The sequence below is a fragment of the Mycobacterium sp. Root135 genome, assembly GCF_001426545.1.
In the GTDB taxonomy this organism is placed as follows: domain Bacteria; phylum Actinomycetota; class Actinomycetes; order Mycobacteriales; family Mycobacteriaceae; genus Mycobacterium.
The window spans coordinates 741,177-797,689 of the sequence record NZ_LMEZ01000001.1 but is presented as its reverse complement, the minus strand read 5'-3'; the positions used below and the strand labels follow the sequence as shown (position 1 = coordinate 797,689).

The following is a 56,513-nucleotide window of genomic DNA, read 5'->3' as shown; positions in this document are numbered from 1 at the left end:
GCATCGACCGCGACTTCGGTACGGCCTTCGCGAAGAGCCAGACCGCGGCCTACGGTTCGCTGCCAGCGGCGGGCACGGTCTTCGTCTCGGTGGCCAATCGCGACAAGCGCTCACTGGTGTTCCCCGTCAAGCGGTTGGCGGATCTCGGGTTCCGGGTGCTGGCCACCGAAGGCACAGCGGAGATGTTGCGCCGCAACGGCATCCCGTGTGACACGGTGCGCAAGCACTTCGAAGCGCCGAGCCCCGACAGGCCGGCCACCTCAGCCGTCGACGCCATCAGGGCCGGCGAGGTCGACATGGTGATCAACACCCCGTACGGAAACTCCGGTCCTCGCGTCGACGGTTACGAGATCCGGTCGGCCGCCGTCGCGATGAACATTCCGTGTGTGACGACGGTCCAGGGTGCCTCGGCGGCGGTGCAGGGCATCGAGGCGGGCATCCGCGGAGACATCGGCGTCATGTCGTTGCAGGAGTTGCACAGTCAGCTGGGCGGATCTGCGACGTGACCGGATTCGGGGCCAGGCTGGCCTCGGCCATGGCGGACCGCGGCCCGCTGTGTCTGGGCATCGATCCGCACCCGGAACTGCTGCAGGCGTGGGGGCTGCCGGTCGACGTCGAGGGCCTCACCGCGTTCTGCGACGTCTGCGTCCGGGCCTACGAGGGCTTCGCCATCGTCAAGCCGCAGGTGGCGTTCTTCGAGAGCTACGGAGCCGCCGGCTATTCGGTATTGGAGACGGTGATCGCCGAGCTTCGTGACGCTGGCGTGCTGGTGCTCGCCGACGCCAAGCGGGGTGACATCGGCTCGACGATGGCTGCGTATGCCTCAGCGTGGGCGGGGGACTCGCCGCTGGCGTGCGACGCCGTCACGGCCTCGCCCTACCTGGGATTCGAGTCCCTGCGACCGCTGCTGGACACCGCCGCCCGGCACGACCGAGGCGTCTTCGTGCTTGCCGCGACGTCCAACCCCGAGGGGGCGAGCGTGCAGCGTGCCGTCGTCGACGGTCGCACGGTCGCCCAGTCGATCGTCGACGACGTGAGCGCCGAGAACCGGGGTGCGGGTCGCGGCTCCGTCGGCGTCGTGGTGGGCGCCACGTTGGCCGACGTTCCGGATCTCGGCGAGCTCGGGGGACCGGTGCTCTTGCCCGGGGTTGGCGCCCAGGGCGGTCGACCAGACGCGCTGCGTGGGCTTGGCGGGGCCGCGGCGGGGACGCTGTTGCCCGCGGTGTCGCGGGACGTGTTGCGGGCCGGCCCGGACGTCGCCGCAGTCCGCGCGGCGGCGGAGCGCATGCGGGACGCCGTCGCCCATCTGGCCGGATGACGGCGGGGCCTGCCCAAGCAGGTGACCCGCCGCCTTGGCCACCGGCCTACAGCGGAATCCAGACGGGACCGAACCAGAACCCCCAGCCAGCGCCGTTGCCTGCCGGCAACGGGGTGACCTGCTGGCCGTTCCAGTTGAACGGCTGATGATCCTGACGGCCTTGGTCGACGCCGCGGTGCTGCCAGTCGACGGGTCCCCGGTTGTCGTCGGGACCCCTGTTGTCGTTGGGACCCCTGTTGTCGTGCTGGTCCTGCCCGCAGGGTGGCTGGCCCCAGTTGTTGCACTGGCCGGGATCGGCCGACGCCGTGCCGAGGCCGACGCCCGACAACCCGGTCAGTCCGACTCCGGCGGCCAGGATCGACGCGTACACGGCCCGCTTGAAGGTCATCAGATTTCTCCACTCTCAGTCGTCTGCACGAGGCGGTTTTGCCTCACCACGAGAACGCTAGGAAGCCCACATTGGCGCTTCCCCTGATGACGATTTGCACCCGCTGTGCGTCTGATAACGGTTGGGCGTCTGTGGCGTACGTGACGGACGCAACCCGTGTGGCGAACGAGGCGGTTCGCTCACCGGCCGGGGTGTCGCCGACACGCCCGACATGCGATGACCAGGGAAATTCTCAGTAATCGGACCTCGCCGAATGACGCCCCGGCCGACACGTCGCCGTCGCACCCTGCTCGACAGTGCCGACCAACAGCCGAAAAACACCGTTAATCAGGCACGATGCAGTTTTTCGCCACCTTCGCCCGAACCGGCCTTGGCGGACCACGATTCTGGGCAGATTGCCCTACACGCTGCGCTTTTGACCCAGGAAAGCGGGGGGTGGGGTTAGCTTTCGTCAGCGGCCGTGGGTACGGTCGTCGTCGCTGGCTGGTTCTCCAACCAGTCAAGACACAAGTAGATGGCCAGTTCAAAGATGGCAAGAGACGGAGGAACCCGTGGCCCTTCCCCAGTTGACCGACGAACAGCGCGCGGCAGCGTTGGAGAAGGCTGCTGCCGCACGTCGAGCGCGAGCTGAACTGAAGGATCGCCTCAAGCGCGGCGGCACCAACCTCAAGCAGGTCCTCAAGGACGCTGAGGGTGACGACATCTTGGGCAAGATGAAGGTTTCCGCGTTGCTGGAAGCATTGCCGAAGGTTGGCAAGGTCAAGGCGCAGGAAATCATGACCGAGCTCGAGATTGCACCCACCCGCCGTTTGCGCGGTCTGGGTGATCGTCAGCGCAAGGCTCTGCTGGAAAAGTTCGACTTCACGGCGGATTAGTGCCGGCGAAGGACCGGTCGGCGGTTGCGATGAGTCGAGTCGTGGTGCTGTCCGGTCCTTCGGCCGTCGGCAAGTCGACGGTGGTTCGGTGCCTGCGAGAGCGGGTGCCGGATCTGTACTTCAGCGTTTCGGCGACCACCAGGTCGCCACGGCCCGGCGAAGTCGACGGAATCGATTACAGGTTCCTGACCGCCGTGCAATTTCAGCAGTTGATCGACGACGGTGCTCTTCTGGAGTGGGCCGAGATTCATCGCGGCCTACATCGATCCGGAACGCCCGCCGAACCCGTGCGAGCTGCCGCCCGAGCTGGACGCCCCGTCCTGATCGAGGTCGACCTCGCCGGCGCAAAAGCCGTGAAGGCCGCCATGCCCGAGGCCCTGTCGGTGTTCCTGGCCCCTCCGAGTTGGGAGGCGCTGGAGTCCCGACTGGTGGGCCGCGGCACCGAAAGCCCCGAGGTGAGAGAGCGAAGACTCGCCACCGCACGGGACGAACTCGCCGCCCAGGATGAGTTCGACGTGGTCGTCGTCAACGAGCAATTGGAATTTGCCTGCTCAGAATTGGTATCCTTGCTGATGGGCCACACGCCGGATCCGGCGTGACCGATCAGCAGACAGCTCGGCCCCCAGCGAAAACGCCAGGAGATAACTTCGTGACAACCCCTGTCGAGAGCTTCGACTCCGACGCCGCCAACGCCTATGACACGCCCCTGGGCATCACCAACCCGCCGATCGACGAGTTGCTGTCCCGCGCGTCCAGCAAATACGCGCTGGTGATCTACGCCGCCAAGCGGGCGCGCCAGATCAACGATTACTACAACCAGCTGGGCGACGGCATCCTGGAATACGTCGGTCCGCTCGTCGAGCCGGGCCTGCAGGAGAAGCCGCTGTCGATCGCGATGCGCGAAATTCACGGTGACTTGCTCGAGCACACCGAGGGCGAACACTAAGACCCGGCTTCGACATGACCGAGCGCAAACGGGTCGTCGTGGGCGTCGCAGGCGGCATTGCCGCCTACAAGGCGTGCACGGTGGTCCGTCAGCTCGCCGAGGCGGGGCACTCCGTTCGGGTGGTTCCCACCGAATCCGCCCTGCGCTTCGTCGGGGCCGCCACCTTCGAGGCGCTCTCCGGCCAACCGGTCCGGACGGGCGTCTTCTCCGACGTCGACCAAGTTCCGCACGTCCGCATCGGCCAAGAGGCAGACCTCGTGGTCGTCGCACCGGCTACCGCGGACCTGCTGGCCCGTGCCGTCTCCGGGCGGGCCGACGACCTCCTCACCGCAACGCTGTTGACCGCGCGATGTCCCGTGGTCTTCGCCCCGGCGATGCACACCGAGATGTGGTTCCATCCGGCGACGGTGCAGAACGTGGAGACCTTGCGTCGCCGCGGGAACGTCGTCCTCGAACCGGCGTCCGGCCGACTCACCGGCTCCGACAGCGGCGCAGGCCGCCTCCCCGAGCCGGAGGAGATTACGACGCTGGCCCAACTGCTGCTCGACCGGCCCGACGCACTGCCCTTCGATCTGTCGGGGGTCAAGGTGCTCGTCACCGCGGGCGGCACCCGTGAACCCCTCGACCCGGTGCGGTTCATCGGCAACCGCAGCTCGGGAAAGCAGGGTTACGCCGTGGCGCGGGTCGCCGCTCAGCGCGGTGCCGACGTCACCCTTATCGCAGGCAACACCGCCGGGCTCGCCGACCCCGCTGGCGTCAACGTCGTACACATCGGCTCGGCCGAACAGCTGCAGGACGCAGTGTCCAAGCATGCGCCCGACGCCCACGTCCTCGTGATGGCCGCGGCCGTGGCCGACTTCCGTCCCACCCACGTGGCGACCAGCAAGATCAAGAAGTCCCACGACCCGGGTGCGGCGTCGGCTCCCTCCATCGAACTGACGCGGACCGAGGACGTGCTCGCGGGCACCGTCAGGGCGCGCATCGACGGTCAGCTGCCCAACATGCGCGCCATCGTCGGATTCGCTGCCGAGACGGGTGACGCCAACGGTGACGTGCTGTTCCATGCCCGCGCGAAATTGCAGCGCAAGGGTTGTGACCTCCTCGTCGTCAACGCCGTCGGCGAAGGCAAGGCATTCGAGGTCGACAACAACGACGGGTGGCTGCTGGCGGCCGATGGCAACGACGTCGCGCTGGAGCACGGTTCGAAGACGTTGATGTCTAGCCGTATCGTGGACGCGATCGCTGCGTTCCTCGGAAGCCGTGCGGAGTGACGGGCTCTACAGCAACACCCTGCGCGTAAGGGTTGCGGCCCGCCGGGACGCACGCTTGGCTGCAGCAAGGCACGGAGCCGCCCCGGCGGCGACATCGGGTTTCGATATGATTCGCATAACTAAGCTTTAGAAGGGGATGACATCGTGAGCAAAGGTCGGCTGTTTACCAGTGAGTCGGTAACAGAGGGGCACCCCGACAAGATCTGCGACGCCATCAGCGACTCGGTGCTCGACGCACTGCTGGCGCAGGATCCGAAGTCGCGGGTCGCCGTGGAGACCCTGGTGACCACCGGTCAGGTGCACGTCGTCGGTGAGGTCACCACGACGGCCAAGGAAGCGTTCGCCGACATTCCGAAGACCGTGCGCGCACGCATCCTCGAAATCGGTTACGACTCGTCCGACAAGGGCTTCGACGGCGAGACCTGTGGCGTGAACATCGGAATCGGTGCACAGTCGCCCGACATCGCGATGGGAGTCGACACCGCCCACGAGGCGCGCGTCGAAGGCGCAGGCGACCCGCTGGACGCCCAGGGCGCCGGCGACCAGGGCCTCATGTTCGGCTACGCCATCAAGGACACGCCCGAGCTGATGCCGCTGCCGATCGCGATCGCGCACCGCCTCGCTCGCAGGCTCACCGAGGTTCGCAAGAGCGGTGTGCTCGACTACCTGCGGCCCGACGGCAAGACCCAGGTCACCGTGCAGTACGACGGCAACACCCCGGTCCGGCTGGACACCGTCGTGCTGTCCACCCAGCACGCCGACGGCATCGACCTCGAGGGTGGCCTGACGCCCGACATCCGCGAGAAGGTCGTCAATACCGTCCTGGCCGACCTGAACCACGACACGATGGACACCTCCGACTACCGGCTGCTGGTCAACCCGACCGGCAAGTTCGTCCTCGGCGGCCCCATGGGTGACGCGGGTCTGACCGGTCGCAAGATCATCGTCGACACCTACGGCGGCTGGGCCCGCCACGGTGGCGGCGCGTTCTCCGGCAAGGATCCGTCGAAGGTGGACCGTTCCGCGGCGTACGCGATGCGCTGGGTGGCCAAGAACGTCGTCGCCGCCGGCCTGGCCGAGCGCGTCGAGGTTCAGGTCGCCTACGCGATCGGCAAGGCCGCCCCCGTCGGCTTGTTCGTCGAGACGTTCGGTTCCGAGACCGTCGACCCCGCCCGCATCGAGAAGGCCATCACCTCGGTCTTCGACCTGCGCCCGGGTGCGATCGTCCGCGATCTGGACCTGCTGCGCCCGATCTACGCGCCGACGGCGGCCTACGGCCACTTCGGCCGCACCGACGTCGACCTGCCGTGGGAGCGCACGGACAAGGTCGAGGAGCTCAAGGCTTCCGTGTAATACCGCGAGCAGTCGCAAAAGGCCCTGAATCCGCGTGATTCAGGGCCTTTTTCGACTGTTCACGCGGGTCGGGTGGGCGCGAGGCGACGCAATCCACCAGGATGGGCTGATGGATCACGTCACCTTCGTGCCAACGGTCGACCAGCTCGCCTACACCTTCGGCGGCGCCGCCCCGGTCATGCGGATCAAGCCAGGAACGGCCCTGACCCTGTGGACCGAGGACGCCTACGGCGGCCGCATCACCAGCAGGGACGACGTCGCCACCACGGCGCTGGACACCGAGGACCTCAACCCCCAGACGGGACCGTTCTGGATCGAGGGTGCCGCACCGGGGGACACCCTGGCGGTGCACCTGGTGGACCTGACGCCCGCACGCACCTGGGGTGCGTCGACCCTGATTCCGTTCTTCGGTGGCCTGACCAGCATTCCGGCCAGCCCGACGCTGCAGGACCCGTTGGACGAGCGCACGTACATCTACGACTACGACGCGGGCACCGAGACGCTCGGCTTCTCGGCGCTGGCCAGCGACTTCCAGCTGCGCCTGCCCTCGAACCCGATGCTCGGCACGGTCGGCGTCGCGCCTGCGCGGCGCGAGGTGCGGACGTCGCTGGTGCCCGACTACTTCGGCGGCAACATGGACAGCCCCGAAATGGCAGCCGGCGCAACGTGTTATCTGCGCGTCAACGTCGACGGTGCGTTGTTCTCCCTCGGCGACGGTCACTACCGGCAGGGTGAAGGCGAGTCGTGCGGCACTGCGGTGGAGGGCGCGATGCACGTGACTGCCATCGTCGACCTGATCAAGGGCGGCGGGCCGGCCTGGCCGAGGGTCGAGACCGACACTCACCTGATGTGCATCGGCTCCGGACGCCCGCTCGAGGAGGCCTGGCGGGCAGGCCAGGTCGAAATGGTCGGCTGGCTCGGCGAGTTGTACGGCCTCGACCGTCTCGACGCCTACCAGTTGCTGAGCCAGATCTCGGAGGTACCGATCGCGAACGTCGTCGACACCAACTACAGCGCAGTGACCAAGGTCGACAAGCGACTGCTTCCGGTCGCACCCGCCTTCGGCGGTATCCACGACGAAATGCGCAGGGCTGCAAAGTCCCTGGGCTCGATCTCGTACTGAGGGGACATCCATGGAACTCGGACTGACAGGCAAGCGCTTCCTCGTCACGGGCGGCACCAGGGGCATCGGCAGGGCAGTGGTCGACGGACTGCTTGCCGAGGGTGCGGCCGTGGCCTACTGCGCGCGGACGGTGGAGGCGGGAGCGGGCGCCGAGTCGGCCATCGGCACCGCGGTCGACGTGGGCGACGCCGCGGCGTTGAAGGCCTGGGTGGACGATAGCGCCGCCGCCCTCGGCGGTATCGACGGCGTGGTGGCGAACGTCAGCGCGCTCGCCATCGCCGACAGCCCGGAGAACTGGCGCACCAGCTTCGACGTCGACCTGATGGGCACCATCGGTTTGGTGGAAGCGGCACTGCCGCATCTGCTCGCCGCCGACGCGGGGTCGATCGTGACGATCTCGAGTGTCTCCGGGCGTGAAATCGACTTCGCCTCAGGCCCGTACGGCACGATGAAGGCCGCCATCATCCACTACACGCAGGGTCTCGCCTTCAACCTCGCGGGCAAGGGAGTGCGGGCCAACACGGTCAGCCCCGGCAACACGTACTTTCCCGGCGGGGTGTGGCCGTCCATCGAGGAGAACGATCCCGAGCTCTTCGCGACGGCCCTCGGGCTCAATCCGACGGGCCGGATGGCCACCCCGCAGGAGGTCGCCAATGCCGTTGTGTTCCTGAGCAGTTCGGCGGCGAGCTTCGTCACGGGCACCAACCTCGTCGTCGACGGCGCATTGACGCGCGGCGTGCAGTTCTGATCGGCGGATCCGTTGCAACGGCCGTGGATCGGATCTACGCTAGCGCCGACGCGGAACCAATCATCCGCTTGAGGAGATGAAACCGTGAGCGTCGCCTATCTCGCACAACCCGAGCAGCAGCAACAACTCGAATGGCTCGACGGGGGCACGCTCGGAATCCTGCTCGACGGCAAGGTCACCGACGGTCAACTGATGATCGGGCGCTTCGACGTCAGCGAAGGCGAAGCGCCGCCCTATCACCGCCACACTCACGAGGACGAAGTCTTCATGCTCATCAAGGGCACTGCTCTGGTGTGGGTCGACGATCAGGAAATGGAACTGAGCGAGGGCGGAATCGTGTTCCTGCCGAAGATGATTCCGCATGCCTACCGAATCACGTCGAAGAAGGCCGATCTCCTGATGATCAACACGCCGGCCGGTATCGAAGGGCTGTTCCGGCACGCAGGCCGCGACAAGTCGACCCCGCGACCCGATGGTTTCGAGATATCGCCCGGTCTGCTCGCCGAGGCCTCCGAGAAATACGAGAGCATCATCGTCGGCCCGCCGCGCTGACCAACTACCGGCTGAACTCGTAGTCCGCCAAGGGGAATCGACGGCTGCGCCAGATGGCCTCGGCCGTAGTGGTGGGCCGAAGCGGCACGTCGCCGTTCTTGTCGAAGTAGTAGCTGTTGGCCAGGGAGCAGCTGTCCTGCCAGAAGATCTGCCGGTGCCGCTTGCGCATCATCTCGGCGAAGAAGCGGTCGTTGGCCGCACCCGACACCTCGACGCGGGTCGCCGCCTCGCGGGCCGCCTGCGCGAGGCACCGGACGATGTGGTGGGTCTGCGTCTCGATGAGGGCGAAGTACGACGAGCCGACGTAGCCGTAGGGGCCCATCACGGTGAAGAAGTTCGGGAAGCCAGGGATGCTGACGCCCTCGTAGGCCTGAAGGCGTTGCTCCGACCAGAACTGGGCCAGCGATCGACCGCCCGGCCCGGTGACGGGGAACGTCGGAATGCTGTCGACGTCCATCACCTTGAAACCGGTGGCCAGGATGAGCACGTCGACCTCGCGCTCGGTGCCGTCGGCGGTGACGACCCCCGATGCGGTGACCTTCTCGATCGGTTCGGTGACCAGCTCGACGTTGTCGCGGTTGTACGTCGACAGGTAGGTGTTGTGGAATCCGGGGCGCTTGCACCCGACGGCGTAACGCGGCGTCAGCTTGTCGCGTACTCGAGGATCGTGCACCTCGCGCTTGAGGTAGGCCCTTCCCATCTTCTCGGCGCGGTTGGCCAGCGGAAACACCGTGTAGTACTGCGCCGAGATGGTGAACGTCAGCTCGACGTACGCCTGGCTCAGCACGCGCTGGAGCACCTTGCCGCCAGGAATGCGCATCGCCCGGCGGACGGCGGCGGGCAGCGGCACGTCCAGCTTGGGCATGCACCAGATCGGCGTGCGCTGAAAGACGGCGAGCTGAGCGACGATTGGGGCGATCTCAGGAATGACCTGAACGGCCGAGGCGCCAGTGCCGATGATCGCCACGCGCTTGCCGGTGAGGTCCTGAGAATGATCCCATCGCGCGGTGTGCATCGTGATGCCCGCGAAACCGTCCACGCCGTCGATGTCTGGCAGCTTCGGCACGCTCAGCACGCCGCTGGCGTTGACGAGGAAGCGGGCGCTCAGCGCGTCGCCGTCGTCCAATTCGACGCGCCAGCAATCCGATTCGTCGTCGAACGACGCGGCCGCCACCTTCGTGTGGAACCGTATCTTGGGGCGAAGTCCGTACTCGTCGACGCACCGCTCGGCGTAGCGCTTGAGTTCGGCGCCCTTGGCATAGGTGCGTGACCAGTCCGCGCTCTGCTCGAACGAGAACTGATAGGAGAACGACGGAATGTCGACGGCGATGCCGGGATAGGTGTTCCAGTACCAGGTTCCGCCTGGCTCCTCGCCCGCCTCGACGACCAGGTAGTCGCCGAGGCCGGCCTTGTCGAGCTGGATCGCCGCGCCGATGCCGGAGAACCCGGCACCGACGATGATCGTGTGGAAGTCGGGTGCGCTCACGGGGTGCCTCCGTCGGCTTGGATTGGCGGCCAACGTCCCTCGGCCTTGGCGGCGTCGACGTGCCGGAGCCCCTGCGGTCTCATCCGACCCGATTCGATCAGCCGGGTCACCCGGTCGACGTTGGACTTCGACCACGCACTCTTGGGTGTGCGCGGGCTGAACCGTTGAATCCGAGACACCTCGTCATACCCGCGGGCAAGGCTGTCGATCCACCCGAAGCACAGGGCGATCTCGACAGCCTCTCCGTAGCCGAGGGGCACGTCGCCGGCGGCCTTGTTGAACAGGCGAACCCAGACGTCGGAGGCGGTGTCGTGGTTCGCCTCGAGCCACTGCTCCCAGTGTTCGGGGGCTCGGACGTCCAGCACCTCGCGCTCAGTCATCTGACCGTCACGCGCCGGGGTGCAGCGCCGTCCTCAGTGCGGCCAACCCACGATTGGTGGCCTCGGTGGCCGCGGGCGATGCCATGGCCAGGCTGACGTAGCCGTGCACCATCGTCGGCTCGTTGCTCAACTGCACGGGAACGCCTGCGGCGGAAAGCAATTTGGCATACTTCCCGCCGTCGTCGCGTAGCGGATCGTGCTCCGCGGTCCCGATGAAGGCGGGCGCCAAGCCAGCCAGCGTCTCCGCGTTGGCGGGGGCGACGTCGGTTGGGAGGGTCGTGGAATCGGACATGTCCAGACCCGGCAGGTACCACGTCAGGAAGGCCGTCATCACGTCCGCGTTCAGGATTGGGGCGTCGACGTTCTCGGTGAACGACGGCGCAGAGAGATCCCCGACCGCCACCGGATACCAGAGCAACTGGAACGCCAGCGGGGGTCCGCCGGCGTCCCTGGCCCGCAAGGCCATCACCGCCGACAGATTGCCACCGGCGGAGTCGCCCGCGACCGCGATCCGGGTCGGATCGCCGCCCAGTTCCCCGGCGTGCTCGGCGACCCACTGCAGCGCCGCCCACGCGTCGTCGACGCCCGCGGGGAAGGGATGCTCCGGAGCCAGGCGGTAGTCGACCGACACCACGATCGCCTCGGCGCCGATCGCATGCGCCCGTGCCACGTGGTCGTGGGTGTCGAGATCGCCAATCGCCCAGCCGCCACCGTGGTAGAAGACCACCACGGGCAGGTTCGTGTGTGCCTCGACGGGCGGCCAGTAGATCCGGACGGGAACGTCGGCGAGCTCGCCGTATCCAACCGTCCGCTCCTCGATTCGCATGTCCGGCAACATCTCCGCCGGCGGCTTGACCGCGCGGAATCGCTCGCGAGCTACCTCGACGCCGTCGTCGACGGTGAACTCGAGCGGTACCGCGTCGAGGAGCATCTTGAGAATCGGGTCGATCCCGGGCCGGTCGGATGTGGTCTCCGTCATGTGCCTCAGGCTAGCGCGCGACGAAGGGCGGACAACCCACGTTCGACCGCATCGGTGGCGGCGGGCACCACCCCGGCGTAGCCCAGGTAGCCGTGCACCAGCGTCTTGGCGTTGTGCACCTCGACGGAAACACCGGCGGCGCTGAGCAGCTCGCCGTACCGGACGCCGTCGTCGCGCAGCGGGTCGTGTCCTGCCACCGCTATGTATGCCGGTGCCAGCGCGGCGAACTCCGTCGCCCGACCGGGCACCAACGTCGCGGGCGGGTTCCTGAGGTCCTGGCCCTTGGCGTACCAGCGGGAGAACTCGGCGACCGCGTCCACCGCGAGGATGGGTGCGTCGGCGTTCTCGGTGAACGACGGAAGCGTGGTGTCCCAGGTGGTCGCCGGGTACCACAGCAGCTGGAACGCGATCGGCAGGCCGCCCGAGTCGCGAGCCAGCTGCGCCACCACCGCGGCGAGGTTGCCGCCGGCCGAGTCGCCCGCCACCGCGAGCCGCGTCGGGTCGGCGCCAAAGTCGGCGGCGTTCTCGGCGACCCATCGGGTCGCGGCCCACACGTCGTCGACCGCCGCCGGGTACGGGTGCTCGGGTGCCAGGCGGTACTCCACCGACACCACCAGCGCGCCCGAACCCACCGCGTGCCTGCGGGCGTCGTTGTCGTAGCTGTCCAGGTCGCCGACCACCCAGCCGCCGCCGTGGAAGAACATCACCACCGGCACAGGACCGGCGTCGGCCTCCGGCGGCCAGTACAACCGGATCGGGATCGGCCCGCCGGGACCGTCGACCGTGCGGTCCTCGACGCGCAACTCCTGGTGCACCGGGTGCCGGGGCAGGTCGCGGAACCGTGCGCGAGCCGCCTCGGGCCCACCCTCGGTCGTCAACTGGAAGGGAACCGCTTCCAGTACCTTCTGCAGGATGGCGTCCAGAGGCGGTTTGTCGGCTGATTCGGGCATCGGCTCACCGTACGCATCGCGCCCCACGCGAACCCTGTGGGGCGCAGCGGCGGTCGTCGGCGCCGGGTACGGCGCCTTCCTGGTGGTGGTGGCGCTTCGCTCGCCCGCGGGAGCCGAGCTGACGGGCCAGTTCGGCGCCCAACCCGCCGTCAAGGCGCTGGCCGCGGTACTGCTCGCGGTGGCCGCGCTGAGCCATCCCGTCCGGCGCGAACGCCGGTGGTTGGTGCCCGCCCTGGTGTTCTCGGCCGCGGGCGACTTCTTCCTCGCGATGCCGTGGTGGGAGCCGTCGTTCGTGCTCGGCCTCGGCGCGTTCCTCGTCGCGCACCTCTGCTTCCTGGCGGCCCTGTTGCCGCTGGCCGCCAGGGTTCCGGCCAGGGTCGCGGCCGCCGTCGTCGTCTGCGTGGCGTGTGTGACGCTGCTGGTCTGGTTCTGGCCCCGACTGATCGTCGAGGGCATGGCGATCCCTGTCGTCCTCTACATGGTGGTGCTCGCCGCGATGGTGTGCGCGGCCCTGCTGGCCGACCTGCCGACGCCGTGGACCGCGCTGGGTGCGGTGTGCTTCGCGGTGTCCGACGGGATGATCGGGATCGGGCGCTTCGTGCTCGATTCCGAGGCGTTGGCGGTGCCGATCTGGTGGGCGTATGCGGCGTCGCTCCTGTTGATAACCGCGGGGTTGTTCTTCGGCCGCGGTCAGTCCTCGTCAGGACCGTCTGTTACACAACCCGAGTGACCGACATCAGGCAGGCGGCTGAGCACGAGCCCATCGCCAGGGTGCTCCCCATGCTGTCGGTGCCACACCTCGACCGAGACTTCGACTACCTCGTCAGCGCCGACCAGTCCGACGACGCACAGCCGGGGGTGCGGGTCAAGGTGCGCTTCCACGGCAGATTGGTGGACGCCTTCATCCTCGAACGGCGATCCGAGACCGACCACGACGGCAAGCTGGGCTGGCTGGATCGCGTGGTGTCCAGCGAACGGGTCCTGACACCCGAGGTTCGGCGCCTCGTCGACGCGGTCGCCGCCCGCTATGCCGGAACCCGGCCCGACGTTCTTCGGCTTGCGGTGCCACCGCGGCACGCGACCGTGGAGAAGCAGCCCGTCCCCGAGGCGCCTCAGGCCACCCCGTCGACCGTCGACCCGTCGGCGTGGGGCGACTACCACGGAGGTACCCAATTCCTCGACGCGCTGGCCGAGGGCCGGGCCGCCCGCGCCGTCTGGCAGGCGTTGCCCGGCGAGCTGTGGACCGACCGCCTCGCCGAGGCCGCCGCGGTGGTCGTCCAGTCCGGCCGTTCGGTGCTGGCCGTCGTCCCCGACCAGCGCGACGTCGACGCCCTGTACGCGGCCGCCGTCCGGCACGTCGGGGAGTCGACGACGGTCGCCCTTTCGGCGGGGCTCGGCCCGTCGCAGCGGTATCGCCGCTGGCTGTCGGTGTTGCGGGGGCACGCCCGATTCGTCATCGGCACCCGCAGCGCGGTGTTCGCGCCCGTCGCCGACCTCGGGCTGGTGATGGTCTGGGACGACGGCGACGACACGCTCTCCGAGCCGCGGTCGCCGTACCCGCACGCGCGCGAGGTCGCGATGCTGCGCGCGCACCAGCTGCGCTGCGCCGCGTTGATCGCCGGATACGCCAGGACGGCCGAGGCGCAGGCGTTGGTCGCCAGTCGCTGGGCCCACGATCTGGTGGCCACTCGACCGACGGTGCGGACGCGGAGCCCGCGGGTGATCGCGCTCGACGACAGCGGTTTCACCCAGGAACGCGACGCCGCCGCGTACACCGCACGGTTGCCGACGATGGCGCTCGACGCGGCCCGCGCGGCGCTCAAGTCGGGACATCCCGTGCTGGTGCAGGTGCCCCGGCGTGGTTACGTTCCCGCGCTGGCCTGCGGGAAGTGTCGAACCATCGCCAGGTGCAGGCATTGCACGGGGCCCATGTCTCTGCCGGACCGCGCGGCCGGGGCCGTCTGCCGGTGGTGCGGTCGCATCGAGCCGACCCTGCGCTGCGTGCGCTGCGGCTCCGACGCCGTCCGGGCCGTCGTCGTCGGAGCCCGGCGCACGGCCGAGGAACTGGGCCGCGCCTTTCCCGGCACCACGGTGATCACCTCCGGGGGCGACGCGATGGTTGCCGAAGTGCCTGCCGCACCGTCGCTGGTCGTGGCCACCCCGGGAGCCGAACCCGCCGTGGTCGGCGGCTACGGCGCGGCGTTGCTGCTCGACGGTTGGGCGTTGCTCGGGCGACAGGACCTGCGCGCATCCGAAGACGCGTTGCGCCGGTGGATGGCCGCCGCCGCCCTGGTGCGGAGGAGCGGAGACGGCGGGGTGGTGGCCGTGGTCGCCGAATCCGCGATTCCAACCGTGCAGGCGCTGATCCGCTGGGATCCCGTCGGCCACGCCGAATCCGAGCTCGCCGCCAGGGCCGAGGTGGGCTTGCCGCCCGCGTCGCACATGGCCGCGGTGGACGGTCCACCGGCGGCAGTGGCGGCGCTGCTCGAGGCGGCCCGCCTGCCCGAGAGCTCGGAGGTTCTCGGTCCCGTCGACCTGCCGCCAGGTGCCCGCGCGATGCCGGGGACCGACCGCGACGCCGAGGTGGCCCGCATGCTGGTCCGGGTTCCCCGCGAGACCGGCCTCGAATTGGCCTCGGCACTTCGCCGCGCCACCGGCGTCTTCAGCGCCCGCCACGACCAACCGCCCGTTCGTGTGCAGATCGACCCGTTGCACATAGGGTGAGTCGGACCCGACGGACGGGCAGGCGGGGGGAGGTGCAGTGAAGCGGATCTTCGGCTGGCTCGTCCTGGTGATCTTGATTGCCGCCGGACTGCTCTGGCCCCTCGCGTTCGGGAGTGTCGGCGCCTCGGTCGCGGCCGACGATCCCGTCGTGATCAGCGATTACCAGGCCGACTTCACCGTCGCCGCCGACGGCCGGCTCAACGCCGTCGAGACCATTCGCGGGGAGTTCCCGTCGGGACGGCACGGCCTCTTCCGCTACTGGGACGTCGCCAACCCAAACAGCCCGCGCGTGCGCCAAGAACCCACCGTCACCTCCATCCTGATGGACGGCCAGCCCGTGCCCTATCAGCTGCTGTGGGAGTCCGGGGACAGGTTCCGCGTCGCCAAGATCGGCGACGCCGACAGCACGCTGACACCGGGGACCCACGTCTACGAGCTCCGGTACTCGATCGCCGGAGTCCTCGACCCTGGCGCCGTCGGACAGAACAGAGGTTTCGCGAAGGTCTTCGGGGACCCCGACTCGACGTCGGCGTTCTTCTGGAACGTCATCGCACCGTCGTGGAACAACGAGATCCAACGGGTGCGCGTCCGCGTGACGATGCCCGCGGACGTCACCGGCGCCGAATGTTCCGTCGGCTTCGGAACTGGCCGCGCGTGTGACGGGCTGACGGTGTCGGGGAGCACGATCGAACTCGGCGCCGCCAACCTCGCGCCCCGCACACCTGTCACCCTGCGTGCCGGCGTCGACGTCCCGACCCCGCCGCGCATCAGCCTGCCGTGGTCCTACGAGTGGGACCGCGTCCTCGGCCGGTCGATCGGCGGCGTGGCCTGGGTCCTCGGCCTCTCGGTGGCCGGCGCGCTGCTGGCCTACCTCTGGTACCGCACCACCGTCGAACCGGACCCCGGCTTCCCCGTGCAGTACGCGCCGCCTCCAGGGCTTGGCCCCGTGCAGACCGAGTACATCCGCACCGAGGAAGTGCCCAAGAACGGGCTGACCGCAACCCTGTTCCACCTCGCCGAGCGCAAACTCGTCGAGCTCGAGCAGGTCAACGACAAGCAATGGAACGTGCGGGGAACCGCCGAAGCCGCCGCGTGGGCAGACGTCGACCCCGTCGCGATCGCCGTCGGGTCGGCGCTGAAGGTGATGGGCCCCGGCAAGGAGTTCGAGGCCAAGAAGACCGCCGCCGCAGGCAAGAGGCTCTCCAAGGCGAAGACCGACATGACCGTGGCGGTACGGGCGTGGGCGCTGGACGACAAGCTGATGGTCACGCGGCGCAAGGAGCTGTGGGTGCGCTCGGCGAACGGGCTGTCCGTCATCCTCGCCGTCTGCGGCTTCTTCCGCTGGGGCTTCCCGGCCACCATGTGGGGGCTGCCGTTCATCGCGTTCTTCCTGTTCTCCCGGCGCTCCTGGGCGGACGGCGTCGGCATGCGTCGGACCGCCGCGGGACGCCAATTGTGGTCACAGGCAGGTGGATTCCATCGTCTGCTGTCGACCGATTCGGCTGAGACGCGATTCGACTTCGCCGCCCGCAAGGACCTCTACACGGCCTACATCCCGTTCGCCATCGCAGGCGGCGCCGCGGCCCTTTGGGCCAAGAAGTACAGCGACACTGTGGGAACCGTTGCCCCGCAAGCAGATTGGTACCCGTCGTCGTCGAGCGGCTACGGGGTGAGCGGCCACTCCGGCGGCCCTGACTTCGACAGCTTCGAGTCGGCCTTGTCGTCGTCCATCGGCGCCTACGCGGCCTCGCAGGCGTCGTCGTCCTCGTCCTCGGGGAGCAGCAGCTCCAGCGGCGGTGGCGGCGGAGGCGGCGGCGGGGGAGGAGGCTCGTGGTGAGTTCCGTGTTGATCTTGGTCGTGGTGCTTCTCGTGCTGGTCCTTGTGGGATTCGTGCTGGGCTACAACAAGATTCGTTCGGCAGACGTTCGCGTGTCCGAGGCGCTCGCCGGCGTCGACGTCGAGCTGACCCGCCGGGCGTCGCTGATTCCCAGCCTGGTGCACACGGTGCAGACCTTCGCCGCCCACGAGAAGGGCGTCCTCGACCACGTCACCGACGCGCGCGCCGCCCTCACCACCGCGACCGGTGGCAAGTCGGTCGCGGACCGCAGCGCTGCCGAGCACCAGTTGGACACCGCGCTGCGACCGCTTCTCGCGCTCGGCCAGAGCTACCCGCAGCTGAACTCCTCGAACAACTTCCTGAACCTTCAGGAGAACCTCGCCGACACCGAGAACAAGCTTGCGTTCGCCCGCCAGTACTACAACGACGCGGTCGCCACGCTGAACAAATCCCTCACCACGATCCCGTGGATGTTCGTCGCCCCCCTGGTCGGGGTGTCCGAACGCGAGTACTACCACATCAACGGTTGAGAATTGCGAATCATCTTCGCGGGCACCCCAGAACCCGCTCTCCCTTCGCTGCGGCGACTCGTCGACTCCCCACACCACGAGGTGATCGCCGTGCTGACGCGACCCGATGCCGCATCGGGTCGGCGTGGCAAGCCGGCACCGTCACCGGTGGCGCGGTTCGCCGTCGACGCCGGCATCCCGGTGTTGCGCCCGTCGCGGCCCAACGACGAGGAGTTCGTCGCCGAACTGCGCGACCTGGCCCCCGACTGCTGTGCCGTGGTCGCGTACGGGGCGCTGCTGCGCGACGGACTGCTCGGCGTTCCGCGGCTCGGCTGGGTCAACCTGCACTTCTCCTTGCTGCCCGCGTGGCGGGGCGCCGCACCGGTACAGGCCGCGGTCGCCGCGGGCGACGAGATGACCGGTGCCACCACGTTCCTCATCGAGCCGAGCCTCGACTCCGGGCCGGTGTTCGGCGTGGTGACCGAGACGGTCCGCCCGACCGACACCGCGGGCGACCTCCTCGACCGCCTGTCGATCTCCGGGGCGATGCTTCTGGAACGGACGATGGACGGCATCGCCGACGGTTCGCTCACGGCGGTCCCGCAGCCCACCGACGGCGTGACGGTCGCACCGAAGATCACCGTCGAGGAGGCGCGGGTGCGATGGGACCTGCCCGCCCAAGTCGTCGACCGTAGGATTCGCGCCGTGACCCCCAACCCCGGTGCATGGACGATGATCGGAGACCTCCGAATCAAGGTGGGTCCGGTGAGCCTCGAACAGGACGAGCAGGACCCGTTGCCTCCCGGCACTATTCGCGTCGACCGCCAAGGAGTTCACGTGGGAACGTCGTCGGCCCCCGTCCTGCTCGGTGACATCCAACCGCCCGGCAAGAAGCCGATGAAGGCCGCCGACTGGGCCAGGGGTGCCCGCCTCGACGAGAACGCGTGCGCCCGGTGACCCGGCCACAGGGCAAGCGCCGCGCACGCAAGCCGCTCGACCCCGCGCGCCAGGCCGCCTTCGACGTGCTGCGGGCCGTCTCGGAACGCGACGCCTACGCCAACCTCGTGCTGCCCACGCTGCTCCGCGAACGACACATCTCGGGCCGCGACGCCGCGTTCGCCACCGAACTCGCCTACGGCGCCTGCCGCGCACAGGGCCTGCTCGACGCCGTCATCGTGCACGCGGCGAACCGCCCGGTCGAACGCATCGACCCCGCGCTGCTCGACCTGCTGCGGCTCGGCACCTATCAGCTGCTGCGAACCCGCGTCGACGCCCACGCCGCGGTCGACACCACAGTCGAACAGGCCGCCATCGAATTCGACACGGCTCGAGCGGGTTTCGTCAACGGCACGCTGCGCACCATCGCCTCCCGTGACGAAGCGTCCTGGGTTGCCGAACTGGCGCCGTCCGCCGACACCGATCCAGTCGGCAACATCGCCTTCACCCACGCGCACCCGCGGTGGATCGCGCAGTCGTTCGCCGACGCACTCGGTGCAGACGCGGGCGAATTGCGGGCGTTGCTCGCCAGTGACGACGACCGACCCCTGGTACACCTTGCCGCCAGACCCGGCGTCATGACGGCGCAGGACCTGGCCTTGGCCGTCGACGGCGAAATGGGCCGCTACTCCCCGTACGCGGTGTACCTGTCGGGCGGTGACCCCGGCCAGCTCGACGCGATGCGCGACGGGCAAGCCCAGGTTCAGGACGAGGGCAGTCAGCTCGTCGCCCGCGCACTGACGCTCGCACCCGTCGAGGGCACCGACGAGCGTTGGCTGGACCTGTGCGCAGGCCCCGGTGGCAAGGCTTCGATCCTGGCCGCCGTCGCCGCCGGGACGGGGGCCCGGGTGACGGCCGTCGAGCCGACACCGCACCGTGCCGAGCTGGTCGAGCAGACGCTGCGCGGCCTCGACGTCGAGGTGCTGAGGGTCGACGGCCGCGAGACCGGGCTGCCCGCCGAGTCCTTCGACCGGGTGCTCGTCGACGCGCCGTGCACGGGCCTCGGCGCGTTGCGGCGCCGACCCGAGGCGCGGTGGCGTCGTCAGCCCGGTGACGTACCCGCCCTGGCCAAACTGCAGAAGCAGCTGCTCGCCGCCGCCATCGCGCTGACGCGTGACGGAGGCGTCGTGCTGTACGCGACGTGCTCGCCGCATCTCGCGGAGACCGTGGGCGTGGTGGCCGACGCGCTGCGTCGCCAACCCGTCACGGCCGTCGACGCCCGGCCGTTGTTCGACGCGGGCAGGGAGCCGATGCCCGACCTCGGGCCGGGGCCGTACGTTCAGCTGTGGCCGCATCGGCACGGCACGGACGCCATGTTCGCGGCCGCGCTGCGCGTGCAGCGATGACGCGAACCCACTGACCCCGGTCCTGGGATGTCTAAGCTAGCCGCCATGCCGAAACCCATGATCGCGCCGTCGATCCTCGCCGCCGACTTCGCGCGCCTCGCCGACGAGACCGCGAAGGTCCCCGGCTCCGACTGGCTGCACGTCGACGTGATGGACAACCACTTCGTGCCGAATCTGACGCTCGGCATGCCCGTCGTGGAAAGCCTCCTCAAGGCGACCGACATCCCGATGGACTGCCACCTGATGATCGACGACCCCGCACGGTGGGCACCGCCCTACGCCGAGGCGGGCGCCTACAACGTGACCTTCCACGCCGAGGCCACCGACGACCCGGTCGCCGTCGCCCGCGACATCAGGGCGGCGGGCGCCAAGGCCGGGCTGAGCGTCAAGCCGGGCACCCCGATCGAGCCGTACCTCGAGATCCTCCGCCAGTTCGACACGCTGCTGGTGATGTCCGTCGAACCCGGGTTCGGTGGCCAGAAGTTCATGCCCGAGGTGCTGTCGAAGGTCGCCGCGGTCAGGCGCCTCGTCGACGCGGGGGAGCTGACCATCGTCGTGGAGATCGACGGAGGGATCAACGCCGACACCATCGAAGCGGCGGCCGAGGCGGGCGTGGACTGCTTCGTGGCGGGCTCGGCGGTCTTCGGTGCTGCCGATCCCGGGCTGGCCGTCGAGAACCTCCGGCGTCAGGCCGCCGCGGCGTCCAAGCACCTGCTGGCCTGACCGCACCGATGAACTACGACGACGCCATGCGGTCGGCCATCGCCCAGGCCGACGGCGTCAAGGGGACGACCTATCCGAATCCGCCCGTCGGCGCGGTGATCCTGGACCGCGACGGTCACATCGCGGGCGTCGGTGCGACGCAACCGACCGGTGGGCCCCATGCGGAGGTCGTCGCGCTGCGCCGGGCAGGGGAGCGGGCGCTCGGCGGCACGGCGGTGGTCACCCTCGAACCGTGCAACCACCACGGCCGCACGCCGCCCTGCGTGGACGCACTCATCGCCGCAGGCGTGGCGTCGGTGGTGTACGCCGTCGCGGATCCGAATCCTGTTGCCGCAGGCGGGGCGACGCGGCTGACCAGCGCCGGGATCTCGGTCGAGGTCGGGGTGCTCGCCGAGGACGTCGCCGGCGGTGCACTTCGGGAATGGCTGCACCGGCAGCGCACCGGGCGGCCCCACGTCACGTGGAAGTTCGCCTCGAGCGTCGACGGGCGCAGCGCCGCCGCCGACGGCAGCAGTCAGTGGATCACCAGCGAGGCGGCCAGGGCCGACGTGCACCGCCTGCGTGCGGTCGCCGACGCAATCATCGTCGGGACGGGCACCGTCTTCGCCGACGACCCGACGTTGACGGCGCGACTGCCCGACGGGTCGCTGGCCGACCGGCAACCCCTGCGCGTGGTGGTCGGCGAGCGGGACATCTCGCAGGACGCCAGGGTTCTCAACGACGACTCGCGAACGATGGTGATCCGCACCCGCGACCCACACGAGGTCATCCGGGCGTTGTCGGATCGAACGGCCGTGCTGCTGGAGGGCGGGCCCACCCTCGCGGGAGCCTTCCTGCGGGCCGGTGTGGTCGACCGCATCCTGGCCTATGTCGCGCCGATTCTGTTGGGTGGCCCCATTGCCGCGGTCGACGACGTCGGAGTCGCGAGCATCGTGGCGGCTCAACGATGGCGGTACGACGGCGTCCTTCGGCTGGGACCCGACATCCGGATGAGCCTGGTGCCTGCCTCGTCGGCGTGAGACCTGGAATTCGCTTGGCCACCAAAGTGACTCGCGTCACCCGGGAATTTTCTCCGTTCGGACACTCGTTACCCCTTTGAGACCTCAACCGCCCCAAGGGGACCCGGTTGGTGTCAGTGGCGTCCGTAAAGTTGGACCCAGAAACGAAGGACTATCTCCCAAAGGACGAAGAGCATGACTGCACTGCAGGACTGGCTCAACTTTCGCCCCGTCGACCCCACCACCATCGTCGACGCGGTGTGCCGCCCGCTGCGCGCGGTGCTGCACGGCCCGGATGCCGACGCCAGAACCGAGCTGAAACTGATCAGCCCCGGCGTCGAGCGCTGCTGAGCCGTTAGCTCTGCGCGCCGACGCTGTCGGTCGCCGTGTCGAGATCCTCGGCGTGCTCGTGCTTGCCGGCGATCAGCAGGCCCAGGAACGCGCCCACCACGCACACGACCATGGTGATGAAGAAGATCTGCCCGTACTGCATCGTGTAGGCGTTGCGCACGTTGGCTGCGAGTTGCGCGCCGATCTCCATCAGGTTGGTCCCCTTGGGCTTCGGCATCTCGGCGAGGTATTGGTTGAACTTGTACAACCCCCACGCGCTGAGCGAGGACAACCCGATGAGCATGCCGATCATCCGGGACACCACGACCGCCGCGGACGCGATGCCGTGCTGGGATCCGGGAACGGTCCGCAGGGTCGCCGACGTCAACGGCCCGATCACCAGGCCGAGGCCCAAGCCGGCGAGCACCAGGTCGGTGTCGAACGCGGGCAGCGAGAACAGCACCAGGTCGTGGCGCGCCGAAAGCACGTCCACGGTCCAGTGCGACACCAGCCAGTAGCCGAACGCCGCGATCAACAGTCCGACGAACGCGACGATGCGGTCGCCGACGCGGGTGGCGATCCAACCGCCGACAACGGCACCGATGGGTAGCGCGCCAAGGAACCACAGCAGCAGCAGAACGGTTTCGTTCTGCTCCTTGCCGAGCACGCCCTGGCCGAACAGTTCGACGTTGACCAGGGTGACCATCAAGGCCGCGCCGGTGCACAGCGAGGCGCCGAGGGCGGAGAGGAACGGCCGGAACTTCACGCCGGCCGGATCGATGAGCCGGGTCTTGGCGAACTTCTCCCAGACGAAGAAGCCGATCGCCACCACCAGCGCCACACCGAGGACGGGCAGTCCCCAACTCGGGAAGACCTGTTTGCCGTCGGGTGACGGGTTGTACATGCCGAAGACCATCAGGCCGAGGGCGACGGCCAGCAGCAGACCGCCGACGACGTCGACCTTCTCGCGCGGCTCGTCCGGATCCCTCGACGGCAGGCTGAAGTGGATCATCACCATGGCGATGATCGCCAGCGGCACGTTGATCCAGAACACGTCTTTCCACGAGTTCAGTGCCCAGACCACTGCGACGCCGTACAGCGGACCGAGGACGGCGCCGAGTTCCTGCGCCGCGCCGATGCCGCCCAGCACGGAGGCCCGGCCCTTCGCGGCCCACAGGTCGGCCGCCAGGGCCAGCGTGACCGGCAGCAGCGCGCCGCTGGCGGTGCCCTGGATCACTCGGCCGATGACCAGGATCGGCAACGGATCCATTTGCAGAAGGCCGGCGATCTCCACGGATGACGCGGTCACCACTGATCCGACGGCGAAGCCCGCCAGGCTGACCTGCAGCACCATCTTGCGGCCGAAGCGGTCGGAGGCACGGCCCAGCAGCGGCATCGCGGCGATGTACCCGAGCAGGTACATGGTGATGATCGGGGTGACGCGCTGAATTTGATTCAGCGAGATTCCGATGTCCCGCATGATGTCGTTGATGATCGTGATGACGACGTAGGTGTCGAGCGCGCCGAGCAGCACGGCGAGCCCGCCCGCGCTGATCGCGATCCGCCGGTTGGTCGCCTTGGGTTGGGCGGTGCCGTCGGCCGTGGAAATTCTGCGAGACATCACGCGAGCCACTACGCGGCGGGCTTGGTGACGGTGACGGTCTTGCCCCAGTCGCTCAGGGTCATCTGAACGCTGTTGCCCTCACTGGGGTCGAGCTTGGCCCGGATCAGGGCGTGGTCGCCGTCTTCGGTGATCCACGCGGTCGCCGGGACGTCGCCGGTGGCACCGAGGTTGGCCAGCCCGTTGACGGCTGCGGCGTTGACCTTGCCGGTCACCTTGACGGTGTTGACGCCGTTGATCGTCTCGCGACCCTCGGCCTTCGGATCGGCGAAGTTGGCGAGCACGTTGGCCAGACCGACCTTGGGGTTGAGGATCTTCGACACGTCGTAGATCTCGGATGCCGGCCCGAAGTTGGTGAAGCTGCCCGGCGTGAGGGCGCCGTAGAGGTCGCCGTCGGCGACCACGAAGTCGACGTCCTTGAAGGTCTGGCCGAAGGCGATGATGCTGGCCTTGCCCTGCGCCGCGACCACGGGGACGTTGGTCAGGTCACCGGTCAGGGTTTCGATGGGCAGTTCCTTGATCTTGCCGGTCACCGCGAGTTCGAGGTGGACGCTCTTCTGCGCGCTGGTGGTTTGGTTGGAGTCCTTGAGGAGCGACGCCGCGTCGGGCAGTGGGGCGTTGGACTTCTCCGGCGAGGAGCTGCAACCCGCGATGAGCAGGAGCGCAGCGAAGATGGACACGAGGACGGCAATGCGAGGGCGCGTCTGCATGTAAGCATCGTAGAGGGTCTAAGCGAATGAACTTCGTCCGCGGGGACAGGGTAGAAGGGTGGAGATGGCAACTCATCTGGTCTTTCGGCCCGTGCCCTCCGACGTCGGCGACGCCGCCACGCTCGTCGCGGCGATGCTCGCCGAGATGCGCGAGCTGTACTGGGACGTCGGCGGTTCCGGCGGTCTTGACCTCGACTCACCCGACATGCCGAAGGCCGGGCCTGCCGAACTGGGGCCGCCCGGTGGGACGTTCCTGGTCGGTTACCGCGGTGACGTGGCCGTGTGCGGTGGCGGGCTCAAGCGGTTGCCGGACGGAGCCTGCGAGATCAAGCGGATGTACGTCGTGCCGGCGGCCCGAGGCCAAGGAGTGGCGCGAGAGTTGTTGCACGCCTTGGAAGCTGCCGCGCGCGCACTCGGATACTCGATCGCCCGGCTCGACACCGGCCCCCGGCAGGCTCACGCGCAAGGGTTCTACGAGCGTGAGGGTTATCACCCGGTGGGCAACTTCAACCACAATCCGGTCGCCACGTACTTCGGGGAAAAGCAGCTCTGAGCATCCTGCGACTAGCGTGGTGCGCATGTTCACCGGCATCGTCGAAGAGTTGGGCGAGGTCGTCGGCAAGGAAGACCTCGCCGACGCCGCTCGATTCGTCATCCGTGGCCCGCTCGTCACCACCGACGCCGGTCACGGCGACTCGATCGCCGTCAACGGCGTCTGCCTCACCGTCGTCGACCTTTTGCCCGACGGATCGTTCACCGCCGACGTGATGGCGGAGACGTTGAACCGGTCCAGCCTGCAGGGTGTGGCGGTGGGCAGCCAGGTCAACCTCGAACGCGCCGCCGCGGTCAACAGCAGGCTCGGTGGCCACATCGTGCAAGGCCACGTCGACGGCACCGGCCGGGTCCTCACCAGGACGCCGTCCGAGCATTGGGAAGTGGTCCGCATCTCGCTGCCCGACGCGATCTCCAGGTACGTGGTGGAGAAGGGATCCATCACCGTCGACGGCATTTCGCTCACCGTGTCGGGACTCGGGGCGGACTGGTTCGAGGTGTCGCTGATTCCGACCACCCTGCAGCTGACGACCCTCGGGCGGGCGGCGGTGGGGACGGCGGTCAACCTCGAGGTCGACGTCATCGCGAAGTACGTCGAGCGGCTGCTGTCGCATCGGGATCAATCCACCGGCTAGACCCTCGGTTCAAGGGCGCGACCTGCCCGAACGTCGAGATGTCGAACACTTCGTTCAGTAAAATCGATACACGGGCATGCCGGCGTCGAATAGCGGGTAAACACTGCCAACTTCGGCCGTTCCGCGTAACGGGATGCAGCCGACGACGCCTCTTGACCGGAGTGGGAGATGCACGACGACGCGACAACCAGCGAGTTCGGCAGCGACGAGCAACGAATTACCGAGGCACTTCGGACAATCACCGCGCGTCGCGCCGTCATCGAGCAGGCCAAGGGCATGCTGATGCTCGTCTACGGCGTGGACGCCGACGAAGCCTTCGACGTGCTGCGCAAGCAGTCGCAGGACCACAACGTGAAGCTGAACCTCGTCGCCGAACAGGTGATGAAGGATCTGGTCGAGTTGTCCCGAAACAAGGGCCCGATGCGTCAGCTGGCGCTCGGCGGTCTGATCGCCACTGCCAGCCAGCGAATCAACCACAGCGCCGAACGCCAGCTCGACGGCCAAACCAAGACCGGCGTCCCGATGACGGAACTCGGGCAGTCGCCGCGCTAGGGACCGCACCGCCTGCGACGACTTTTCACCGCCGCTGATTGGAACGTCGGCCCTGCTCAGGGCCTCCAGCGGGAGCAGGCAATAAGTGCTGCGCCCGGTTGGTTCATACTGAAGGACACTGACCGACGTTGCATGACGCGTTGCACGATGGTTCCGAATCGGAACGGCAAGGGTGGCAAGGATGACGAGGCTGGATTCCGTCGAGCGTGCGATAGCCGACATCGCCGCGGGGAAGGCCGTCGTCGTCATCGATGACGAGGACCGCGAGAACGAAGGCGATCTGATCTTCGCGGCCGAGAAGGCGACCCCCGAGCTGGTCGCGTTCATGGTCCGGTACACCTCCGGCTACCTGTGCGTTCCACTGTCCGGCGAGGTGTGTGACCGGCTCGGACTGCTGCCGATGTACGCGGTCAACCAGGACAAGCACGGCACCGCCTACACCGTGACGGTCGACGCCAAGCTCGGCGTCGGCACCGGGATTTCGGCGTCGGACCGTGCCACGACGATGCGTCTGCTGGCCGACCCGGCCGCCGTCGCCGACGACTTCACCAGGCCCGGGCACGTGGTGCCGTTGCGCGCCAAGGAAGGCGGCGTGCTGCGCCGCCCCGGCCACACCGAGGCCGCGGTCGACCTGGCCACGCTCGCCGGTCTGCAGCCCGCGGGCGCCATCTGCGAAATCGTCAGCCAGAAGGACGAGGGCGAGATGGCCCAGACCGACGAACTGCGCGTCTTCGCCGACGACCACGACCTGGCGCTCATCTCGATCGCCGACCTCATCGAGTGGCGACGCAAGCACGAGAAGCACATCGAGCGAATCGCCGAGGCGCGCATCCCGACCCGCCACGGCGAGTTCCGCGCGGTCGGTTACACCAGCATCTACGACGACGTCGAGCACGTCGCCTTGGTGCGCGGCGACATCACCGGTGGCGGATCCGACGGGGACGGGCACGACGTGCTCGTCCGCGTGCACTCCGAGTGTTTGACCGGCGACGTCTTCGGTTCACGGCGCTGCGACTGCGGCCCGCAGCTGGACGCCGCAATGGCGATGGTCGCCCGCGAAGGCCGTGGCGTGGTGCTCTATATGCGTGGGCACGAGGGCCGCGGCATCGGACTGCTGCACAAGTTGCAGGCCTACCAACTCCAGGACGCCGGCGAGGACACCGTCGACGCCAATCTCAAGCTCGGATTGCCCGCCGACGCCAGGGATTACGGCATCGGCGCCCAGATCCTGGTGGACCTCGGGGTCCGGTCGATGCGACTGTTGACCAACAACCCGGCCAAGCGGGTGGGTCTGGACGGCTACGGCCTGCACATCATCGAACGGGTGCCGCTGCCGGTGCGCGCCAACGCCGAGAACATCCGCTACCTAATGACCAAGCGCGACCGCATGGGTCACGACCTGACCGGTCTGGACGACTACGACGACACCGTGTATCCGCTGCCCGCGGCGACCGATGCGGGATCCGTCCAGTGAGTGGTGCCGCAGGCGTTCCCGACATGCCCGCCGTCGACGCCGGTGGACTGAAGCTGGCGATCGTGGCCAGCACGTGGCACACCACCATTTGTGACGCCCTGCTGGAGGGTGCGCGTCGTACGGCGGCGGCCTCCGGCGTGACCGACCCCGACGTGGTGCGTGTCCTCGGCGCGATCGAGATTCCGGTCGTGGCACAGCAATTGGCGAAGACTCATGATGCCGTCGTGGCGCTCGGCGTCGTCATCCGCGGCCAGACGCCGCACTTCGACTACGTGTGCGACGCCGTCACGGCGGGGTTGACCCGGGTGTCGCTCGACGAGGGAACTCCCGTCGCCAACGGCGTGCTCACCACCAACGACGAGAAGCAGGCCCTCGACCGGGCCGGGTTGCCCGGTTCCGCGGAGGACAAGGGCGCCCAGGCGGCCGCCGCGGCCCTGTCGACGGCGCTGGTGCTGCGCGACCTGCGCAAGAAGCCGTGACCACGCCGGCCTACGACCTCGAGGTCAAGCCGTACCTGACGCCGTACTTCGCCTACGGTGCCGCGTTCTTGATCGCCGCGGCCCACATTGCGGTGGGGTTCCTGCTCAAGGTCGGCTCGTCCGGGGTGATCTTCCGGACGGCCGATCAGGTCGCCATCGGGGTGCTCGGCGTCATCATCGGGTGCCTGGTCCTGATGTTCGCGCGGCCGCGCCTTCGGGTCGGCCCCGACGGTCTCTTCGTGCGGAACCTGTTGGGCTATCGCCTCATCCCGTGGACGGACGTCGTCGACGTGTCGTTCCCGAAGGGAGCGCGCTGGGCGCGCGTCGACCTGCCCGACGACGAGTACGTCCCGCTGATGGCGATTCAGTCGGTCGACAAGGAACGCGCGGTCGACGCGATGGACGCCGTGCGGGCCCTGGTGGCGCGGTACCGCGCCGAGGTCAACCGACGCTCAGCGACATCGTGATCTCGTTGGCCTTGTTCTCGCGGGTTCCGGTGGAGCCCTCGACGACGCCGAAGCCCAACTGCTCGTAGACCACACGGGCCGCGGCGTTGTCGGCGTCGACGCGCAACGTCACGACGCGCGCCCGGAGACCTCTGGCCCAGTCGACCGCCGCAATCACCAGATCCCGGCCCAGCCCGCGGCCCCGCATGCCCGGCTCGAGCCACAGCGAATACAGGTACACCACGTCGGGGCTCTGACGCTGGGCGCCGATCAGGCCGACGAGGTCGTCCCCGGCGAGCAGGGCGAATTGGGCGTGGGCGCGCAGCCTCCGCCGCCACTGGGCGGCGGTGAACGCCAATTCCTCGAGATACTGCCGATCGCCGGTGCCGAGGGTGTCGGTCAGCGCGCGCAGACGCAACGTCGCGAACACGCGCCAGTCCGCTTCGACGAGCCGTGTGACGGTGGGGGCACTCATGCGGCGTCGCATCGCTCCTTCGGGGCAATACGTTAGAATGTGCTGATAGTGACCCATTTTCGCACGTCGGTGACCGCTCCGGAATCCGACGCCCCCTACGTGCGCGCCACTCAGTTGATCACGCGTCCCGGGACGTTGCCCGCCATCACCATTCCGATCGCCACGGGGCGGTGGCCCGACGTCGACGGCATCTGGTCGTACCTGCGGGAGCCCGCCGAATTCTTCGGCATCGCCATGCCGGAACCCGCCGTGCTCGCCGTCGCGCTGACGGACTTCGCCGCCACCACGGAGGCCGCGCTGACCGCCGCGAGCGTCGTGATCGTCGAGACCGACGGTGAGTCCGAGGTCGTCGTGACCGGGGTCGCGGTACAGCCGCTGCGGTCGACGCCCGTGCGAATCTGCGCCGACGACTCGGTGCCGCACGCCCATCGCGCCTCAGACCCGCAGTGGCGAAGGATGGCGGCACGGACGACCAGCCGAGGCGAGGTCGACCAACGTGAACGTTGGCTCAACGGCCGCGGCTACGCCGACGCGCTGTCCGGCGGCGAGCCGCTCCTCGGCGCACTGGTGGTGCAAACGCAACGCGGCGTCCTCGGAGTGGAGAACCCGGAACCCACCTCAGTCCTCGATCAGCTGACCGCCTGTGGGGCGACGGCGCCGACCACCAGGGCCGCCCAACCGCCTGCCGACGCCGTGCGTGCGTGGTGGGTGTCACCGACATTCGAAACACATCCCGTCGCCGAGCTCGCCGGGGTGCACCTGCCCTCCGACGCCGAGGCGGCACCGTCGTTCGCGAGGTGGACATGACCGAGTTCGACCCGACGTCCTTTCGGGCCATGAGCGTCGACGGCTACGACGTGGCCGACGGGGTCTTCCGCGCGCACTACACGTTGCGCGGCAAGGATTCCGGTGACGTGTCCTTCACCGAGGTGGTCGACTTCGGCGCCGCACTGGGCGATCGCCGCCCCGACGACCGGTTGCTGAGACTGCTCGCGTTGACCTGCTCGCCGAGCTACTTCAAGGCCGCCGCGCCGCCCGTCGTCGAAATCGCCTTTCCGACACATGACTTCGAGCGTCACTATCTGAGTGAACTCGTCGCCGGAGGACTCGGCGAGTTCGCCTACCGCAATTCGCTTCCCGACGCCTTGACACCCACCGTCACCGGTCCCGACGCGGATGCGGGCGACCCGACACCCGACCCATGGGACGCCGACGCCGAACCGCTGGTACCCGTTGGCGGCGGCAAGGATTCGGTGGTCAGCATCGAAGCGCTCAAGGGACACGGATTCCACCCAACCCTGTTCAGCGTGAACAAGTTCGATCCCATCGACCGCTGCATCGACATCAGCGGACTCGACAGTCTGCGGGTGACGCGGCGCATCGACCCCGCGCTGATCGAGGCCAACGCACGCGGCGCCCACAACGGCCACGTCCCCGTCACGGCGATCAACAGCGTGATCGGACTCATCGTCGCCGACGCCAACGGTCTTGGGCCCGTAATCCTGTCCAACGAGCGGTCGTCCAACGTCGGCAACGTCACCTGGCTGGGGCGCGACGTCAACCATCAGTGGTCCAAGAGCATCTCTTACGAGACGCTGTTGCGAGACACGCTGAGCCAGTACGGGTTCAACCCCGACCGCTACTTCTCCCTGCTGCGGCCCCTGTCGGAATCGGAGATCGCCGACCGGTTCAAGAACAGTCCGCAGTACTTCCGCGACTTCATCAGCTGCAACCGACCGTTCGCCATCGACGCCGGGCGCCGAGGGGCCACCTGGTGCGGCCACTGTCCCAAGTGCCTCTTCGTCTACGCGCTGATGGCGCCCCGGCTTGGCCGCGCCGAGGTCGAGGCGATCTTCGGTCACGACCTGTTCGGCGACCTCGACAACCGGCCCGGCTTCGAGGACATCGTCGGACTCGGCGTGCACAAGCCGTTCGAGTGCGTCGGCGAGTACTACGAAGCAGCCGAGTCCCTGGTGTCGGTTCTCGACGACGACGACTGGCGCGGCGTGCCGCTGGTAGAGGAATTCCGTGCCCGCCGTGACGAACTCGAGAAGGTCGCCGTCGACGAGCAGAGCGGCGTGATCGGCGTCGACTACGTCCCCGCGAGGTACGCCGCGGCGCTGGACCTGCCGTGAGCCCGGCCCCGTCCGACCTTGCCGGGCTGACCGTCGGGATCTGGGGTTTCGGTCGGGAGGGCGTCTCGATGGCGAGAACGGCCGCCGCGGCCGGCGCCGCCCGCATCGAGGCCGTCGACGACATGGGGCGCCGCCCGTTCGAAGAGCCCGAGGGCATTCCGAATCTCGAGGTGTTCCGCGGCCCCGAGCACCTGGCCCGGTTGAGCGCCTGCGACGTGGTGTTCGTCAGCCCCGGCGTGCCGTGGCGGCAACCGATCTTCGAGGAACTGCGTCGCTCCGGGGTCCGAATCTCCAGCGCCGCCGACTGGTTCATGTCCCGGCACGGTGCGGCCACCATCGGCGTCACCGGCACCAAGGGCAAGAGCACCACGGCGTCGTTCCTCGGCCACCTGCTCGCCAGGGCGGGCGTCGACGTCGTCGTCGCAGGCAACATCGGCACGCCCCTCTCGGACCTGTCACCAGGCGAGGGTGCGGTCGTGGTCGCCGAGATCTCCAGCCAGCAGGCGGCGCTGCTGACCACCTCACCTGCCGTGGCGGTGATCACCAATCTGTATGAGGACCACCTGGATTGGCACGGCGACCGGGACTCCTACCACCTCGCGAAGGCGAACGTCTTCCGTCGGGGGGCCCGTTCGTTGGTCACCATGCCGGAGGTGGTCGACACCCTCGATCGCCTTGGGGCGACGCCGATCGAGCCGGAGGTGCGGCTCGTCGACCCCGCACGAGTCGAACGCACGACGACCAAGTCGGTGATGAACTACGAGCACAACCTCGTCAACGGTGCTCTTGCCGCCGTCGCCGCCTCGGAGGTGCTCGGCAGGGCCGTGACCCCAGCGGAGTACGAGTCGGCGGTGTCCACCTATCAAGGGCTGCCGCATCGGTTGCAGACCGTCCGCACCACCGGACGCGTGCAGTGGATCGACGACACCCTCGCCACGACGGGGGAGAGCGTCGCCGCCGCCTTGCGCGCGATGAGTCCCGACGAGCACGTCGCCCTGATCGTCGGCGGCATGGATCGGCAGCTGAACTACGACACGCTCGACGAGTACCTGTGCAGCGGCGAGCGCCGGGTGTCACTGATCCAGTCGCCGAGCAACGGTGCGGCCATCGGAGTCGAGTTCGCGCGCCGCCACCCGACCAGGACCCACCTGGTCGACGACCTCGAGGCTGCGGTACACGTGGCGGCGGGGCTGTCCGACGTCGACGTCGTGCTGCTGTCGCCAGGGGCGGCCAGTTATGACCTATACGTCAACTACGAGGCGAAGGCAGCCGCGTACTGCGGTTTCGTCGACGCGTTGGACTGACGGCCCCGAGCCGCACCCGTCCGATGGCGTTCGGCTGTCGGGACTCGAACTAATCTGGAACCCGTGCCCGATCCAGCGACCTACCGGCCGGCCCCGGGCTCGATACCCGTCGAGCCCGGCGTCTACCGGTTTCGCGATCCGCACGGCCGGGTGATCTACGTCGGCAAGGCCAAGAGCCTGCGCAGCCGCCTCAACTCCTACTTCGCCGACCTCTCCGGACTCGCCCCCCGCACCAGGCAGATGGTGACCACCGCGGGCAGCGTCGAGTGGACCGTCGTCGGCACAGAGGTCGAGGCGCTGCAGCTCGAATACAACTGGATCAAGGAGTTCGATCCTCGATTCAACATCCGGTACCGCGACGACAAGTCGTACCCCGTCCTCGCCGTCACCCTCAACGAGGAGTACCCGCGGCTGTTCGTCTACCGCGGTCCTCGTCGCAAGGGCGTGCGCTACTTTGGCCCCTACTCCCACGCCTGGGCGATCCGGGAAACCCTCGACCTGCTGACCCGGGTCTTCCCGGCCCGCACCTGCTCCAACGGGGTGTTCAAGCGGCACAACCAGATTGGTAGGCCGTGCCTGCTGGGGTACATCGACAAGTGCTCGGCGCCGTGCGTCGGCCGGGTCAGCGCCGAGGAGCACCGGCGGATCGTGCTCGACTTCTGCGACTTCCTGGCAGGCAAGACCGACCGTCTGGCCCGCGACATGGAACAGCAGATGAACGCGGCGTCGGAGGCGCTCGACTTCGAACGGGCCGCCCGGCTCCGCGACGACATCGGCGCACTCAAGCGGGCGTTGGAGAAGCAGACCGTCGTCTTCGGTGACGGCACCGACGCCGACGTCGTGGCGTTCGCCGACGACGAGCTCGAGGCCGCCGTCCAGGTGTTCCACGTCCGCGGCGGTCGGGTGCGGGGCCAACGAGGCTGGGTCGTGGAGAAGTCTGGCGAGCCAGGAAAATCTGGGCAGGAGCACCTTGTCGAGCAGTTCCTCACCCAGTTCTACGGCGACCAGGCCGAGCTCAGTGGTGGTGGTACCGCCGGAGTGGACGAAGCCACCAACTTGGTCCCGCGGCAGGTGCTGGTGCCGGTGCTGCCCGACAACGCCGAGGAACTCGCGGCCTGGCTCAGCGGGTTGCGCGGGTCAAACGTGCAGCTGCGGGTGCCCGCCCGCGGTGACAAGAAGGCGTTGGCGGAGACCGTCTACCGCAACGCGAAGGACCAGCTGGCGCAACACAAGCTCAAGCGCGCCGGTGACTTCAACGCCAGATCCGAAGCACTGCAAAGCATCCAGGAGTTCCTCGGCCTCACCGAGGCGCCGCTGCGCATCGAGTGCGTCGACATCAGCCACGTCCAGGGCACCGACGTGGTCGCGTCGCTGGTGGTGTTCGAGGACGGCTTGCCGCGCAAGTCGGACTACCGGCACTACGCCATCCGTGAAGCGGCGGGTGACGGCCGGTCCGACGACGTCGCCTCCATCGCGGAGGTGACGAGGCGACGCTTCGCGCGGCACGTGGCCGACGCCCAGGCGCCCGTCGTCGAGGACGGCAAGGCCAGACGATTCGCCTACCCGCCCAACCTGTTCGTCGTCGACGGCGGCGCGCCCCAGGTGAACGCTGCCGCCGCGGTCCTCGAGGAGCTGGGGATCACCGACGTGGCCGTCATCGGACTGGCGAAGCGGCTGGAGGAAGTGTGGGTGCCGGGGCAGCCCGATCCGGTGATCATGCCGCGCAACAGCGACGGGCTCTACCTGCTGCAGCGGGTGCGTGACGAAGCGCACCGCTTCGCGATCACCTATCACCGAAGCAAGCGGTCGAAGCGGATGACTGCGTCGGCACTAGACTCCGTCCGGGGACTGGGGGAGCACAGGCGAAAGGCGTTGGTGACTCACTTCGGGTCGGTGGCCCGGTTGAAGGACGCCACCGTCGAGGAGATCACCGCCGTGCCGGGTATCGGAGTAGCCACGGCGAACGCCGTCCTGGAGGCACTCGGCGTGCCTACGATCAAGGACGAGGTGTCGATGACGGGCCAGGGGATGACGACGAGCGAGAAGCTGGAGGCGGATCGCGCATGACCGATCCGCACGAAGGCCACGGCGAGGATCTGCCAGCGGCCGGGATAGACGTCGTCCTCGTCACCGGATTGTCGGGGGCGGGCCGCGGCACCGCGGCCAAGGTCCTCGAAGACCTCGGCTGGTACGTCGCCGACAACCTGCCGCCCGAGCTCATCGCCAGAATGGTCGAGCTTGGTCTGGCGGCGGGGTCGCGCATCACCCAGCTCGCCGTCGTGATGGACGTGCGCTCCCGCGGGTTCACCGGTGACCTCGAATGGGTGCGCCACGACCTCGCCACCCGCGACATCACCCCCCGCGTGCTGTTCCTCGAAGCGTCCGACGACATCCTGGTCCGCCGGTACGAACAGAACCGCCGCAGCCATCCCCTGCAGGGGAATCAGACTCTGGCCGAGGGCATTTCCGCGGAGCGCACCATGCTGGCTCCCATCCGCGCGGCCGCCGACCTGGTGATCGACACGTCGTCCCTTCCCGTGCCCGCCCTCCGCGAGACCATCGAGCGCGCGTTCGCCGCCGAGACGGTGGCGCACACGAACGTCACCGTCGAATCGTTCGGCTACAAGTACGGGTTGCCGATGGACGCCGACACCGTCATGGACGTCCGCTTCCTGCCGAACCCGCACTGGGTCGACGAGTTGCGCCCCCACACCGGTCAGCACCCTGCGGTGCGCGACTACGTCCTCGGCCAACCGGGGGCGACGGACTTCATCGACACCTACCATCGGCTTCTGGACGTCGTCATCGACGGATACCGCAGGGAGGGCAAGCGCTACATGACCGTCGCGATCGGCTGCACCGGCGGCAAGCATCGCAGCGTCGCCATCGCCGAGGCCCTCGCGGGACGCCTCGGTGGCGACGGTGATCTGACGGTGCGGGTGCTGCACCGGGATCTGGGCCGCGAATGAATGCACGCATCGTCGCACTGGGTGGCGGCCACGGTCTGTACGCCACGCTGTCGGCCCTTCGCCGGTTGACGCCGCACGTGACGGCGGTGGTGACGGTCGCCGACGACGGCGGCTCGTCGGGCCGGCTCCGCAGCGAGCTCGACGTCGTACCCCCCGGTGACTTACGAATGGCGTTGGCGGCGTTGGCATCCGACACCCCGCATGGTCATCTGTGGGCGACCATCCTGCAGCATCGGTTCGGCGGCAGCGGTGCGCTGGCCGGGCACCCCATCGGCAACCTGCTGCTCGCCGGACTCAACGAAGTGCTCGCCGACCCGGTCGCCGCGCTCGACGAACTCGGTCGCATCCTCGACCTCAAGGGCCGGGTGCTGCCGATGTGTCCGGTCGCCCTGCAGATCGAGGCCGACGTCGCAGGCCTGGAATCCGACGCCCGGATGAGCCGGGTGATCAGGGGCCAGGTCGCCGTCGCCACCACGGTGGGGAAGGTGCGCCGGGTGCGTCTGAATCCCGGCAATCCGCCCGCCACCCGGCAGGCCGTCGACGCGATCATGGCCGCCGACCTCGTCGTGCTGGGACCGGGTTCCTGGTTCACCAGCGTGATTCCCCACGTGTTGGTGCCGCAGCTGGCCGCCGCGCTTCAGGCGACGACTGCGCGCCGGGCACTGGTGTTGAACCTGGTGGCCGAACCGGGCGAGACGGCGGGCTTCTCCGCAGAGCGCCACATCCACGTACTGGCGCAGCATGCCCCAGGATTCACCGTGCACGACATCGTCGTCGACGCGGCAGGCGTTCCCGGCGAACGTGAACGGGACCAACTTCGGCGAACCGCAGCCAGCCTCGAGGCTCGGGTCGAGTTTGCTGACGTGTCCAGACCTGGTACACCATTACATGATCCGGCCAAGTTGGCTGCGGCGCTGGAGCGAGTGAGGCTGCGCGGTAGTGCAGCCGTGCCGCCGACGGCTCCGACTGCCGCCGCCCAGTCGGTCGACGAAAGGTGACGATCTCGTGGCGATGACAGCCGAGGTCAAGGACGAGCTCAGCCGACTGGTGATCAACTCGGTGAGCGCGCGACGTGCGGAGGTGGCGTCCCTTCTGCGCTTCGCCGGTGGCCTCCACATCGTGGCGGGCCGCGTGGTGGTCGAGGCCGAGGTGGATCTCGGCGTCATCGCGCGGCGCCTGCGCAAGGACATCCACGACCTCTACGGCTACAACGCCGTCGTGCACGTGCTGACGGCCAGCGGCATCCGCAAGGGCACCAGGTACGTGGTGCGCGTGGCCCAGGACGGGGAGGCGCTGGCGCGTCAGACCGGACTGCTGGATCTGCGCGGTCGTCCGGTGCGCGGGTTGCCGGCCCAGGTCGTCGGCGGCAGCGTCGGTGACGCCGAAGCCGCTTGGCGTGGAGCATTTTTGGCGCACGGCTCGCTCACCGAGCCGGGCCGTTCGTCGTCGTTGGAGATCAGCTGCCCCGGTCCGGAGGCGGCACTGGCCCTCGTCGGCGCGGCGCGTCGGCTCGGCGTCAGCGCGAAGGCTCGCGAAGTGCGGGGCAGCGACCGGGTGGTGGTGCGCGACGGCGAGGCCATTGGTGCGCTGCTGACGCGGATGGGCGCCCAGGACACCAGGCTCACCTGGGAGGAGCGACGCCTGCGCCGTGAGGTGCGGGCGACCGCGAACCGACTCGCCAACTTCGACGACGCGAACCTGCGGCGTTCGGCAAGGGCGGCGGTTGCCGCCGCGGCCCGGGTAGAACGCGCACTGAACATCCTCGGCGACACCGTTCCGGACCACCTGTCCAACGCGGGCAGGTTGCGGGTCGAACACCGTCAGGCGTCACTCGAGGAATTGGGTCGCCTCGCGGAGCCGCCGATGACGAAAGACGCGGTGGCAGGCCGCATTCGGCGATTGCTGTCGATGGCCGACCGCAAGGCCAAGCAGGACGGCATCCCCGACACGGAGTCGGCCGTGACACCGGATCTGCTCGACGACGCCTAGGCGGCGACCGCCGCCGGATACGCCAACGGATTGGCTGCCCGGTTGCCGGCGAGCGCGTCGAGGACCGCCGCCATCGCCTGCGGGCTGGTGTAGATGTTGGCGTGGCCGAGGACGAGTCCCGGGTACAAGTCCTGCAGGACGACGTTGGTGACGTTCGGTCCGGTCAGGGCTTGCTGGGTGTAGGGCGTGACGACCTCGTCGTTGACCGTCGAGATGGTCGTGTACAGCACCCCCGGTCGGGTGTCGCCGTTGCCGTAGACCTCGTGCTGAAATGCCGATCCCACCCCCTGTTGAAACAGGGCGGGTGCGATCGCGTCGGCGATGCCGACGAGCAGCGGACCCAGGATCGGGATCGACTGAAACCCGTTCAGGCGGTTGAAGTCGGTGCCGTGGTTGCTCGGGGCGATGCCGATGAGCTGGGAGACCTTGTCGGCTCCGCCGAGTTCGTTGAGGTAGTAGACCGGCAAGATGCCGCCGCCCTGCGAGTGCCCGATCAGGATGACCTTCGGGGCCCCGGTCAGCTCGAGTACCCGGTTCACCTCCGCGGCGAGTTCCAGGCCGGATTGGCGGATGTCGCCCATGGCCTGGATCGGGAAGTTCGGCTCGGCGGTGGTGTTGCCGTAGTTGAACGTGAAGACCTTGTATCCGGCGTTGGCCAGCACCGGTGCGCCGACCGACCAGTTGACGCCCTGGGTCCCCGTCGTCCCGTTGAGCAGGATGACCGGCAGCGGATGCTCCGCCGTCACCTTGATCGACGGGTCGTTGGCCCCGGCGGGTGGCTTGGTGGGCGTGAAGAACGCGAGCCCGTCGACGAGGCCGTAGTTGACGGTGAACCGGCCGCCCGGGGGTGACAGCGGTGCCCCGACCAAGGTCCGGCCGACCGCGGCCGCGGCGTTGGCCACCGACATCGCCAACATGTAGGGCACGCCGAGGAAGCTGGAAGGGCCGAAGGCGTGGGCGACGATGGTCGCGGCGGTGTGCACCGCCGACACCGACACCGTTGCGACGTCGACCGCCAACCCGGCGAGCTGTAGGTCGGCCCGCGGCTTGATGGTCGGAGCGGGGTTGGGTGCCACGACCGGGACGGCTGCGACCGGGGGAGTTTGCGGGGTGGGAGGGACCGGCGCCTGGACACTGCGCAGCGTGGGGGCGGATTTCGTCGGTTCGGTTCGGGACACCTCGGATCGCGGCACCACGGGTGTATTCGGCTGCTGGGCATGCTTGTTGGGTTCGCGCGGGACGGCGGCGGTGACGGTGGCTGCTTCGGGTGCCGGCGGCTCGACGTCGACGGTTGGCGTCGGATCGGGCTGCTCGGGCTTGGACGCCGGGGGTTCGGCGTCGTCGTGTGACGCCGCCGCGGACGGGCTGCTGGCCGGGCTGGACGGCGGTTTCGTGGAGGACGCCGGCTTGGACTCTGGGTTCGACTTCGGGTTCGACTTCGGGTTCGACTTCGGGTTCGACGCCGGGTTCGACTTCGGGTTCGACCCGGTGTCCGGCTTGTCGGTCTGCTGAGACGAGGACGGCCCGGCGGACCCGGACGCCCCCTCGTCGGCCTGGGCTACGCCAACGCTGCCCAGCGCTCCGGCGGAGAACCCCGCCACCACGACCGCGGCAAGCGCGAGCCGCATCCGCGGATACCGCTCCGACGGACGGTGCGAACTGGGACGGTGGGAACTCTCGTACATCTCAACCTCCGACTCGAGCTAACGGACCGTAGCCGCTCCGCGCCCGCGACCGCCGCGGTTCGGTCGAATCGGCCGCCGCAGTTACCGTGAGTCGACGGACGCCCTTCGGGTGGGCGCGTACGTCGGCGGTCCGCTGCTTCGCCCCTCACGACATCGACTCGGCAGCAAGCGAAGTCGATGCTTGCGTCGCCGACGCGCCGGGTGACGTACCGAGACCAGAGTCTGGCCGCCCACTGACCAGCCTTCGCGTCGGGAGGGTCGCACCACTAGGCTGATCCCCGAGCACGAGACGGGGCCAACGTCCCGGAGCATCTTCGAGATCTAAGGAGCACGACAGTGACCGTTCGGGTAGGCGTTAACGGCTTCGGCCGAATCGGACGCAACTTCTTCAGGGCCCTGGACGCGCAGAAGGCCCTCGGCAACAACGTCGACATCGAGATCATCGCGGTCAACGACCTGACCGACAACGCCACGCTGGCGCACCTTCTGAAGTTCGACTCGATCCTGGGCCGGCTGCCCTACGACGTCAGCCTCGAAGGCGACGACACCATCGTCGTCGGCGACACCAAGATCAAGGCGCTCGAGGTCAAGGCCGGTCCGGCCGAACTTCCGTGGGGCGACCTGGGCGTCGACGTCGTCGTCGAGTCCACCGGCATCTTCACCAACGCCGCCAAGGCGAAGGGGCATCTCGACGCCGGAGCCAAGAAGGTCATCATCTCCGCGCCGGCGACCGACCCCGACATCACCATCGTCATGGGCGTCAACGACGACAAGTACGACGGCAGCCAGAACATCATCTCCAACGCCTCGTGCACCACGAACTGCCTCGGCCCGCTGGCCAAGGTCCTGCACGACGAGTACGGCATCGTCAAGGGCCTGATGACGACGATTCACGCCTACACCCAGGACCAGAACCTTCAGGACGGACCGCACAGCGACCTGCGTCGCGCCCGCGCCGCCGCCCTGAACATCGTCCCGACCTCCACCGGCGCGGCCAAGGCGATCGGCCTGGTCATGCCCGAGCTGAAGGGCAAGCTCGACGGATACGCCCTTCGCGTACCGATCCCCACGGGTTCGGTCACCGACCTCACCGTGGAGCTGGCCAAGTCGGCCACCGCCGACGAGATCAACGCGGCCATGAAGGCAGCAGCCGAGGGCCGCTTGAAGGGCATCCTCAAGTACTACGACGCGCCGATCGTCTCGAGCGACATCGTCACCGACCCGCACAGCTCGATCTTCGATTCGGGTCTGACCAAGGTCATCGACAACCAGGCCAAGGTCGTGTCGTGGTACGACAACGAGTGGGGCTACTCCAACCGGCTGGTTGACCTGGTCGCGCTGGTCGGCAAGTCGCTGTAGAGCCGGGTCCGTGGCTTCTTCCTCCGCAACCTCCATCAAGTCACTGTCTGATCTGCTGGCCGAGGGGGTCGAGGGTCGGGGCGTACTGGTGCGCTCCGACCTGAACGTTCCGCTCGACGACGAGGGGACGATCACCGATCCCGGTCGCATCCTCGCCTCCGTCCCGACGCTGAAGGCGTTGTCGGATGCCGGAGCCAAGGTCGTCGTCACCGCTCACCTCGGGCGGCCGAAGGACGGACCCGACCCCAAGTTCTCGTTGGCGCCCGTCGCGGCGGCCCTCGGTGCGGAATTGGGCAGGCACGTCCAGCTGGCTGGCGACGTCGTCGGCTCCGATGCGCTCGCGCGCGCCGAAGGCCTTACCGACGGTGACGTGTTGATGGTCGAGAACATTCGCTTCGACCCCCGTGAGACCAGCAAGGACGACGCCGAGCGGCTCGCGCTGGCCAAGGAGCTGGCCGAACTGGTCAGCGCGGCCGACGGTTCGCCCGGTGCGTTCGTCTCCGACGGATTTGGCGTGGTGCATCGCAAGCAGGCGTCGGTGTACGACGTCGCGACGATCCTCCCGCACTACGCGGGACTGTTGGTCGACACCGAGGTCAAGGTGCTCGAGCAACTCACCAGCTCGACGCAACGCCCATATGCGGTGGTGCTCGGCGGCTCGAAGGTCTCCGACAAGCTGGCCGTCATCGAGAACCTGGCCACCAAGGCCGACAGCATTGTCATCGGCGGCGGCATGTGCTTCACCTTCCTTGCCGCACAAGGTATTTCAGTAGGCACCTCGCTGCTGCAGCCGGAGATGATCGACACCTGCAAGAAGCTGCTCGAGGACTACGGCGACGTCATCCACCTCCCGGTCGACGTCGTCGTCGCGGAGAAGTTCTCCGCCGACTCCCCGGCCGAGACGGTGGCCGTGACGGCCATCGCCGACGACCGGATGGGCCTCGACATCGGGCCCGAGTCGGTGAAGCGATTCACCGCCCTGCTGTCCAACGCCAAGACCGTGTTCTGGAACGGACCGATGGGCGTCTTCGAGTTCCCGGAGTTCGCCGCGGGCACCAAGGGCGTCGCCGAAGCAGTCATCGGCGCGACGGCCAAGGGCGCGTTCAGTGTCGTCGGTGGGGGAGACTCCGCCGCCGCCGTGCGCCAGCTCGGTCTGCCCGAGGACGGCTTCTCGCACATCTCCACCGGTGGCGGTGCGTCGCTGGAGTACCTCGAGGGCAAGACGCTGCCCGGCATCTCGATCCTCGCAAACTAGGAGACATCCGTGGCACGCAAGCCGCTCATCGCCGGCAACTGGAAGATGAACCTCAACCACTTCGAGGCCATCGCCCTGGTGCAGAAGATCGCCTTCTCACTGCCGGACAAGTACTTCGACAAGGTCGACGTGACGGTGATTCCGCCGTTCACGGATCTGCGCAGCGTGCAGACCCTCGTCGACGGCGACAAGCTCCGGCTCACCTACGGGGCCCAGGACGTGTCCAAGTTCGACTCGGGCGCCTACACCGGTGAGATCAGTGGCGCGTTCCTGGCCAAGCTCGGCTGCACGTTCGCGGTGGTCGGCCACTCGGAGCGCCGCACGTACCACGCCGAGGACGACGCCCTGGTCGCCGCCAAGGCCGCCGCCGCCCTCAAGCACGGGCTGACGCCGATCATCTGCATCGGTGAGGCACTGGAGATCCGTGAGGCGGGAGAGCACGTCTCCTACTGCGTCACCTCGCTGCGCGGATCGCTCGCCGGGCTTTCGGCCGATCAGATCGCGAACGTCGTCATCGCCTACGAGCCGGTCTGGGCGATCGGCACCGGCCGGGTGGCGAGTGCCGCCGACGCGCAGGAAGTCTGCGCCGCGATCCGCATCGAACTGGCCGAGCTGGCGTCGGTCGACGTTGCGGCCACCGTTCGGGTGCTCTACGGCGGCTCCGTGAGCGCCAAGAACGTCGGCGAGATCGTCGGACAGGCCGACGTCGACGGTGCCCTCGTCGGAGGAGCGTCCCTGGACGGCGAGCAGTTCGCGATCCTGTCGGCGATCGCCGCCGGCGGACCGTTGCCCTGACCCGCCCCCGAACCCGTCGCCTGACCCCGATTCCTCGATTCGACGGGTCGCCGGTATTCTGGCGACCATGATTTTCGCCCTGCAGATCACCCTCGTCGTCACCAGCGTTCTGGTGATCCTGTTGGTGCTTCTGCATCGGGCCAAGGGCGGCGGCTTGTCGACGTTGTTCGGTGGCGGCGTGCAGTCCAGCCTCTCCGGATCCACCGTCGTCGAGAAGAACCTCGACCGGCTGACCTACTTCATCACCGCCATCTGGCTGGTGTCGATCGTCGCGGTCGCCCTCCAGATCAAGTACGGCTCCTAGTCCGCAGAATCTTCGCCGTCTTCTCGGCGTGACCGTGTTCGGCCCAGCCCAGCGGCGTCGCGCCGTGTTCTGTGTCGCGCACGTCGGGATTCGCCCCGCACTCCAGTAGCGCCTCGACCAATTCGACGTCGCCGATCCAGGCGGCGTGGTGCAGCATCGTGTGACCGCCGACGTCGGCGTCGAGGTCACCGCCTGCCGCCGCCAGTGCGCGCACGCCCGCGGGGGTACCCGCCCCGGCGATGGGCGGCTCCGACGGTTCCGCCCGCCACGGCGACGGTGAGCTCACCGGCCGCCCTGCGGTGAATCCGTACGAGGCGAGCAGGTCGAGCCGTTCGGTGAAACCGTGGTCCCGCGCCCAGTCGACCTGCCGCTGCACCATGTCCGCCGGGGTCTCCAAAGCCTCACCGAGTCGGCGGTGCCACGGCCCGCCATCCCCGCGACCGAGGCCGGCGGGCAACAGGATTCGCAGATGGTCGTCGTCGCGGGAGAACATTCGGTTGTACAGCGTCTGCGCATCGTTGGGGTCTGCGCCGCGGTGGATCAGCTCCGCCGCCAGCTCGGCGCCGACCGGATGCCGCGGTTGGCGTCCCGGCCCCGCCTCACCCTCGCCGAAGCACAGCGTCAGCACGGTGAACGGTGTCGGGAGTCCGAGCCAGAGGTAGCCCGCGTTCGGATCCGCGCCCGCGTCAAGGAGCAACCGCGCCGTCGCCACCGGATCCCGTTGCGGCACCCGCGACGCGGCGAGGTGTAACAGCGCGGTCCAGCCGAACGGGCCGCCCTGCTCGGTCGCTCCGTGCGGGTGGGTCTCGAGGTGGCGTCGCACGGCCACGACGTCACCGACGGCCGCCGCGGCGTGCAGGCTGCGCGCGGGTAGCTCGGGGTTGGCACGCAAGATCTCATCGGCAGCCACCCACCTGGCTGGGCCGTCGCCCTGGGAGTAGGTCAGGCAGGCCAGCGACAGGAACCGCGCGAGCGGATCGTCGTCGACGGTGACCGTCGGGTCACGGCGGAGCTGCTCGGCGGTCCGCAGATACGCCTGAAGTCGGGGCCAACTGCTGAAGCCGACCGCACGGGCGACGACGTGTTGCGCGGCGGTCAACGCGAACGCCGCCGGATCGGCGGGTGCCCCGGCGGGGTGATGACGCGAGACCAGGGTGAGCGCCTCGGGATCGTTGCCGCGGACCGCCCGTTGGAGGCGGCGGGCGTCGCGGCGGAACCGCTCGAGGGAGGGATTGTTGGGCAGGGACGGGGCCATGGCGGCCTCCTTTCGTCGCACCCGAAGTCCGCTGCGTCGGGCCGAAAGGAGACGGGCCTGATTGGTCGTGCCACCAGGTGGGTTGAACCCATTTCCGCGGACCGGAGGCGCCCTGGACGCCTGCCGCGACGCTACCGGATCAGCCGCCGTTGGGGAACCATCGACCTTCGAACACCGTACCGAGAACCGGAATCTCGTTGAGCCGCTCCGGATTCACCGAATACGGGTCCTCACCTAGCACGGTGAAGGTGGCGAGCTTGCCGACGGAGATGCTGCCGAGGTTGTCCTCCATCCGCCACGAGTACGCGGCCTCGACGGTCACCGCGCGCAGGGCGTCGTGCACCGAGATGCGCTGCTCGGGCCCGGCGACGCGACCGCTGGGCGTCCGGCGGTTGACCGCGCACCACGCCAGGGTCAACGGGTCGGCCGGACCCATCGGCAGATCGGAGTGGAAGGACAGGGGGATGCCGCGGCGCAGGACCGACGCCGACCGCACCATCGCGTCGGCGCGGGCCGCGCCAAGACCGTGGGCGGCGTACTTGTCGGCGAACCCGACGGGGTAGTAGGGGTTTGCCGACACGATGGCGCCGACCCGGGCGATCCGGTCGACCTGCTCCTCGGTGGAGTTGGCGAAGTGCACGATCACGGTGCGATGGTCGCTGCGGGGATGCCGGGCCATGCACTCCTCGACGGTGTCGAGCACCAGGTCGAGTGCGGCGTCGCCGTTGACGTGGACGTGCAACTGCCAGTTGGCATTCCAATACGCTGCCGCAAAGGCCCTGAACACCTCCGGCTGCATCATCCACTCGCCGTGGTGACACGGATCGGGGTGGCCTTCGTCGTCGAGGTACGGCTCGCGCATCTGCATGAGCTGGCTGATGATCGCGCCGTCGGCGAACAGCTTGACCTGCTTGGGCAGCAGCCGGACCTTGCCCTCGCTCGCGCGCGCGACCTGTCGCTCGGCGTCGGCGACCGCGTCGGCGGGATCCATCCCCGCGTCCGCCTGACTGCGGGCGTCGACGAGGAACGTCGAGAGCAACGGGGTGTCGCGGTCGCCGAGGACGTCGAGGTAGAGCTGCCACGGCTCCACGTCCCACATGATGCCGGGCTCGTTGAAGGCGGTCACGCCGTTTGCCCGCAGGTAGGCCACCATCTGTCGCAACCCGGCGGCGACGCGGTCCGGCGGCATGAAGTGCGGTGCCAGCCTCGGCAGCAGCAGGTTCATGCCCGTCTCCCACCAGTGGCCGGCGGCGACGTCGACCATGTCGCTGGCCGACCCGTGCCCGGACATGTCGTCGGCCGTGATGCCGAGGACGTCGACGGCCGCCGAGTTGAGGAACCACTCGTGACAACTGCGCTGCCACACCGCGATCGGCCGGGTGCGGCTGATCGCGTCGAGCACGCTGCGGTCCAGGGGGCCGTGCCACAGCCGGTGATATCCCCAGGAGATCAGCCATGCCCGAGGGTCGACGACGGCTCGCTCGGCGTCGGCCAGTCGCGAGCGATACTCCCGTTCGGTGGCCGCGGCGGGGCACCGCCGTCCGGGGAGGTCCCAGTCCTCGGGGGCGATGACGTCGGTCATCAGGGTGGTGGCGCCAAGCACGGGATGCAGGTGCTGGTCGATCAGCCCGGGCAGCAGGACGGCGTCGGCGAACCGGTCGTCGACGACCCCCGCACCGCTCAGCGTCTCCGGCGACCCGACGGCGGCGACCCGGTCTCCGGCGACCGCCACCGCCGTGGCGTCGGGCCGGTCGGGGTCCATCGTGATGATCCGACGGGCCGGGAAGATCGTCTGATGCGCCGCCACGTGGCGATCTTGCCGCACGCCCGGGCAGGTCGGGGCGGGAACGGCACGGCGACGCGGGGCTCGGACTGCGCCCGGTTCGCGGTACGTCGATACTTGTCGTCATGGCCGACGCTCCCGACACTGCCCTCGCACCCATCGGCTCGGTGCGCCGAACCCAGGTCGGTCGTGAGGCCACCGAACCGATGCGTGAGGACATCCGCCTGCTGGGCAGCATCCTCGGCGACACCGTGCGTGAACAGAACGGCGACCACGTCTTCGACCTCGTGGAGCGGGCTCGCGTCGGCGCCTTCCAGGTACGGCGGTCCGAGATCGACCGCTCCGATCTGGCCAGCCTGTTCGACGGCGTCGACGTGCAGGAGGCGATCCCCGTCATCCGGGCCTTCACCCACTTCGCCCTGCTGGCCAACGTCGCCGAGGACATCCACCGGGAACGGCGCCGCGCCGTCCACGTCGACGCGGGTGAGCCGCCGCAGAACAGCAGCCTGGCCGCCACCTACCTCAAGCTGGAATCGGCCAAGCTGGACTCCGAGACGGTCGCCGACGCGCTCACCGGCGCGTTGGTGTCGCCGGTCATCACCGCGCACCCCACCGAGACGCGCCGTCGGACGGTGTTCGACACCCAGCACCGCATCACCGAGCTGATGCGCCAGCGCATGCACGGCCAGACCCGCACCGACGACGGCCGCAGCATCGACCAGGAACTGCGCCGCAATGTCCTGGTGCTGTGGCAGACGGCCCTGATTCGCCTGTCGCGGTTGAAGATTCAGGACGAGATCGAGACCGGCCTTCGGTACTACCCGGCGGCCCTCTTCGAGGTCATCCCTCAGGTCAACGCCGAGGTGCGCACCGCGCTGCAGGCCCGCTGGCCCGACGCGCACGTGCTGGAGCAGCCGATCCTGCGTCCCGGCTCGTGGATCGGCGGCGACCGCGACGGCAACCCGAACGTCACCGGCGAGGTGGTCCGGCTGGCCACCGGCAGCGCCGCCTACACCGCCTTGGCGCACTACCTCGAGGAGCTGACCTCCCTGGAGGAGGAGCTGTCGATGTCGGTGCGCCTGGTGCGCATCAGCGACGAGTTGAAGGCGCTCGCCGACACCTGCGGCGAACCGGCCCGCGCCGACGAGCCCTACCGCCGCGCCCTTCGGGTGATCCACGGCCGGTTGACGGCGACGGCGGCGGCAATCCTGGACCGCCAGCCCGAGCATCAGCTCGACCTCGGCATGGAGCGCTACGAGACGCCCGAGCAGTTCCTGGCCGACCTCGACGTCGTCGACGCGTCGCTGCGCGCCAACGGCAGCGCCTTGCTGGCCGACGACCGCCTCGCGCGCCTGCGGGAAGCCGTGCACGTCTTCGGTTTTCACCTCTCCGGTCTGGACCTTCGCCAGAACTCCGACGTGCACGAAGAGGTGATGGCCGAACTGCTGGCATGGGCCGGCGTACACCCCGACTACCGCTCGCTGTCGGAGGCCGACCGGGTGGACGTGTTGACCGCCGAGCTGGCGACCCGTCGCCCGCTGGTGAGCCCCGGTGCCGAGCTCTCCGAGCTGGCCCGCAAGGAATTGGACATCACGGCCGCGGCGGCACGGGCGGTCCGGACGTTCGGTCCGCAGGCGGTGCCGAACTACATCATCTCGATGTGCCAGTCGGTGTCGGACATGCTCGAGGCGGCGGTCTTCCTGAAGGAGGCGGGCCTGCTGGACGCCTCGGGGGAGGAGCCGTACAGCCCCGTGGGAGTGGTGCCACTCTTCGAGACCATCGACGACCTGCAACGCGGATCGTCGATACTCGAGGCGGTGCTCGACATCCCGCTGTACCGGGCGTTGGTGCACGCGCGTGGCGAGCAGCAGGAGGTGATGCTGGGCTACTCGGATTCGAACAAGGACGGCGGCTACCTGGCCGCGAACTGGGCGCTCTACCGTGCCGAGCTGGACCTCGTCGAATCAGCCCGCAAGACCGGAATTCGCCTGCGGCTCTTCCACGGTCGTGGTGGCACCGTCGGCCGTGGTGGCGGGCCGAGCTACGACGCGATCCTCGCGCAACCTCCCGGCGCGGTGAAGGGCTCGTTGCGCATCACCGAGCAGGGTGAGGTGATCGCCGCCAAGTACGCCGAACCGACCATCGCGCACCGCAACCTCGAGACCCTGCTCGCCGCGACACTGGAGTCGACGCTGCTCGACACCGAGGGGCTCGGGGGACTTGCCAAGGACGCCTACGAGGTGCTCGACGATCTCGCCGCGCGCGCACAGCGGGCGTACTCCGAATTGGTGCACGAGACACCGGGTTTCGTCGACTACTTCAAGGCGTCGACCCCGGTCAGCGAGATCGGCGCCCTCAACATCGGCAGCCGCCCCGCCTCCCGCAAGCCGACCACGGCCATCTCCGACCTTCGGGCGATCCCGTGGGTGCTGGCCTGGAGTCAGTCGCGGGTGATGCTGCCCGGTTGGTACGGCACCGGCACGGCGTTCGAGGAGTTCATCGCCGACGGCGACGAGGAGGCCCGGCTCGCGGTGCTCCGCGACCTCTACGAGAAGTGGCCGTTCTTCCGCTCGGTGCTGTCCAACATGGCGCAGGTACTTGCCAAGGCCGACATGGGCCTGGCGGCCAGGTACTCCGAGTTGGTCGACGACGAAGCGTTGCGGCACAGGGTGTTCGATAAGATCGTCGCCGAGCACGACAGAAGCATCGCGATGTTGCGGGCCATCACCGGCCAGGACGATCTGCTGGCCGACAACCCGGCGCTGGCACGCTCGGTGTTCAACCGCTTCCCCTACCTCGAACCGCTCAACCACCTGCAGGTCGAGCTGCTGCGCCGGTACCGCTCCGGCGACGAGGACGAACTGGTCAAACGGGGGATCCTGCTCACCATGAGCGGGTTGGCGACCGCTCTGCGCAACAGCGGCTAACCCAGTTCGATCGGTGCGCCGTGCGGCGTCCGGCGGGCTGCCACCGCCCAGGCCTCCCGGTTGCTCGACAGCGCCTCGTCGGACGCAAGGTCCTTGCCGACGACGAGTTGCTCCAACGCCGCCAGCCAGTGGCCGTAGTAGTCGTCGGGGTCGCCGTCCGTCTCAGCGCGCCTGATCTGCGCTCCGAGGGCGTCGGCCCATTCGCCCGCCGTCACCACGCCGGCGTCCTGCAGGGCGAGCACCATGGCGAAGGCACGCGCCTGCCACGGCGCCCCGAAGGCCGGCTCGGTCACCGGGCGTCCTCGAGATACGGCTCGAATGCGTCGACGGACACGGTGGTTCCTGGTTCGGCGTCCTCACCCCACAGTTCCGTGCCGTCGAACCGAACGGTGTACAGCCATTGCGGATCTTCGCCAGCACCGGTGACGACGGCGTCGGGGAAGACGTGCGCACCGTGCACCCGTTCGACGACGCCGAGCCGCCCGCGCACGTACCGCGGCAGGCGGGTGTGGGAGAGCGGATGGTCGTTGCGGGTCCGGACCCGTTGGCCGACGTCGAATCGCCGCGGCGCCTGCGGTTCGCGGGTGAACGAGCCACGCTGTCGCACGGCGGGCACTCGCGCCACGGTGAACGCGCCGCGTGGCAGCTCACGTCCGGTGGTGGTCGACTGCCCGTTGGTCAGCTCGGCCTGGTCGACGAGGCCGTATTCGACGAGCAGCAGCTCGAGTCGCCGTAGCCACCGCTCGTAATACGAGCTGGACAGGTAGACCACCGGTGCGAGGCGCTCGATTCCGTATCGACCCACGTCGATGTTCCAGACGCCGGCGGCGCCCATCGTCATGCTCGCCGCGAACGCCCGGCCCTCCCACCGGTGGTGAAATCGGGGTTCGTCGAGCTCCGTGGCCACGGGGCCGAAGCCGTCCATGCCGCCGAGGTCGTGGATGCCGTCCATCAGCTCGGCCCGCCGGGCGACGTCGGCACCCGGACGCCGATCATGCTGTCCCTGTCCACCAGGGCGGCGAGCCGAGTCTCGTCGAAGTCCTCGGTGCCCGCGGGCCGCATGGGCACCACCAGGTAGCGCGTCTCGGCCGTCGAATCCCACACGCGCACAGCGACGTTCGGGTCCAGCCGCAAGCCGAACTCCGCAAGTACTGCGCGAGGTTGCTTGACGGTCCGCGACCGGTAGGCAAACGACTTGTACCAGGTCGGCGGCAGGCCGAGGACGTCCCACGGATAGCAGGAGCACAGCGTGCACACCACCACGTTGTGAACTTCCGGGGTGTTCTCCACGGCGATCAGCAGCTCGCCGACGTGACCGTCGTCGGCGAACTCGGCGACGGCGGTGGTCGCGTCGGCCAGCAGGGCTTCCCGGTAGTCGGCGTCGACCCAGGCGCGTGCCACGGCCCGGGCGCCGATGTGCGGACCGATCCGGGTCTCGTGGGCTTCGACGATGGCGTCGAGCGCCTCGGAGGTGACGTAGTTCTTCTGCGTCAGTACGGTTTCGAGCGCGCGGACCCGTAGGTCGAGATCGGACAGGGACGACCCCGTCGGTTCGTCGTGCGTGGCCACCAATCGACGATACCCAGGATCACCGCGTGCGGTAGTCGACCCGACAAATGTCCGCGGAACGGGCGACGCCACCGATCTGCGCGGGCACCGGACGCGGATATCGGTCCCATCCAGGCGTCAGGTCGTAGCGGTGGAGCAGGCGGATCATCGCCGTGGTCATCGCGGCCAGTGAGAACGGCTGTGCCGGGCACGAGTGCCTGCCGTGCCCGAAGGCGGTCACCAGCAACGGCGACGCCAGCGCGGACGCGTCGGCCAACCGGTGCCGATGCCAGCGGTCGGGATTCCAGAGTCCCAGACCGGGAGCCGCCGAGGTGTTCAGCAACGGCAGCAGCGTGGCGATCGTCCACCCTGCCGGCACGTCGACGACGCCCGCCCCGGTGTCGAAGGCGACCGTTTCCAGCACGGACCTGGCCATGATCGAACGTTGCGCCAACCGGGTGCTCTCGAGCGCACAGCGCTGGGCGAGGTCGGCGTCACCGGCGGCGACGAGGCGCGCCGCGGCGGGGTGTTCGACGAGGTCCACCAGCGCCCAGCCCAGGGCGGCCATCAGGTTCGACATCGAGGCGATGTGAATCAGCGCGACGTCCATGGCGATGCCGCGGACGCGGACCTGCTCCGGCTCCGCCTCCCACGCCGCGACGATCCGGCCGAACAGCCCGTCGTCGGAGTCCGTGCCCGAATCCACTTGGCGCACAGCCGCTCCGACGACGTCGGCCACCTCGTCGAGCGCCGCCCGCTCGGCCCGTTTGCCCGACGCGGCGACGGCCGCCATCGCATCGGGGTGCACGAATGCGTCCGATCCGTCGAGGACGTCGAACGCGCGAACCATTCGCTCGAAGGCCTCTCCGTCGGCACACCCCGGACCCGCCCACGACGCCAACCCCATCCGATGGCCCAGTCGCCGGGTCAGCGCGAACAAGTCCACCGATCCCCGCTTACCCAGTTCGGCTTCGGTGGCGTCGAGCGCGTGGTCGAGATGCGCCAGGTAGGACGAGACGTCGTCGCGGCGGAACAGTGCGCCCGGCAGCAGTCGCCGACCCGCGAACACCTCGTCGGGCAGCTTGCGCCGCAACATCAGGTAGTCGGCGACACCCTTGCTGGCCGACTCCTCGGGCAGCGCGTAGAACGACTCGACGCCGGTCGGGGAGAACGTGAAGAGGTAATCGTGGCCCCCACCCGCACTTTGACTTCCACTGCGCACCACGAACGAGTCTCCGTAGCGGGCGCGCGCAGCCGCCACCGCGGCCACCGCGTCGTCAACCGGGACGTCCCACGGCAGGCCGACGCCGTCGGCGACCGGAAGGACCTCGAGTGGTCCTGGCACGTCGCTCTCTACAGACCGGCGCTCTTGCGCACTGCGTTGAGCGCGCCCCGCACCGCACTTTCGGTCGCCGCCAACGGCGCCACCACGGATTCGCCGACGCTGACGATCCGTTCGACCCGGCCGACGATGGCTTCGAGGCGGTCGACCACGCCGAAGAGTCGAGGCGCCAACTCGTCGATGCGGGTGATGGTGGCGTTGAACCGCTCGAGAGTTATGTCCAGGCTGCTCGTCGACGCGTCCAGGTCGGCCAGGGTCTGTCCGAGGTCGGCGAGGATCGCCTCCACTTGCTCGACGGTGGCGTCGGCGTTCAACGCGGCATGGGTCAACGTCCTGATGCGTTGCCGTGCCGGTGCTTGCCGTCGCCGGCCGTCGCCCTTGTCTGCCATGGCAGTCAGTATGGCTGCTTCTGGTTGGCCGCCGTTGCAGATCGCAAGCAGCTAGCCTGTGGTGTCGATGTCGACGAATCCAGAGAGGGCGTTTCGCGTCCTTGCGAGCGCTGCACTGTGTGGTGTTGGCGCCGAGTTGCTCTCGGGATACGGTCCCAGCACCGGGCATGCCGGGCAAGTGGCGTTCGGGCTCGTCTTCTTCAGCGCTCTGTACGGCGCCCCTGCACTGCTGGTCCGTGAGCTGGTACGCCGACACGGCTGGGGATGGGGCAGCCTGTTGCTGTTCTACGCCGGATTGGGTGTCGTCCAATGCTGTCTCGTCGACCAGTCCCTGTTCAGCATCGACTATCAGGGCTACGACGGATGGCAACAGGCCCGCGAAGGAACCTGGCTGCCGGTCCTCGGCATATCTGCCTACAACGCGGCGACTTTCGTGTTCGGGCACATGATCTTCAGCTTCGGTGCGCCAATCGCCATCGCGGAAGCATGGCACCCGACGTCCGCGAAACGGTCGTGGCTGACTCCATGGGGTGTCGCGCTCGCAGTAATGGCCTACGGTGCGACGGCCGCGATGATCGTCGCAGACCCGGAGTCGCACTCAGCCAGCACCATGCAGTTGATCGGCAGCACCGCCGTGGTCACGATCCTGTTCGGTCTGGCAGCGTGGGTGGGCAGCAGAAGCAAGCCCCGGGTGACGCCGTCACCACGGCCTGCGGTGGGGGTGGGCACGGCGGTGGCGGCGGCCGGAGCGCTCGGGTTGGTGATGGAAGCCGTTCCACCGACATGGCCGGGCGTGACGGTGTACCTGTGCACCGGACTCCTCGGAGGGTGGCTGCTCACGCGATCGTCGTCGTCGCCCTCGTGGACGACGACACACGTCGCGGCCGTGGGTCTGGGAGTCCTGATGGCCCGCGGCGTCCTCGCATTCGTCGGCGACCCCGTTGGTGGGGAGGTGGCACCCATACCGAAGTACGGACACAACGTCGCGATGCTCGCGATCGTCGGAGTCCTCGGGTGGTGGGCGCTGCGCCGCACGAGCCGGGTTCCTACGGACTGACGACCACTCGTGTCATGGGGCGCCATGCCTACAGATTTGCCGCGGCAGCTTTGTCCAGCAGCCACACAGTGGCGTCGCGACCGACGGCACCCGCTGCGGGCACGTCGTCCGCCGACGCGCCGCCGACAGCGGCGGCCACGGCCTCGGCCTTCTCCGACCCGGAGACGACGAGCCACACCTCGCGTGACCGGACGACGGCGGGCAGCGTCAGGGTGATCCGCACCGGCGGTGGCTTGGGGGAGCCGGTGACGCCGACGACCATGCGCTCGGTCTCACCGGTCGCCGCGGAGTGCGGGAAGAGCGAGTTGACATGCCCTTCTCCGCCCATACCGAGGAGGTGGACGTCGAAGGCAGGTGTCGGCGAGCCGTCGGGAGCGTTGGCGGCCAGCACCTGTTCGTAGGACAGCGCTGCGGCGTCGACGTCGTCACCGAACTCGCCGTCGCTCGCCGGCATCGCGTGCACGTTGGCCGCCGGGATGGCGATGTGGTCCAGCAACGCCTCGCGCGCCTGCTTGTCGTTGCGCTCGTCGTCGTCGGCGGGCACGTAGCGCTCGTCGCCCCAGAACAAGTGCACCTTGGCCCAGTCGATGGCGTCGTCGTGGTCGCCGAGGTGCTTGAGCAGCTTGACGCCGGTGCCGCCGCCGGTCACCACGACGTAGGCCGAGTCGCGCTTGGCGATGGCTGCGACGATCGCCAGGACCAACCGGTCACCCGCGGCGGCAACGAGGGTGTCGGCGTCGGCGTAGGTCTCGATCACGGTGTCAGACATATTGCACCTCGGCGATTCCCTTCAGCGCGGCCAGGTAGATCTCGTCGGGGTCGAGCCGACGCATGTCTTCCGCAAGGCACTCGCGAGTTTCCCTGCGCGCCAACGGAAGTTTTGCCTCGGGCTTGGCGGTGCGCGCCAGGGTGGCGGTCACGCCCTCCTGAGGTCGGCTGAGGGTGATCGTCTCGCTGGCCCGGACCAACTCGACCTTGAGCTCACCGACCGCGCGTGTCACCGGACCGTCGATCCGGCTGGCCAACCAGCCCGCCAGGATGTCGAGCGCCGGTTCCTCCTTGCGGCCCGAGACCAACGCCGACTGGATGTCTTCGTGCGGGCCCTGGTCCAGCGCCGAAGTCAGCATCGCCCGCCAGTAGGTGATCCGGCTCCATGCCAGATCGGTGTCACCCGGGGTGTAACCCTCGAGCCTGCTCTTGATGCACGCCAACGGGTCGACACCGTAGGTGGCGTCGGTGATCCGTCGAATCGCCAACTGCCCCAACGGGTCCTGTGCAGGCACGCGCGGAGCGACGTCGGGCCACCACGCCACCACCGGGGTGTCCGGCAGCAAGAAGGGCGTCACCACGCTGCTGGCCTGCGCCGCCAGTGGGCCGTGCAGCTTGAGCACCACGACCTCACCCGCGCCGGCGTCGTGACCGACGCGGATCTGGGCGTCGAGCTTGGCGTCGGCGGCGTCGCGGTCGACGGGCAGCACCACGATGACGCGGCAGGGATGCTCGCGGCTGGCCGCGTTGGCCGCCTCGATGGACTCCTCGAGAACGGTCTCGCTGTCCGGGGCGATGACGAGGGTGAGGACCCGCGCCATCGTGAACGCGCCGCCCTCTTCCCGCAGTCCGTCCAGCTTCTTGTTCACCGCCGTGGTGGTGGTGGCTTCCAGGTCGACGATCACGTTAGGGCCTCCGCCATTCTCGCCCGGTTCGGGCCAACATCTCCGTGGCCGATTCCGGACCCCAGCCGCCCGACTCGTACGGGTCCGGCTTGCCGCCGTCGGCGTCCGACGCCGCCCAGTGCTCCAGTGCGGGATCGAGTATCTCCCAGGACAATTCGACCTCTTGGTTGACCGGGAACAGCGACGGCTCACCGAGCAGGACGTCGAGGATCAGTCGTTCATAGGCCTCGGGGGAGTCCTCGGCGAACGCGGACCCGTAGGAGAAGTCCATGTTCACGTCGCGGACCTCCATGGCGTGGCCCGGCACCTTCGACCCGAAGCGCAGCGTGATGCCCTCGTCGGGCTGCACGCGGATCACCAACGCGTTCTTGCCGAGCTCGTCGGTCATCGTGGCGTCGAACGGCAGGTGCGGAGCGCGTTTGAACACCAGGGCGATCTCGGTCACCCTGCGGCCCAACCGCTTTCCCGTACGTAGGTAGAACGGCACCCCGGCCCACCGTCGGGTGTCGACCTCGAGGGTGATGGCGGCATAGGTCTCGGTGGTCGACGTCGGGGAGAAGCCCTCCTCCTCGAGCAGCCCGACCACCTTCTCGCCACCCTGCCAACCTGCGGTGTACTGGCCGCGAGAGGTGTTCTCGCCCACCGGTTCTGCCAGCCGCGTCGCCGAAAGCACCTTGATCTTCTCGGACTGCAACTCGGCAGGACTGAAGCTGACCGGCTCCTCCATGGCAGTCAGCGCCAGGAGCTGGGTGAGGTGGTTCTGGATGACGTCACGGGCGGCGCCAACGCCGTCGTAGTAGCCGCCACGCCCACCAAGCCCGATGTCCTCGGCCATGGTGATCTGCACGTGGTCGACGTAGTGCGCGTTCCAGATCGGGTCGAACAGCTGGTTGGCGAAGCGCAACGCCAGGATGTTCTGCACCGTCTCCTTGCCCAGGTAGTGGTCGATGCGGAACACCGACGACTCGGGAAAGACGCTGTTGACGACCTTGTTGAGCGAGCGGGCGCTCTCCAGATCATGACCGAACGGCTTCTCGATGACGACCCGGCTCCACCGGTCGTCCTCGGGTCGCGCCAGCCCTGAGGTGGACAGCTGCTCGCACACCGTGGGGAAGGCCTTCGGTGGGATCGACAGGTAGAAGGCGTGGTTGCCGCCGGTGCCGCGTTCGGCGTCCAGCTTGTCCAGCGTCTCCTTCAACCGTGCGAAGGAGTCGGCGTCGTCGAACGTGCCCTGAACGAAGCGGATTCCCTCGTTGAGACGGTCCCAGACCTCCTGCCGGAACGGCGTCCTGGCATGTGCCTGCACCGCCTTCAACACGATGTTGCCGAAGTCCTCGTCCTGCCAGTCGCGGCGCGCGAAACCGACCAACGCGAACGTCGGCGGCAGCAGGCCGCGATTGGCCAGGTCGTAGATCGCCGGCATCAACTTCTTGGTGGCCAGGTCTCCCGTAACACCGAAGATGACCACCGCACACGGACCCGCAATCCGAGGCAAGCGCTTGTCGAGCTTGTCACGAAGCGGGTTCTGCCATTCGTCGCCCACCGAAGTGCTACTCAAGGCTCAGGACTTCTTCTGGTCCAACTGACCCTGGGTCGCCTCGATCAGCTCACCCCACGACTTCTCGAACTTGTCGACGCCCTCGTTCTCCAACGTCAGGAAGACGTCGGTGAGGTCGATGCCCACGTTGACCAACCGGTCGAACAGCATCTGGGCCGCACCGGAGGTGCCACTGATCGTGTCGCCCTTGACCTCGCCGTGGTCGGCGACGGCGTCCATCGTCTTCTCGGGCATCGTGTTCACCGTGTTCTTGGCGACCAGCTCGGTGACGTAGAGGGTGTCGGAGTAGTCGGGGTTCTTCACGCCGGTGGAGGCCCACAGCGGCCGCTGCACCCGGGCGCCGTCGGCGGCCAGTGCCTCGAACCGCTCGCCACCGACGAACACCTGCTGGTAGGCGGCGTAGGCGAGGC

58 protein-coding genes (2 of these 58 cut by a window edge) are annotated in these 56,513 nt (G+C 68.6%); 38 read left to right on the top strand and 20 right to left on the bottom strand.

From position 1 onward, the window contains the following. Together carB and pyrF are read left to right on the top strand one after the other, a co-directional pair. Positions 1–506, top strand: partial view of a carbamoyl-phosphate synthase large subunit gene (carB, locus tag ASD37_RS03855; RefSeq protein ID WP_056548278.1) — the 3' portion only. It extends 2,845 nt beyond the left edge of the window; only the last 506 of its 3,351 coding nucleotides appear in the window; its start codon lies beyond the left edge, outside the window; the stop codon is at positions 504–506. Continuing rightward, the gene (gene pyrF, locus ASD37_RS03850) at positions 503–1,318 is read left to right on the top strand and encodes an orotidine-5'-phosphate decarboxylase (RefSeq protein ID WP_056548276.1); all 816 of its coding nucleotides are present in this window, start codon (positions 503–505) and stop codon (positions 1,316–1,318) included. Before carB ends, pyrF begins: the two co-directional genes overlap by 4 nt. Before the next feature lie 46 nt (positions 1,319–1,364). On the opposite strand, the gene ASD37_RS03845 is transcribed toward pyrF, so the two are convergent. Then, positions 1,365–1,706, bottom strand: a complete 342-nt coding sequence (locus ASD37_RS03845) for a hypothetical protein (RefSeq protein ID WP_056548273.1) — start codon at positions 1,704–1,706, stop codon at positions 1,365–1,367. Positions 1,707–2,257: 551 nt separating this feature from the next. On the opposite strand from ASD37_RS03845, the gene mihF reads away from it, so the two are divergent. The 8 genes from mihF to ASD37_RS03805 all read left to right on the top strand — a co-directional run bounded on the left by mihF (position 2,258) and on the right by ASD37_RS03805 (position 8,574). Beyond that, entirely contained in the window at positions 2,258–2,581 is a 324-nt protein-coding gene (gene mihF, locus ASD37_RS03840) for an integration host factor, actinobacterial type (RefSeq protein WP_056548271.1), read from the top strand. 29 nt (positions 2,582–2,610) lie between these two features. Further along, positions 2,611–3,180 carry a guanylate kinase gene (gene gmk / locus ASD37_RS03835; protein WP_056549783.1) on the top strand — a complete coding sequence of 190 codons (570 nt, stop codon included), beginning with the start codon at positions 2,611–2,613 and terminating at the stop codon, positions 3,178–3,180. A gap of 50 nt (positions 3,181–3,230) precedes the next feature. Further along, positions 3,231–3,527, top strand: a complete 297-nt coding sequence (gene rpoZ / locus ASD37_RS03830; RefSeq protein ID WP_056548269.1) for a DNA-directed RNA polymerase subunit omega — start codon at positions 3,231–3,233, stop codon at positions 3,525–3,527. A 14-nt stretch (positions 3,528–3,541) separates the two neighbouring features. After that, positions 3,542–4,798 carry a bifunctional phosphopantothenoylcysteine decarboxylase/phosphopantothenate--cysteine ligase CoaBC gene (coaBC, locus tag ASD37_RS03825; RefSeq protein ID WP_056548267.1) on the top strand — a complete coding sequence of 419 codons (1,257 nt, stop codon included), beginning with the start codon at positions 3,542–3,544 and terminating at the stop codon, positions 4,796–4,798. Between the two features lie 141 nt (positions 4,799–4,939). After that, a complete protein-coding gene (metK, locus tag ASD37_RS03820) occupies positions 4,940–6,151 on the top strand; it encodes a methionine adenosyltransferase (protein ID WP_200959765.1) in 1,212 nt (403 codons plus the stop codon). Positions 6,152–6,260: 109 nt separating this feature from the next. Then, positions 6,261–7,274, top strand: coding sequence for an acetamidase/formamidase family protein (locus ASD37_RS03815; protein ID WP_056548263.1), 1,014 nt, complete (start codon positions 6,261–6,263; stop codon positions 7,272–7,274). A gap of 10 nt (positions 7,275–7,284) precedes the next feature. Next, the gene (locus ASD37_RS03810) at positions 7,285–8,022 is read left to right on the top strand and encodes an SDR family NAD(P)-dependent oxidoreductase (protein WP_056548260.1); all 738 of its coding nucleotides are present in this window, start codon (positions 7,285–7,287) and stop codon (positions 8,020–8,022) included. A gap of 84 nt (positions 8,023–8,106) precedes the next feature. Continuing rightward, complete coding sequence (locus tag ASD37_RS03805; protein WP_056548258.1) at positions 8,107–8,574, top strand: cupin domain-containing protein; 468 nt, start codon at positions 8,107–8,109, stop codon at positions 8,572–8,574. A 4-nt stretch (positions 8,575–8,578) separates the two neighbouring features. Here ASD37_RS03805 and ASD37_RS03800 read toward each other — a convergent pair whose 3' ends face one another. From ASD37_RS03800 to ASD37_RS03785, 4 genes are read right to left on the bottom strand one after another with little or no spacing between them, the layout of a single operon-like run. After that, the gene (locus ASD37_RS03800; protein WP_056548255.1) at positions 8,579–10,060 is read right to left on the bottom strand and encodes an NAD(P)/FAD-dependent oxidoreductase; all 1,482 of its coding nucleotides are present in this window, start codon (positions 10,058–10,060) and stop codon (positions 8,579–8,581) included. After that, positions 10,057–10,440 carry a YdeI family protein gene (locus tag ASD37_RS03795; protein ID WP_056548253.1) on the bottom strand — a complete coding sequence of 128 codons (384 nt, stop codon included), beginning with the start codon at positions 10,438–10,440 and terminating at the stop codon, positions 10,057–10,059. The genes ASD37_RS03800 and ASD37_RS03795 overlap by 4 nt, the downstream gene beginning before the upstream one ends. 7 nt (positions 10,441–10,447) lie before the next feature. Continuing rightward, positions 10,448–11,419, bottom strand: a complete 972-nt coding sequence (locus ASD37_RS03790; RefSeq protein WP_056548251.1) for an alpha/beta hydrolase — start codon at positions 11,417–11,419, stop codon at positions 10,448–10,450. 5 nt (positions 11,420–11,424) lie between these two features. Next, positions 11,425–12,369, bottom strand: coding sequence for an alpha/beta hydrolase (locus ASD37_RS03785; protein ID WP_056548249.1), 945 nt, complete (start codon positions 12,367–12,369; stop codon positions 11,425–11,427). On the opposite strand from ASD37_RS03785, the gene ASD37_RS03780 reads away from it, so the two are divergent. The 9 genes from ASD37_RS03780 (at position 12,332) to ASD37_RS31340 (ending at position 21,853) form a co-directional block, all read left to right on the top strand. Then, a complete protein-coding gene (locus tag ASD37_RS03780; protein WP_056548247.1) occupies positions 12,332–13,099 on the top strand; it encodes a lysoplasmalogenase in 768 nt (255 codons plus the stop codon). The two genes, ASD37_RS03785 and ASD37_RS03780, sit on opposite strands and share 38 nt — an antisense overlap. After that, positions 13,096–15,093, top strand: a complete 1,998-nt coding sequence (locus ASD37_RS03775; protein ID WP_056548245.1) for a primosomal protein N' — start codon at positions 13,096–13,098, stop codon at positions 15,091–15,093. Before ASD37_RS03780 ends, ASD37_RS03775 begins: the two co-directional genes overlap by 4 nt. Positions 15,094–15,130: 37 nt before the next feature. Continuing rightward, on the top strand, positions 15,131–16,930 hold the full coding sequence (locus tag ASD37_RS03770; RefSeq protein WP_056548243.1) for a DUF2207 domain-containing protein: 1,800 nt from the start codon (positions 15,131–15,133) through the stop codon (positions 16,928–16,930). Beyond that, positions 16,924–17,460 (top strand): LemA family protein, encoded by a 537-nt coding sequence (locus ASD37_RS03765; RefSeq protein WP_056548241.1) that lies wholly within the window; start codon positions 16,924–16,926, stop codon positions 17,458–17,460. Before ASD37_RS03770 ends, ASD37_RS03765 begins: the two co-directional genes overlap by 7 nt. A gap of 3 nt (positions 17,461–17,463) precedes the next feature. Then, complete coding sequence (gene fmt, locus ASD37_RS03760; RefSeq protein ID WP_056548239.1) at positions 17,464–18,396, top strand: methionyl-tRNA formyltransferase; 933 nt, start codon at positions 17,464–17,466, stop codon at positions 18,394–18,396. Continuing rightward, entirely contained in the window at positions 18,393–19,781 is a 1,389-nt protein-coding gene (locus ASD37_RS03755) for an RsmB/NOP family class I SAM-dependent RNA methyltransferase (protein WP_200959764.1), read from the top strand. The genes fmt and ASD37_RS03755 overlap by 4 nt, the downstream gene beginning before the upstream one ends. A gap of 27 nt (positions 19,782–19,808) precedes the next feature. Beyond that, positions 19,809–20,504, top strand: a complete 696-nt coding sequence (gene rpe, locus ASD37_RS03750) for a ribulose-phosphate 3-epimerase (protein WP_162253221.1) — start codon at positions 19,809–19,811, stop codon at positions 20,502–20,504. A gap of 8 nt (positions 20,505–20,512) precedes the next feature. Beyond that, a complete protein-coding gene (gene ribD, locus ASD37_RS03745) occupies positions 20,513–21,523 on the top strand; it encodes a bifunctional diaminohydroxyphosphoribosylaminopyrimidine deaminase/5-amino-6-(5-phosphoribosylamino)uracil reductase RibD (RefSeq protein ID WP_056548231.1) in 1,011 nt (336 codons plus the stop codon). A 174-nt stretch (positions 21,524–21,697) separates the two neighbouring features. Further along, positions 21,698–21,853: a hypothetical protein gene (locus tag ASD37_RS31340; RefSeq protein ID WP_156720710.1), complete on the top strand. Its 156-nt coding sequence runs from the start codon at positions 21,698–21,700 to the stop codon at positions 21,851–21,853. A 4-nt stretch (positions 21,854–21,857) separates the two neighbouring features. Here ASD37_RS31340 and ASD37_RS03740 read toward each other — a convergent pair whose 3' ends face one another. Together ASD37_RS03740 and ASD37_RS03735 are read right to left on the bottom strand one after the other, a co-directional pair. Beyond that, positions 21,858–23,453 (bottom strand): MFS transporter, encoded by a 1,596-nt coding sequence (locus ASD37_RS03740; RefSeq protein ID WP_056549781.1) that lies wholly within the window; start codon positions 23,451–23,453, stop codon positions 21,858–21,860. A gap of 11 nt (positions 23,454–23,464) precedes the next feature. Then, on the bottom strand, positions 23,465–24,163 hold the full coding sequence (locus tag ASD37_RS03735) for an LppX_LprAFG lipoprotein (protein ID WP_056548229.1): 699 nt from the start codon (positions 24,161–24,163) through the stop codon (positions 23,465–23,467). 64 nt (positions 24,164–24,227) lie between these two features. Here ASD37_RS03735 and ASD37_RS03730 point away from each other — a divergent pair, with 64 nt between their 5' ends. The 6 genes from ASD37_RS03730 (at position 24,228) to ASD37_RS03705 (ending at position 28,322) form a co-directional block, all read left to right on the top strand. Beyond that, positions 24,228–24,716, top strand: coding sequence for a GNAT family N-acetyltransferase (locus ASD37_RS03730; protein WP_156720709.1), 489 nt, complete (start codon positions 24,228–24,230; stop codon positions 24,714–24,716). A 25-nt stretch (positions 24,717–24,741) separates the two neighbouring features. Further along, on the top strand, positions 24,742–25,350 hold the full coding sequence (locus tag ASD37_RS03725) for a riboflavin synthase (RefSeq protein ID WP_056549779.1): 609 nt from the start codon (positions 24,742–24,744) through the stop codon (positions 25,348–25,350). Positions 25,351–25,518: 168 nt separating this feature from the next. Continuing rightward, positions 25,519–25,902 (top strand): ANTAR domain-containing protein, encoded by a 384-nt coding sequence (locus ASD37_RS03720; protein ID WP_056548215.1) that lies wholly within the window; start codon positions 25,519–25,521, stop codon positions 25,900–25,902. Between the two features lie 181 nt (positions 25,903–26,083). Further along, on the top strand, positions 26,084–27,376 hold the full coding sequence (locus ASD37_RS03715) for a bifunctional 3,4-dihydroxy-2-butanone-4-phosphate synthase/GTP cyclohydrolase II (protein WP_056548213.1): 1,293 nt from the start codon (positions 26,084–26,086) through the stop codon (positions 27,374–27,376). Further along, positions 27,373–27,855, top strand: coding sequence for a 6,7-dimethyl-8-ribityllumazine synthase (gene ribH, locus ASD37_RS03710; protein ID WP_056548211.1), 483 nt, complete (start codon positions 27,373–27,375; stop codon positions 27,853–27,855). Before ASD37_RS03715 ends, ribH begins: the two co-directional genes overlap by 4 nt. Further along, positions 27,852–28,322, top strand: a complete 471-nt coding sequence (locus ASD37_RS03705; RefSeq protein WP_056548209.1) for a PH domain-containing protein — start codon at positions 27,852–27,854, stop codon at positions 28,320–28,322. The genes ribH and ASD37_RS03705 overlap by 4 nt, the downstream gene beginning before the upstream one ends. On the opposite strand, the gene ASD37_RS03700 is transcribed toward ASD37_RS03705, so the two are convergent. Continuing rightward, complete coding sequence (locus ASD37_RS03700; protein WP_056548207.1) at positions 28,297–28,776, bottom strand: GNAT family N-acetyltransferase; 480 nt, start codon at positions 28,774–28,776, stop codon at positions 28,297–28,299. The two genes, ASD37_RS03705 and ASD37_RS03700, sit on opposite strands and share 26 nt — an antisense overlap. Positions 28,777–28,824: 48 nt before the next feature. Between ASD37_RS03700 and ASD37_RS31805 the strand changes: the two genes are divergently transcribed. The 7 genes from ASD37_RS31805 to whiA all read left to right on the top strand — a co-directional run bounded on the left by ASD37_RS31805 (position 28,825) and on the right by whiA (position 37,173). Continuing rightward, positions 28,825–29,583: a hypothetical protein gene (locus ASD37_RS31805; protein WP_056548205.1), complete on the top strand. Its 759-nt coding sequence runs from the start codon at positions 28,825–28,827 to the stop codon at positions 29,581–29,583. Next, positions 29,580–30,911, top strand: a complete 1,332-nt coding sequence (locus ASD37_RS03690) for a hypothetical protein (RefSeq protein ID WP_056549777.1) — start codon at positions 29,580–29,582, stop codon at positions 30,909–30,911. The genes ASD37_RS31805 and ASD37_RS03690 overlap by 4 nt, the downstream gene beginning before the upstream one ends. Further along, on the top strand, positions 30,908–32,215 hold the full coding sequence (gene murD, locus ASD37_RS03685; protein ID WP_056548203.1) for a UDP-N-acetylmuramoyl-L-alanine--D-glutamate ligase: 1,308 nt from the start codon (positions 30,908–30,910) through the stop codon (positions 32,213–32,215). The genes ASD37_RS03690 and murD overlap by 4 nt, the downstream gene beginning before the upstream one ends. A gap of 63 nt (positions 32,216–32,278) precedes the next feature. After that, positions 32,279–34,282 (top strand): excinuclease ABC subunit UvrC, encoded by a 2,004-nt coding sequence (gene uvrC / locus ASD37_RS03680; protein ID WP_056548200.1) that lies wholly within the window; start codon positions 32,279–32,281, stop codon positions 34,280–34,282. After that, complete coding sequence (gene rapZ / locus ASD37_RS03675) at positions 34,279–35,184, top strand: RNase adapter RapZ (RefSeq protein ID WP_056548198.1); 906 nt, start codon at positions 34,279–34,281, stop codon at positions 35,182–35,184. The genes uvrC and rapZ overlap by 4 nt, the downstream gene beginning before the upstream one ends. Beyond that, a complete protein-coding gene (gene yvcK / locus ASD37_RS03670; RefSeq protein ID WP_056548196.1) occupies positions 35,181–36,182 on the top strand; it encodes a uridine diphosphate-N-acetylglucosamine-binding protein YvcK in 1,002 nt (333 codons plus the stop codon). Before rapZ ends, yvcK begins: the two co-directional genes overlap by 4 nt. A gap of 13 nt (positions 36,183–36,195) precedes the next feature. Continuing rightward, on the top strand, positions 36,196–37,173 hold the full coding sequence (gene whiA, locus ASD37_RS03665) for a DNA-binding protein WhiA (protein WP_082569994.1): 978 nt from the start codon (positions 36,196–36,198) through the stop codon (positions 37,171–37,173). Here the strand turns inward: whiA and ASD37_RS03660 are convergent. Beyond that, the gene (locus tag ASD37_RS03660; RefSeq protein ID WP_056548190.1) at positions 37,170–38,858 is read right to left on the bottom strand and encodes a triacylglycerol lipase; all 1,689 of its coding nucleotides are present in this window, start codon (positions 38,856–38,858) and stop codon (positions 37,170–37,172) included. The genes whiA and ASD37_RS03660 overlap by 4 nt on opposite strands. A gap of 336 nt (positions 38,859–39,194) precedes the next feature. On the opposite strand from ASD37_RS03660, the gene gap reads away from it, so the two are divergent. From gap to secG, 4 genes are all read left to right on the top strand, one after another. After that, entirely contained in the window at positions 39,195–40,217 is a 1,023-nt protein-coding gene (gene gap / locus ASD37_RS03655) for a type I glyceraldehyde-3-phosphate dehydrogenase (protein WP_056548188.1), read from the top strand. Positions 40,218–40,227: 10 nt separating this feature from the next. Next, entirely contained in the window at positions 40,228–41,472 is a 1,245-nt protein-coding gene (gene pgk / locus ASD37_RS32140; protein ID WP_056548186.1) for a phosphoglycerate kinase, read from the top strand. Between the two features lie 9 nt (positions 41,473–41,481). Then, positions 41,482–42,267, top strand: coding sequence for a triose-phosphate isomerase (gene tpiA / locus ASD37_RS32135; RefSeq protein ID WP_056548185.1), 786 nt, complete (start codon positions 41,482–41,484; stop codon positions 42,265–42,267). A gap of 67 nt (positions 42,268–42,334) precedes the next feature. Then, positions 42,335–42,571: a preprotein translocase subunit SecG gene (secG, locus tag ASD37_RS03640; protein WP_056548182.1), complete on the top strand. Its 237-nt coding sequence runs from the start codon at positions 42,335–42,337 to the stop codon at positions 42,569–42,571. Here the strand turns inward: secG and ASD37_RS03635 are convergent. Both ASD37_RS03635 and ASD37_RS03630 read right to left on the bottom strand, forming a co-directional pair. Beyond that, positions 42,555–43,826: an ankyrin repeat domain-containing protein gene (locus ASD37_RS03635; RefSeq protein WP_056548172.1), complete on the bottom strand. Its 1,272-nt coding sequence runs from the start codon at positions 43,824–43,826 to the stop codon at positions 42,555–42,557. The two genes, secG and ASD37_RS03635, sit on opposite strands and share 17 nt — an antisense overlap. Positions 43,827–43,965: 139 nt before the next feature. Beyond that, positions 43,966–45,633 (bottom strand): amidohydrolase, encoded by a 1,668-nt coding sequence (locus tag ASD37_RS03630; RefSeq protein ID WP_056548169.1) that lies wholly within the window; start codon positions 45,631–45,633, stop codon positions 43,966–43,968. Positions 45,634–45,734: 101 nt separating this feature from the next. Here ASD37_RS03630 and ppc point away from each other — a divergent pair, with 101 nt between their 5' ends. Beyond that, complete coding sequence (ppc, locus tag ASD37_RS03625) at positions 45,735–48,536, top strand: phosphoenolpyruvate carboxylase (RefSeq protein WP_056548167.1); 2,802 nt, start codon at positions 45,735–45,737, stop codon at positions 48,534–48,536. Here ppc and ASD37_RS03620 read toward each other — a convergent pair. The 5 genes from ASD37_RS03620 to ASD37_RS03600 are packed head-to-tail and all read right to left on the bottom strand — an operon-like array spanning position 48,533 to position 51,815. Beyond that, the gene (locus tag ASD37_RS03620) at positions 48,533–48,829 is read right to left on the bottom strand and encodes a nitrile hydratase accessory protein (protein ID WP_200959744.1); all 297 of its coding nucleotides are present in this window, start codon (positions 48,827–48,829) and stop codon (positions 48,533–48,535) included. The genes ppc and ASD37_RS03620 overlap by 4 nt on opposite strands. Then, positions 48,826–49,488, bottom strand: coding sequence for a nitrile hydratase subunit beta (gene nthB / locus ASD37_RS03615; protein ID WP_056548162.1), 663 nt, complete (start codon positions 49,486–49,488; stop codon positions 48,826–48,828). Before nthB ends, ASD37_RS03620 begins: the two co-directional genes overlap by 4 nt. After that, positions 49,488–50,105, bottom strand: a complete 618-nt coding sequence (gene nthA / locus ASD37_RS03610) for a nitrile hydratase subunit alpha (RefSeq protein ID WP_235567960.1) — start codon at positions 50,103–50,105, stop codon at positions 49,488–49,490. The genes nthB and nthA overlap by 1 nt, the downstream gene beginning before the upstream one ends. Before the next feature lie 19 nt (positions 50,106–50,124). Beyond that, positions 50,125–51,429 carry a cytochrome P450 gene (locus ASD37_RS03605; RefSeq protein WP_056548158.1) on the bottom strand — a complete coding sequence of 435 codons (1,305 nt, stop codon included), beginning with the start codon at positions 51,427–51,429 and terminating at the stop codon, positions 50,125–50,127. 8 nt (positions 51,430–51,437) lie between these two features. Continuing rightward, complete coding sequence (locus ASD37_RS03600) at positions 51,438–51,815, bottom strand: hypothetical protein (protein WP_056548156.1); 378 nt, start codon at positions 51,813–51,815, stop codon at positions 51,438–51,440. A gap of 67 nt (positions 51,816–51,882) precedes the next feature. Between ASD37_RS03600 and ASD37_RS03595 the strand changes: the two genes are divergently transcribed. Further along, entirely contained in the window at positions 51,883–52,872 is a 990-nt protein-coding gene (locus tag ASD37_RS03595; RefSeq protein ID WP_056549774.1) for a hypothetical protein, read from the top strand. A gap of 28 nt (positions 52,873–52,900) precedes the next feature. Here ASD37_RS03595 and pgl read toward each other — a convergent pair whose 3' ends face one another. The 4 genes in view from pgl to tal are tightly spaced (at most 3 nt apart) and all read right to left on the bottom strand, a layout consistent with a single transcriptional unit that may run on beyond the window. After that, complete coding sequence (pgl, locus tag ASD37_RS03590; protein ID WP_056548153.1) at positions 52,901–53,641, bottom strand: 6-phosphogluconolactonase; 741 nt, start codon at positions 53,639–53,641, stop codon at positions 52,901–52,903. Next, positions 53,634–54,545 (bottom strand): glucose-6-phosphate dehydrogenase assembly protein OpcA, encoded by a 912-nt coding sequence (gene opcA, locus ASD37_RS03585; protein ID WP_056548148.1) that lies wholly within the window; start codon positions 54,543–54,545, stop codon positions 53,634–53,636. Before opcA ends, pgl begins: the two co-directional genes overlap by 8 nt. A gap of 1 nt (position 54,546) precedes the next feature. Continuing rightward, the gene (zwf, locus tag ASD37_RS03580; RefSeq protein WP_056548146.1) at positions 54,547–56,103 is read right to left on the bottom strand and encodes a glucose-6-phosphate dehydrogenase; all 1,557 of its coding nucleotides are present in this window, start codon (positions 56,101–56,103) and stop codon (positions 54,547–54,549) included. A gap of 3 nt (positions 56,104–56,106) precedes the next feature. Beyond that, positions 56,107–56,513, bottom strand: the 3' portion of a protein-coding gene (gene tal / locus ASD37_RS03575; protein ID WP_200959743.1) for a transaldolase. The gene runs 715 nt beyond the window's last position; 407 of the gene's 1,122 nt are visible here — the last part of the coding sequence; the start codon falls outside the window, past its right edge; its stop codon occupies positions 56,107–56,109.

What these genes read in the sequence shown, in the direction of transcription:
- secG (WP_056548182.1), top strand. Translation starts at nt 42,335, where the DNA reads ATGATTTTCGCCCTGCAGATCACCCTCGTCGTCACCAGCGTTCTGGTG.
- ppc (WP_056548167.1), top strand. Translation starts at nt 45,735, where the DNA reads ATGGCCGACGCTCCCGACACTGCCCTCGCACCCATCGGCTCGGTGCGC.
- ASD37_RS03795 (WP_056548253.1), bottom strand. Translation starts at nt 10,440, where the DNA reads ATGACTGAGCGCGAGGTGCTGGACGTCCGAGCCCCCGAACACTGGGAG.
- ASD37_RS03780 (WP_056548247.1), top strand. Translation starts at nt 12,332, where the DNA reads ATGGCGTCCAGAGGCGGTTTGTCGGCTGATTCGGGCATCGGCTCACCG.
- pgl (WP_056548153.1), bottom strand. Translation starts at nt 53,641, where the DNA reads ATGTCTGACACCGTGATCGAGACCTACGCCGACGCCGACACCCTCGTT.
- ASD37_RS03740 (WP_056549781.1), bottom strand. Translation starts at nt 23,453, where the DNA reads ATGTCTCGCAGAATTTCCACGGCCGACGGCACCGCCCAACCCAAGGCG.
- nthB (WP_056548162.1), bottom strand. Translation starts at nt 49,488, where the DNA reads ATGGACGGCATCCACGACCTCGGCGGCATGGACGGCTTCGGCCCCGTG.
- ASD37_RS03790 (WP_056548251.1), bottom strand. Translation starts at nt 11,419, where the DNA reads ATGACGGAGACCACATCCGACCGGCCCGGGATCGACCCGATTCTCAAG.
- ASD37_RS03635 (WP_056548172.1), bottom strand. Translation starts at nt 43,826, where the DNA reads ATGGCCCCGTCCCTGCCCAACAATCCCTCCCTCGAGCGGTTCCGCCGC.
- ASD37_RS03600 (WP_056548156.1), bottom strand. Translation starts at nt 51,815, where the DNA reads ATGGCAGACAAGGGCGACGGCCGGCGACGGCAAGCACCGGCACGGCAA.
- ASD37_RS03735 (WP_056548229.1), bottom strand. Translation starts at nt 24,163, where the DNA reads ATGCAGACGCGCCCTCGCATTGCCGTCCTCGTGTCCATCTTCGCTGCG.
- ASD37_RS31340 (WP_156720710.1), top strand. Translation starts at nt 21,698, where the DNA reads ATGACTGCACTGCAGGACTGGCTCAACTTTCGCCCCGTCGACCCCACC.
- gmk (WP_056549783.1), top strand. Translation starts at nt 2,611, where the DNA reads ATGAGTCGAGTCGTGGTGCTGTCCGGTCCTTCGGCCGTCGGCAAGTCG.
- ASD37_RS03690 (WP_056549777.1), top strand. Translation starts at nt 29,580, where the DNA reads ATGACCGAGTTCGACCCGACGTCCTTTCGGGCCATGAGCGTCGACGGC.
- ASD37_RS03660 (WP_056548190.1), bottom strand. Translation starts at nt 38,858, where the DNA reads ATGTACGAGAGTTCCCACCGTCCCAGTTCGCACCGTCCGTCGGAGCGG.
- ASD37_RS03715 (WP_056548213.1), top strand. Translation starts at nt 26,084, where the DNA reads ATGACGAGGCTGGATTCCGTCGAGCGTGCGATAGCCGACATCGCCGCG.
- ASD37_RS03730 (WP_156720709.1), top strand. Translation starts at nt 24,228, where the DNA reads ATGGCAACTCATCTGGTCTTTCGGCCCGTGCCCTCCGACGTCGGCGAC.
- ASD37_RS03815 (WP_056548263.1), top strand. Translation starts at nt 6,261, where the DNA reads ATGGATCACGTCACCTTCGTGCCAACGGTCGACCAGCTCGCCTACACC.
- ribD (WP_056548231.1), top strand. Translation starts at nt 20,513, where the DNA reads ATGAACTACGACGACGCCATGCGGTCGGCCATCGCCCAGGCCGACGGC.
- coaBC (WP_056548267.1), top strand. Translation starts at nt 3,542, where the DNA reads ATGACCGAGCGCAAACGGGTCGTCGTGGGCGTCGCAGGCGGCATTGCC.
- ASD37_RS03700 (WP_056548207.1), bottom strand. Translation starts at nt 28,776, where the DNA reads ATGAGTGCCCCCACCGTCACACGGCTCGTCGAAGCGGACTGGCGCGTG.
- whiA (WP_082569994.1), top strand. Translation starts at nt 36,196, where the DNA reads ATGACAGCCGAGGTCAAGGACGAGCTCAGCCGACTGGTGATCAACTCG.
- ASD37_RS03845 (WP_056548273.1), bottom strand. Translation starts at nt 1,706, where the DNA reads ATGACCTTCAAGCGGGCCGTGTACGCGTCGATCCTGGCCGCCGGAGTC.
- ASD37_RS03720 (WP_056548215.1), top strand. Translation starts at nt 25,519, where the DNA reads ATGCACGACGACGCGACAACCAGCGAGTTCGGCAGCGACGAGCAACGA.
- rapZ (WP_056548198.1), top strand. Translation starts at nt 34,279, where the DNA reads ATGACCGATCCGCACGAAGGCCACGGCGAGGATCTGCCAGCGGCCGGG.
- ASD37_RS03785 (WP_056548249.1), bottom strand. Translation starts at nt 12,369, where the DNA reads ATGCCCGAATCAGCCGACAAACCGCCTCTGGACGCCATCCTGCAGAAG.
- ASD37_RS03725 (WP_056549779.1), top strand. Translation starts at nt 24,742, where the DNA reads ATGTTCACCGGCATCGTCGAAGAGTTGGGCGAGGTCGTCGGCAAGGAA.
- yvcK (WP_056548196.1), top strand. Translation starts at nt 35,181, where the DNA reads ATGAATGCACGCATCGTCGCACTGGGTGGCGGCCACGGTCTGTACGCC.
- ASD37_RS03810 (WP_056548260.1), top strand. Translation starts at nt 7,285, where the DNA reads ATGGAACTCGGACTGACAGGCAAGCGCTTCCTCGTCACGGGCGGCACC.
- ASD37_RS03595 (WP_056549774.1), top strand. Translation starts at nt 51,883, where the DNA reads ATGTCGACGAATCCAGAGAGGGCGTTTCGCGTCCTTGCGAGCGCTGCA.
- rpe (WP_162253221.1), top strand. Translation starts at nt 19,809, where the DNA reads ATGTCTAAGCTAGCCGCCATGCCGAAACCCATGATCGCGCCGTCGATC.